General features: G+C 47.2%; 58 protein-coding genes and 2 tRNA genes (1 of these 60 only partly in view). 19 read left to right on the plus strand and 41 right to left on the minus strand.

Annotated features, from left to right (window positions below; all coding sequences use genetic code 11):
• Window positions 1-230: 230 nt before the first annotated feature.
• The 7 genes from AACZ19_RS04150 (at window position 231) to AACZ19_RS04180 (ending at window position 7,080) form a co-directional block, all read left to right on the plus strand.
• On the plus strand, window positions 231-869 hold the full coding sequence (locus AACZ19_RS04150) for a hypothetical protein (RefSeq protein WP_339631417.1): 639 nt from the start codon (window positions 231-233) through the stop codon (window positions 867-869).
• Window positions 862-2,400 (plus strand): hypothetical protein, encoded by a 1,539-nt coding sequence (locus AACZ19_RS04155; protein WP_339631419.1) that lies wholly within the window; start codon window positions 862-864, stop codon window positions 2,398-2,400. The genes AACZ19_RS04150 and AACZ19_RS04155 overlap by 8 nt, the downstream gene beginning before the upstream one ends.
• 625 nt (window positions 2,401-3,025) lie before the next feature.
• Window positions 3,026-3,448, plus strand: a complete 423-nt coding sequence (gene vsr, locus AACZ19_RS04160; RefSeq protein WP_339631422.1) for a DNA mismatch endonuclease Vsr — start codon at window positions 3,026-3,028, stop codon at window positions 3,446-3,448.
• Window positions 3,438-4,937, plus strand: coding sequence for a DNA cytosine methyltransferase (locus AACZ19_RS04165; protein WP_339631424.1), 1,500 nt, complete (start codon window positions 3,438-3,440; stop codon window positions 4,935-4,937). Before vsr ends, AACZ19_RS04165 begins: the two co-directional genes overlap by 11 nt.
• A 12-nt stretch (window positions 4,938-4,949) precedes the next feature.
• Window positions 4,950-6,017, plus strand: a complete 1,068-nt coding sequence (locus AACZ19_RS04170; protein WP_339631426.1) for an HNH endonuclease — start codon at window positions 4,950-4,952, stop codon at window positions 6,015-6,017.
• Between the two features lie 157 nt (window positions 6,018-6,174).
• Window positions 6,175-6,744, plus strand: a complete 570-nt coding sequence (locus AACZ19_RS04175) for a site-specific integrase (protein ID WP_339631429.1) — start codon at window positions 6,175-6,177, stop codon at window positions 6,742-6,744.
• On the plus strand, window positions 6,745-7,080 hold the full coding sequence (locus AACZ19_RS04180; RefSeq protein ID WP_339631431.1) for a hypothetical protein: 336 nt from the start codon (window positions 6,745-6,747) through the stop codon (window positions 7,078-7,080).
• Window positions 7,081-7,176: 96 nt separating this feature from the next.
• On the opposite strand, the gene AACZ19_RS04185 is transcribed toward AACZ19_RS04180, so the two are convergent.
• The 7 genes from AACZ19_RS04185 to AACZ19_RS04215 all read right to left on the minus strand — a co-directional run bounded on the left by AACZ19_RS04185 (window position 7,177) and on the right by AACZ19_RS04215 (window position 15,051).
• Window positions 7,177-7,872, minus strand: coding sequence for a hypothetical protein (locus tag AACZ19_RS04185; protein ID WP_339631433.1), 696 nt, complete (start codon window positions 7,870-7,872; stop codon window positions 7,177-7,179).
• A gap of 205 nt (window positions 7,873-8,077) precedes the next feature.
• The gene (locus AACZ19_RS04190) at window positions 8,078-8,215 is read right to left on the minus strand and encodes a hypothetical protein (RefSeq protein ID WP_339631435.1); all 138 of its coding nucleotides are present in this window, start codon (window positions 8,213-8,215) and stop codon (window positions 8,078-8,080) included.
• A 125-nt stretch (window positions 8,216-8,340) separates the two neighbouring features.
• On the minus strand, window positions 8,341-11,205 hold the full coding sequence (locus AACZ19_RS04195; protein ID WP_339631436.1) for a DEAD/DEAH box helicase: 2,865 nt from the start codon (window positions 11,203-11,205) through the stop codon (window positions 8,341-8,343).
• Window positions 11,192-12,466, minus strand: a complete 1,275-nt coding sequence (locus AACZ19_RS04200; protein ID WP_339631437.1) for a hypothetical protein — start codon at window positions 12,464-12,466, stop codon at window positions 11,192-11,194. Before AACZ19_RS04200 ends, AACZ19_RS04195 begins: the two co-directional genes overlap by 14 nt.
• Before the next feature lie 387 nt (window positions 12,467-12,853).
• The gene (locus AACZ19_RS04205; RefSeq protein ID WP_339631438.1) at window positions 12,854-13,531 is read right to left on the minus strand and encodes a hypothetical protein; all 678 of its coding nucleotides are present in this window, start codon (window positions 13,529-13,531) and stop codon (window positions 12,854-12,856) included.
• Between the two features lie 63 nt (window positions 13,532-13,594).
• Window positions 13,595-14,143, minus strand: coding sequence for a hypothetical protein (locus AACZ19_RS04210; RefSeq protein ID WP_339631441.1), 549 nt, complete (start codon window positions 14,141-14,143; stop codon window positions 13,595-13,597).
• A 296-nt stretch (window positions 14,144-14,439) separates the two neighbouring features.
• Window positions 14,440-15,051 carry a hypothetical protein gene (locus AACZ19_RS04215; RefSeq protein WP_339631443.1) on the minus strand — a complete coding sequence of 204 codons (612 nt, stop codon included), beginning with the start codon at window positions 15,049-15,051 and terminating at the stop codon, window positions 14,440-14,442.
• 478 nt (window positions 15,052-15,529) lie between these two features.
• Between AACZ19_RS04215 and AACZ19_RS04220 the strand changes: the two genes are divergently transcribed.
• On the plus strand, window positions 15,530-16,807 hold the full coding sequence (locus AACZ19_RS04220; protein WP_339631445.1) for a trypsin-like peptidase domain-containing protein: 1,278 nt from the start codon (window positions 15,530-15,532) through the stop codon (window positions 16,805-16,807).
• 85 nt (window positions 16,808-16,892) lie between these two features.
• Here AACZ19_RS04220 and AACZ19_RS04225 read toward each other — a convergent pair whose 3' ends face one another.
• The 18 genes from AACZ19_RS04225 to AACZ19_RS04310 form a co-directional block, all read right to left on the minus strand.
• Window positions 16,893-17,681: a GIY-YIG nuclease family protein gene (locus tag AACZ19_RS04225; protein WP_339631447.1), complete on the minus strand. Its 789-nt coding sequence runs from the start codon at window positions 17,679-17,681 to the stop codon at window positions 16,893-16,895.
• A 68-nt stretch (window positions 17,682-17,749) separates the two neighbouring features.
• Entirely contained in the window at window positions 17,750-17,914 is a 165-nt protein-coding gene (locus AACZ19_RS04230; protein ID WP_339631449.1) for a hypothetical protein, read from the minus strand.
• Between the two features lie 251 nt (window positions 17,915-18,165).
• On the minus strand, window positions 18,166-18,669 hold the full coding sequence (locus AACZ19_RS04235) for a hypothetical protein (protein WP_339631451.1): 504 nt from the start codon (window positions 18,667-18,669) through the stop codon (window positions 18,166-18,168).
• 123 nt (window positions 18,670-18,792) lie between these two features.
• Window positions 18,793-20,085 (minus strand): site-specific integrase, encoded by a 1,293-nt coding sequence (locus tag AACZ19_RS04240; RefSeq protein ID WP_339631453.1) that lies wholly within the window; start codon window positions 20,083-20,085, stop codon window positions 18,793-18,795.
• Between the two features lie 291 nt (window positions 20,086-20,376).
• Window positions 20,377-20,452: transfer RNA gene (locus AACZ19_RS04245), tRNA-Phe, on the minus strand.
• Between the two features lie 154 nt (window positions 20,453-20,606).
• Entirely contained in the window at window positions 20,607-20,783 is a 177-nt protein-coding gene (gene yacG, locus AACZ19_RS04250; RefSeq protein WP_339631455.1) for a DNA gyrase inhibitor YacG, read from the minus strand.
• Complete coding sequence (locus AACZ19_RS04255; protein WP_339631457.1) at window positions 20,780-22,198, minus strand: ribonuclease E/G; 1,419 nt, start codon at window positions 22,196-22,198, stop codon at window positions 20,780-20,782. The genes yacG and AACZ19_RS04255 overlap by 4 nt, the downstream gene beginning before the upstream one ends.
• Complete coding sequence (locus AACZ19_RS04260) at window positions 22,195-22,866, minus strand: nucleoside triphosphate pyrophosphatase (protein WP_339631459.1); 672 nt, start codon at window positions 22,864-22,866, stop codon at window positions 22,195-22,197. Before AACZ19_RS04260 ends, AACZ19_RS04255 begins: the two co-directional genes overlap by 4 nt.
• A gap of 10 nt (window positions 22,867-22,876) precedes the next feature.
• Window positions 22,877-23,095 carry a translation initiation factor IF-1 gene (infA, locus tag AACZ19_RS04265; RefSeq protein WP_161315948.1) on the minus strand — a complete coding sequence of 73 codons (219 nt, stop codon included), beginning with the start codon at window positions 23,093-23,095 and terminating at the stop codon, window positions 22,877-22,879.
• Between the two features lie 141 nt (window positions 23,096-23,236).
• The gene (locus AACZ19_RS04270) at window positions 23,237-23,698 is read right to left on the minus strand and encodes a hypothetical protein (protein WP_339631461.1); all 462 of its coding nucleotides are present in this window, start codon (window positions 23,696-23,698) and stop codon (window positions 23,237-23,239) included.
• Window positions 23,699-23,756: 58 nt separating this feature from the next.
• Window positions 23,757-24,236 (minus strand): UPF0262 family protein, encoded by a 480-nt coding sequence (locus AACZ19_RS04275; protein ID WP_339631463.1) that lies wholly within the window; start codon window positions 24,234-24,236, stop codon window positions 23,757-23,759.
• A gap of 28 nt (window positions 24,237-24,264) precedes the next feature.
• Entirely contained in the window at window positions 24,265-25,557 is a 1,293-nt protein-coding gene (gene hisD, locus AACZ19_RS04280; RefSeq protein ID WP_339631465.1) for a histidinol dehydrogenase, read from the minus strand.
• On the minus strand, window positions 25,547-26,209 hold the full coding sequence (gene hisG / locus AACZ19_RS04285; protein ID WP_339631467.1) for an ATP phosphoribosyltransferase: 663 nt from the start codon (window positions 26,207-26,209) through the stop codon (window positions 25,547-25,549). The genes hisD and hisG overlap by 11 nt, the downstream gene beginning before the upstream one ends.
• A gap of 15 nt (window positions 26,210-26,224) precedes the next feature.
• Window positions 26,225-26,698: a DUF2948 family protein gene (locus AACZ19_RS04290; protein WP_339631469.1), complete on the minus strand. Its 474-nt coding sequence runs from the start codon at window positions 26,696-26,698 to the stop codon at window positions 26,225-26,227.
• A 27-nt stretch (window positions 26,699-26,725) separates the two neighbouring features.
• On the minus strand, window positions 26,726-28,018 hold the full coding sequence (murA, locus tag AACZ19_RS04295; protein ID WP_339631471.1) for a UDP-N-acetylglucosamine 1-carboxyvinyltransferase: 1,293 nt from the start codon (window positions 28,016-28,018) through the stop codon (window positions 26,726-26,728).
• A gap of 178 nt (window positions 28,019-28,196) precedes the next feature.
• Window positions 28,197-28,751: a dCTP deaminase gene (gene dcd / locus AACZ19_RS04300; protein WP_339631473.1), complete on the minus strand. Its 555-nt coding sequence runs from the start codon at window positions 28,749-28,751 to the stop codon at window positions 28,197-28,199.
• A gap of 84 nt (window positions 28,752-28,835) precedes the next feature.
• A complete protein-coding gene (locus tag AACZ19_RS04305; RefSeq protein ID WP_339631475.1) occupies window positions 28,836-29,009 on the minus strand; it encodes a hypothetical protein in 174 nt (57 codons plus the stop codon).
• A 107-nt stretch (window positions 29,010-29,116) separates the two neighbouring features.
• A complete protein-coding gene (locus tag AACZ19_RS04310; RefSeq protein WP_339631476.1) occupies window positions 29,117-31,012 on the minus strand; it encodes a PhoX family phosphatase in 1,896 nt (631 codons plus the stop codon).
• Window positions 31,013-31,238: 226 nt separating this feature from the next.
• Here AACZ19_RS04310 and AACZ19_RS04315 point away from each other — a divergent pair.
• The 5 genes from AACZ19_RS04315 to AACZ19_RS04335 all read left to right on the plus strand — a co-directional run bounded on the left by AACZ19_RS04315 (window position 31,239) and on the right by AACZ19_RS04335 (window position 34,287).
• A tRNA-Thr gene (locus tag AACZ19_RS04315) sits at window positions 31,239-31,313 on the plus strand.
• A 187-nt stretch (window positions 31,314-31,500) separates the two neighbouring features.
• Window positions 31,501-32,676, plus strand: a complete 1,176-nt coding sequence (locus AACZ19_RS04320; RefSeq protein WP_339631477.1) for an acyltransferase — start codon at window positions 31,501-31,503, stop codon at window positions 32,674-32,676.
• A 160-nt stretch (window positions 32,677-32,836) separates the two neighbouring features.
• Window positions 32,837-33,388, plus strand: coding sequence for a hypothetical protein (locus tag AACZ19_RS04325; RefSeq protein ID WP_339631479.1), 552 nt, complete (start codon window positions 32,837-32,839; stop codon window positions 33,386-33,388).
• A 16-nt stretch (window positions 33,389-33,404) separates the two neighbouring features.
• On the plus strand, window positions 33,405-33,596 hold the full coding sequence (locus AACZ19_RS04330) for a DUF1737 domain-containing protein (RefSeq protein WP_339631481.1): 192 nt from the start codon (window positions 33,405-33,407) through the stop codon (window positions 33,594-33,596).
• Between the two features lie 28 nt (window positions 33,597-33,624).
• Window positions 33,625-34,287, plus strand: coding sequence for a glutathione S-transferase family protein (locus AACZ19_RS04335; RefSeq protein WP_339631483.1), 663 nt, complete (start codon window positions 33,625-33,627; stop codon window positions 34,285-34,287).
• A 6-nt stretch (window positions 34,288-34,293) separates the two neighbouring features.
• On the opposite strand, the gene AACZ19_RS04340 is transcribed toward AACZ19_RS04335, so the two are convergent.
• The 8 genes from AACZ19_RS04340 to AACZ19_RS04375 form a co-directional block, all read right to left on the minus strand.
• Window positions 34,294-35,517, minus strand: a complete 1,224-nt coding sequence (locus AACZ19_RS04340) for an adenylate/guanylate cyclase domain-containing protein (RefSeq protein WP_339631485.1) — start codon at window positions 35,515-35,517, stop codon at window positions 34,294-34,296.
• Between the two features lie 102 nt (window positions 35,518-35,619).
• Complete coding sequence (locus AACZ19_RS04345; protein ID WP_339631487.1) at window positions 35,620-36,258, minus strand: YbhB/YbcL family Raf kinase inhibitor-like protein; 639 nt, start codon at window positions 36,256-36,258, stop codon at window positions 35,620-35,622.
• A 70-nt stretch (window positions 36,259-36,328) separates the two neighbouring features.
• Window positions 36,329-37,879 (minus strand): carboxyl transferase domain-containing protein, encoded by a 1,551-nt coding sequence (locus AACZ19_RS04350; RefSeq protein WP_339631489.1) that lies wholly within the window; start codon window positions 37,877-37,879, stop codon window positions 36,329-36,331.
• Between the two features lie 118 nt (window positions 37,880-37,997).
• Window positions 37,998-38,375, minus strand: coding sequence for a flagellar biosynthesis regulator FlaF (gene flaF, locus AACZ19_RS04355; protein ID WP_339631491.1), 378 nt, complete (start codon window positions 38,373-38,375; stop codon window positions 37,998-38,000).
• 69 nt (window positions 38,376-38,444) lie between these two features.
• Complete coding sequence (locus AACZ19_RS04360) at window positions 38,445-39,242, minus strand: flagellin (RefSeq protein ID WP_339631493.1); 798 nt, start codon at window positions 39,240-39,242, stop codon at window positions 38,445-38,447.
• A 268-nt stretch (window positions 39,243-39,510) separates the two neighbouring features.
• Window positions 39,511-40,293, minus strand: coding sequence for a DUF1217 domain-containing protein (locus AACZ19_RS04365; protein ID WP_339631495.1), 783 nt, complete (start codon window positions 40,291-40,293; stop codon window positions 39,511-39,513).
• Window positions 40,294-40,410: 117 nt separating this feature from the next.
• Window positions 40,411-41,220 (minus strand): flagellin, encoded by an 810-nt coding sequence (locus tag AACZ19_RS04370; RefSeq protein WP_339631497.1) that lies wholly within the window; start codon window positions 41,218-41,220, stop codon window positions 40,411-40,413.
• 332 nt (window positions 41,221-41,552) lie between these two features.
• Window positions 41,553-41,987, minus strand: coding sequence for a flagellar biosynthesis repressor FlbT (locus AACZ19_RS04375; RefSeq protein ID WP_339631499.1), 435 nt, complete (start codon window positions 41,985-41,987; stop codon window positions 41,553-41,555).
• A gap of 185 nt (window positions 41,988-42,172) precedes the next feature.
• Between AACZ19_RS04375 and AACZ19_RS04380 the strand changes: the two genes are divergently transcribed.
• Window positions 42,173-42,460: a DUF6460 domain-containing protein gene (locus tag AACZ19_RS04380; RefSeq protein ID WP_339631501.1), complete on the plus strand. Its 288-nt coding sequence runs from the start codon at window positions 42,173-42,175 to the stop codon at window positions 42,458-42,460.
• A gap of 5 nt (window positions 42,461-42,465) precedes the next feature.
• Here AACZ19_RS04380 and AACZ19_RS04385 read toward each other — a convergent pair whose 3' ends face one another.
• The 7 genes from AACZ19_RS04385 to AACZ19_RS04415 form a co-directional block, all read right to left on the minus strand.
• Window positions 42,466-42,798 carry a TraR/DksA family transcriptional regulator gene (locus AACZ19_RS04385; RefSeq protein WP_339631503.1) on the minus strand — a complete coding sequence of 111 codons (333 nt, stop codon included), beginning with the start codon at window positions 42,796-42,798 and terminating at the stop codon, window positions 42,466-42,468.
• A gap of 91 nt (window positions 42,799-42,889) precedes the next feature.
• Window positions 42,890-43,906 (minus strand): 2-oxoacid:ferredoxin oxidoreductase subunit beta, encoded by a 1,017-nt coding sequence (locus tag AACZ19_RS04390; protein WP_339631505.1) that lies wholly within the window; start codon window positions 43,904-43,906, stop codon window positions 42,890-42,892.
• 1 nt (window position 43,907) lies between these two features.
• Window positions 43,908-45,779: a 2-oxoacid:acceptor oxidoreductase subunit alpha gene (locus tag AACZ19_RS04395; RefSeq protein ID WP_339631507.1), complete on the minus strand. Its 1,872-nt coding sequence runs from the start codon at window positions 45,777-45,779 to the stop codon at window positions 43,908-43,910.
• 294 nt (window positions 45,780-46,073) lie between these two features.
• Window positions 46,074-46,601 (minus strand): TetR/AcrR family transcriptional regulator, encoded by a 528-nt coding sequence (locus AACZ19_RS04400; protein ID WP_339631509.1) that lies wholly within the window; start codon window positions 46,599-46,601, stop codon window positions 46,074-46,076.
• A gap of 131 nt (window positions 46,602-46,732) precedes the next feature.
• The gene (locus AACZ19_RS04405) at window positions 46,733-47,488 is read right to left on the minus strand and encodes a hypothetical protein (RefSeq protein ID WP_339631511.1); all 756 of its coding nucleotides are present in this window, start codon (window positions 47,486-47,488) and stop codon (window positions 46,733-46,735) included.
• A 179-nt stretch (window positions 47,489-47,667) separates the two neighbouring features.
• Complete coding sequence (locus AACZ19_RS04410) at window positions 47,668-49,662, minus strand: TRAP transporter fused permease subunit (RefSeq protein ID WP_339631513.1); 1,995 nt, start codon at window positions 49,660-49,662, stop codon at window positions 47,668-47,670.
• A 21-nt stretch (window positions 49,663-49,683) separates the two neighbouring features.
• Complete coding sequence (locus AACZ19_RS04415) at window positions 49,684-50,838, minus strand: TAXI family TRAP transporter solute-binding subunit (RefSeq protein WP_339631515.1); 1,155 nt, start codon at window positions 50,836-50,838, stop codon at window positions 49,684-49,686.
• A gap of 126 nt (window positions 50,839-50,964) precedes the next feature.
• Here AACZ19_RS04415 and AACZ19_RS04420 point away from each other — a divergent pair, with 126 nt between their 5' ends.
• Genes AACZ19_RS04420 through AACZ19_RS04430 form a run of 3 tightly spaced genes read left to right on the plus strand, consistent with a single transcriptional unit; the run spans window position 50,965 to window position 53,771 of the window.
• Window positions 50,965-51,771 carry an IclR family transcriptional regulator gene (locus tag AACZ19_RS04420; RefSeq protein WP_339631517.1) on the plus strand — a complete coding sequence of 269 codons (807 nt, stop codon included), beginning with the start codon at window positions 50,965-50,967 and terminating at the stop codon, window positions 51,769-51,771.
• Window positions 51,772-51,815: 44 nt separating this feature from the next.
• Window positions 51,816-52,970, plus strand: a complete 1,155-nt coding sequence (locus AACZ19_RS04425) for an acyl-CoA dehydrogenase family protein (protein ID WP_339631518.1) — start codon at window positions 51,816-51,818, stop codon at window positions 52,968-52,970.
• Between the two features lie 27 nt (window positions 52,971-52,997).
• Entirely contained in the window at window positions 52,998-53,771 is a 774-nt protein-coding gene (locus AACZ19_RS04430) for a class II aldolase/adducin family protein (protein ID WP_339631520.1), read from the plus strand.
• 51 nt (window positions 53,772-53,822) lie between these two features.
• Here the strand turns inward: AACZ19_RS04430 and AACZ19_RS04435 are convergent, their stop codons facing one another.
• The gene (locus AACZ19_RS04435) at window positions 53,823-55,079 is read right to left on the minus strand and encodes an MFS transporter (protein WP_339631522.1); all 1,257 of its coding nucleotides are present in this window, start codon (window positions 55,077-55,079) and stop codon (window positions 53,823-53,825) included.
• A gap of 135 nt (window positions 55,080-55,214) precedes the next feature.
• Here AACZ19_RS04435 and AACZ19_RS04440 point away from each other — a divergent pair, with 135 nt between their 5' ends.
• Entirely contained in the window at window positions 55,215-56,228 is a 1,014-nt protein-coding gene (locus AACZ19_RS04440) for a cyclase family protein (protein WP_339631524.1), read from the plus strand.
• Window positions 56,229-56,366: 138 nt separating this feature from the next.
• A protein-coding gene (locus tag AACZ19_RS04445; protein WP_339631526.1) for a NifU family protein crosses the window boundary here: on the plus strand, window positions 56,367-56,736 show its start. 515 nt of this gene lie beyond the right edge of the window; only the first 370 of its 885 coding nucleotides appear in the window; its start codon is at window positions 56,367-56,369; its stop codon lies off the right edge, out of view.

The raw sequence follows: 56,736 nt of genomic DNA on the forward strand, positions 1-56,736 counted from the left end.
CTTCTTAAGGGCGATTCATCTTAGCAACTGGTCCGATTTTCCGCGACCACCTCTCTTACCTAACCGACGATCAATTTAAATCAGGAATAAAAAATCAAATTATTCATCCTGAAGCTGAACGTAAAGACATCTCTCTTCTCAAAACGAAGAAGCCACGCAAGCAAAATAGGCTTTCCAATCCTGTAGGAAAAACCGCTAGTCTTTCTGACTATGCAGCTATGTTAAGATGGTTGGACGATAAACGATATCCAGAGGAGAACATTCCAAACTCCTTGATGATTGCAGAAGTATCAACAATCAAAGATTTATCTCAAACGGACTTTGACAACATTAAAAAGGATTTGGACGAGGTATGCCAAGCGCATGGTCTAAAACTGACCGTCACCAATTACTTCAGTCATCGAGCTCTTTTGACGGAAGTAACGAAGTCTATCCAGCAGTTCCAGAGTGATTTTAAGTGGGATAGCAGGGACAACGACAAAAAGCAAATCTCCGATGCTTTCTTCCAGCTTGAAACAGGTAATAAATTGAAAGTGAATGAAGATGGGAGTTATCACGGCAACGATTTGCGCCATCCGCAAAATCAGTTCGGTGATTTTGATTTAGAGCAGCTATATGGCTATTGTCTGGATTTGAGCATAGTGACGCAATACACTCCTATTGAATTTTTGAGCACTCAGTATTTTGTAGATATCCTCACTTGGCGGTATTTGACGGGTAATCCAAAACAACGAGATTTAGCACTCAATATATTGAACAGGCTTTCCGCAGAAGAAACCAAAGGAAAACGTTTTGAGGAAATAGACATAGTGGAAAATCAACTGCATCTTTTTATTGCATCTAGAAGGTTACAGTCTCTCAATGAGTAAGATAAAAACTCCCTATGAACAAAATACATATATGGCCAACTCCTCAACAAACAAATTGATTGATGATTTGTTTAAGTTGTCGCCTGAAGAATTTTCAACATGGGCGGATAGTTTCAGAAAAGAGGTTGTTTATGCTTGGGATAAATTGGGAACTCCCATCGTTGGCGGCAGAAATGAAGATGAAATTGTATCGCAGTTTCGAGCCCTTACTAACTATGATGTGTCCGACTTATTACAATTCGATGAACTCTCAAATGAGGAGAACTGTCTTTTCAGTAATTCACCAATTGGATCCGCCTGCAATCAATTCTTCCCAACCATGTTAAAGACCAGGAACATCAATCCAAACGGCCTCAATCCGCTTTCGATTTATGATCACTTTGCCGATGATACGCTCAAAGCCAAGTTTGAAAAAGCCATTGTCAAAATGCTGGATCGCGACGCTTTGAATGACTTTTCAAAACAACTCTCTGTAACAGAATATAGCGGGGATGACTGGTTTGCGAAGGTGGCAGCAGGACAGGAGAAGGGCTTTTATTTTGCAGCGACGGAAACAGAGAAACCAGGCTTTGTCTATTTGACCAAAGAACAGCTTAAAGCGCTTCAAAGAAAGGTGGCGTTTGATGAATCTCTGATCAGGGGAGAATCGGAAAAATATACGGTGAGAGTATTTAGCAAGAACGTAAGAATAATGGACATTGCGAAGATATTTCGCATTTGCTTTAGCGCGACGGCGGTTACAAATTTTCCTCCGTTAATTGCAAAATATCTCTATTTGAGATTCACTGAGGAATGCAAAAACCAGAAGCCTATTGTCATCTACGATCCATCTAGCGGATGGGGAGGGCGTATCCTGGGAGCGATGGCTTGTTGTCACGAACGTGATCTACATTATGTGGGAACAGACCCAAATACGGATCATTGGATGCCGGAACTGGGCATGACGAAATATGCATATCTGGCAGACTATTTTAATGGAAATGTAAGGGCTACGCACAAGAATACATATGAGCTGTTTAATGTCGGCTCAGAAGTAATTCATTTGGAGCCAGAGTTTCAAAAATATAGAGGGGAGATTGATTTCATCTTCACAAGCCCACCTTATTTTGGGGCGGAACTTTATAGCGAAGACGACACGCAATCGTCTTCAAAGTTTCCCGGTTTCGAAGAATGGCGGGAGGGATTTTTACGCCAAACTTTGGAAACATGCGTTGACTGGCTGAAAGAAGGCCGCTGGCTTTGCTATAATGTTGCTGACATTAGAATAAAGGGATCCGTTGTAACCTTGCAACAGGATGTTATCGATATTCTTCTTGCTCTTGGAATGGGCTATTGCGGGGAGCTAAAAATGGCATTGAAGACGTCACCCGGGGCATCCAAAGAAACAGATGGTGGGATACCGACGGGGCGCAATTTTTGTCAAATCTCAGGCAAGACGTATAAATATGAACCTGTGCTGATGTTCAAAAAATTCATCACTGATGCCCCTATTCTTGATGAAGCATACAGAAAAACTATAGATAAAAATTAGTATACATTTTTGTTTTCGTTGGTTTCCGTGGATTTCAAGAAAACTCAAGGGTTTACTTTTAATACACTAAACTCTCCAAAAGCCGTCTTCAGCGAATAGTCACAGTTGACAATTTTTGTCAGGGGTGTTTGAGGTATTGTGCATAGTTCAGCAAATTCTAGTGTTGATGCAGCAGATAAAACTATTCGATAGTTTTTTAATTTGACATTCTTTAATCCTTTATTGGTTACTAAATATTTTTCAGAGCGTCGGCTTTGTGTGGCGTCCTCCAGGTTTTCCCCAATATTATTTCATAAATTTATTATGTACTCATATGCTTATATTGCATTTAACTACTTATCTTTGTTGAAGTACAAAAAATTAAACCATGCCAGCTTTTGTCGTCAAAATGCTGCATTCTGATGTACTTGCCGTGCATAAGCTGCTAGCATAAATAGGATGGAAAATGGCAAAAAAAATAGAATTTCGGTTTCGTTGAGTGATAGCGACTATAGAGACTTGCAGGCTTACGCTGTCGCTAGAGACTTGTCGATTTCGTGGGTTGCAAGAAGGGCCATTCAAAATTTTATAGATCGCAATCCGCCAGAACAGACAGAATTGCCAATGCATATTGAGAAATTTTGTGATGACTAGCGACCATCTAAGTAAAGCTCAACGAAGTGCCAATATGGCGCGTATCAAAGGCAAAGATACTTTACCGGAACTCGCTGTAAGATCCGCTCTGCATCAACGCGGCTTCAGATTTCGTTTGCATTTAAAGGAACTCCCCGGCAAGCCGGATATAGTGCTTCGTAAATTTAGTTCTGTGATTTTTGTTAATGGTTGTTTTTGGCATCAACACATTTGTTGCATTGGTAGATACCCAAAAACGAACGAGGCTTTCTGGAAAGAAAAACTTAGTAAGAATGTAGAGCGGGATAAACGGAATCGGGATATCCTAAGAAAACTGGGTTGGCGTGTTTTTGACGTCTGGGAGTGTGAGCTCAAGACTGCTAAATTTGAAAAATCAATTGACGAGTTGTGTTGGAGGATAAGAATTGGACCGTAATAACCAAACTTTTGAAAAACTTATTCGTGCTGAAAAGAGAGGATATTTCAAAACGGCCGATTTGTTTGCAGGTTGTGGTGGATTAAGCTTGGGCTTTCATCGTGCAGGCTTCAAATCCTCTTGTGCGATAGAAATTAATCATGAAGCTAAAAGTTCGCATCATAATAATTTCTCACAAGACCCAGGCGGACGTTATGCGTCTTTCTCCGATATTAGAAAAACCTCTCCCGAAGAGGCAGTTGCTCACCTAATGGACGACTGCAGTGCAGAAGAAGCAATTGATATCATTATTGGCGGACCGCCGTGCCAGGCATTTTCCCGTTTAGGTAGGGCTGCGCTTTGGCGGCTTGCTGACAAGGATTTTGCGCACGCCGAAGATGATCGTGCCACGTACTACGAGGACTATTTGCGCTATGTACATCATCTAAAACCAATTGCGTTTGTCATGGAGAACGTAAGGGAAATTGGAAAGTTTGCAGGCCGGAATATCGCAGAAGAAATCTCAGTTACCGCCGAGAATATGGGCTATGTGGTGAAATACTCACTTTTGAATTCAGTCTGGTATGGTGTGCCTCAGCTGCGTGAACGAATGTTTATTATTGGAATTCGAAAAGAATTGGGTGTGATACCTTCATTTCCCAAAATTCAATACAGTTATGACTTACCTGTCGGATATTCTACCTCTAGAGCAGGTAAGGCCATAAAGGAAGTGTTGGAACCGCGGGACCATTTCTTTGACCATGCCGATATCGTTGCGTGTCCGCTTCCTGCCATTACAGTTGCGGAAGCATTTGCTGACTTGCCCAAAATATTCCACCATTTAGATGGAAGAGCCGGCAAAGGTTATAAGCGTAATGTCCTTGGTGAAACTAAATATGCCGATACTGGCAGTCGATATTCCAACGAAATGCGAAATTGGCCTGATTTCAAGGCGGGTGAAAGTTTTACTGGGCATATCATCCGATATACTCCCCGGGATTATGAGACATTTAGGAGAATGCCACACGGCGGAATGTATCCAGAAGCTTTGGAAACCGCTATAAAAATATTTTATGAAAGGTTAGAAGAATTTAGGTTGAGGACGGGTAGAGATCTTCTGGAGAGTGATCCCGAATTTGAACAGCTGTGGACAGCAACGGTTCCGCCTTACAAGGTGAACCGTTACCCAAATAAGTTTCGGAAAATGTGGCCTGACCATCCAGCTAGAACTGTTCCAGCTCACATAGGAAAGGATGGATACTCGCACATCCATTTCGATAGTGAGCAAGCTCGTTGCATTAGCGTTCGTGAAGCAGCTCGACTTCAGTCGTTTCCAGACGCATTCAGGTTTGCGGGTACAATGAATAAACAATTGACGCAGATTGGAAATGCTGTGCCGCCTTTACTTGCTTTTGCAGTCGCTTCGAACTTGAGCGTCAGTTTGAAAAGTGCCTTGAAACCCAACAACGTATATGAGATATTTGAAGAAGGAGATTTTACCGCAGCTTAACCATGGATAAAAATGGCCGACGTTTTGTTCAACGCGAGGCGCCTAGTAAAGTCCAATCTAGGATGGTTTTTACGAACACGCGAAACGATCGGCGAAGCTGCTGGCAGAGAACGTGCGATAAATATCAATCGAGATATTTTTGATCAATGGTTTCCTGGATTACCCCATGATTTTGGGAATCCTATTGAGATTACCACGCGATATTTTCATACGGCTGGAAGCTCGCTTCTCGATTCAATTAAAGTTGACACCCGGACAATAAGACGGCAAGGCGGAGGAAAAAACTGGCGTCTTGCCGGGGCGGCCATAGAGGGCATGTATTATGACATGCGAGAAGGAGACCTTCTTCTCATGGCGTTCGACAAAAATTCAGCTACTCTAGCATGGACGGTATGTAGGGGGGACAATGATCTTTCTAGGGGAGTACCGCTTGAGGAAGTTTCAGCGCACTTTGGTATATTAGGAATCCTCGGGCCAGATCAGAGAAATATGTGGTCATTTGACGCCAATAGTATGGACGAAATTATCGAGGTGTTAAAGCCTATCCAGCCTAGAGTGGATTTTTTGCTTACTAATTTCAGTACTACTGATCCTTTTGCTGAGGACAAAATATTATTAACTAAGGAAGAAGCTGAATCCATTATTTCTATGGATTTCAACTTTGATCCTAATGGCGTCTTTGACGGGAAAGTAGTTGCTAATCGTGCTATTGCAACACGGCAAGGACAAGCAGGCTTTAGGAAAAACTTACTCGTGTTATATAAAGGAAAATGTGCAGTAACAGCGACAAGAGTCGAACAGATTTTGGATGCGGCTCACATTATTCCCTACAATGGAAAACAAAGTAATCACCCAAAAAATGGATTATTATTAAGGACAGATATCCATACTCTTTTTGATAAAGGGCTGATAACAATAAACAAAGAAGACTACAAAATAGTCATTTCCGCTAGTTTGAGCGGAACGGATTTTGAAACGCTGAAGGGAACCAAAATTTTATTACCAAAAAATTTGGATTTTTGGCCTAGTTTAGAGGCACTAGCGTATCACAATAAGTTCGTATTCAAGGGAACAATATGATATTGTTGTCGACTAAATTTGCTTCCTAACAAAATTTGCATTTTCTTAGGTTCTTGCTTAAGTCATTGATACCACTAAACCTATTTCATCAGTTGCGATGATCCCCACCTGAAAATATAATAATATCCGTATTATTCAACTATTAAGTGGGGTTTTGATGAAGCAAGCGCGTGTTCTAAACGTAGCAGAAATGAAAAGATTACTGGCAGTTTTGGAAGCTGGCAAGCACGCAGAACGTAATCGTCTAGCTGTAATGTTGTCTTATCTGGCTGGTCTGCGTGTGGGAGAAATTGCACAATTAAAAGTCAGTGATGTTTATCTGGCTGACAATCATGTGCGTGATCAGATATTGCTTCCTGCCAGTTATACCAAAACCAAGGATGCCCGTTCTGTATATGTCAGTAAGAAACTGAAGAAGGAATTGGCTGACTACAAAAATTGCAACGCGTTCCCAGGGAATTTTACTAGCCCATTACTGGTAACACAAAAGAGAACTGCTTTTTCTCCAAATACCCTCTGCCAGTTATTTGGAGAGCTTTATAAAAAGGCTGGAATTGAAGGAGCATCCAGTCATAGTGGGCGCAGGTCTTTTATTACAAAAATGGCGCACAATGGCATATCACCAAAGGTCATTATGATGCTTGCTGGGCATAAGCACTTGGGAACGACGCAGCGTTATATAGATGTAAATGATGAGATGCTCAAAATGGCAGTTGAGGTGATTTAAATGAATAAAGTTCAAGACGAGGTAGTCTGTACAGTTTGTAATAGAAAATCTGGTGATTTGTATCACAGTGGGGTTGGACCAGTGTCCTACATCCGATGTTCTGTTTGCGAAGAGCAAGGTGCAGAAGAGATCGGTGTCTTATGCTATACTCTATACACTCAAGGTGGGCTAGACGCGGTTTCGCAGAATACCTATTTGTCTAAATGGTGGCCTACAAAACGTTCATTTTACGATAATCAATACATTGGTTGGGACGAAATTAAACAAATATATCCATATATGGAAACGAAGTTTGCTGAAGAATATGATGTTGATGAAATCATATGGAAAGACTAAAAATTTGATGGCTAGAGTCCATTTTTCGGTCTGAGGGACGGCTGCAACATCAACCAGATACTTTTGTTTATTCATACAAACGTGCCGTAGGATTAACTAGTTCTCTGATCGCAAATGTGAAAACAGCCTGTCGAATTCACCATAATTTATTGAAATTTTTTTAATATCTTGAGATGTATTGATTGCATAGTCATTTGGGTGGATGCCTTCAGAAAGGAAATACAAGTAGACATGTCTAAGCTGGCTATTTACGTATTTTAGTGTTCGGTCAATGTCTGATTTCGTACCTGAGTTTTCCTTTGAAATAATAATTACATGATACTTCATATTTTTTGCAAAATACCCGCTTTTCTGAATTTTTTTTGCCCCAGTTTTAAACTCGCATTTTCGACCATCTTGCTTCAGTGCGTTGTTTAAAAACTCTTCCCATTTTTTGCAAAAATCGATTAATCCTTTGCGGTTCCATCCCATATCTGTCTTCACGTCGATAACATGTTTAATCTCACCATCAATCTGGGAGCCTATATTCTGAATGACGATATCTGGGTATTTGGGGTGCTTGTCTCCAGGGAATTTGATCGGTTGATCAATAAAGTATCTACAAAAATTCGGGTTGTTTTTAGCAATAAACAAAGCAGTTAAATCTTCCAGAGAACTCGATATTGAGGATGATCTTCCTCTGCTAATGGTTTCTGTGTCACCACCAATTTTCTGAAATTTAGGAAGGCGAGCGTTTTGATATAGTTTGACAATTTTTCTGAAATACGCATCAGGGGATATTCTGTATTCCATCATAGAAAACCTATCAATTATGACTTTATGATAATAAAATGAGGATATTCAGACCACAATTATATCCGATATAAATTTACTCACGGGAATGTTGATATTCAACTTTCAGATATGGGTGACTATACGCAGGTGTCCGTCGGCAGAACATTTGTCAGTAAGAGCTGTTTAAACGAAGTGAGTGTTTGTCTCCGTCTTTTGGTTGATATTAATCGACCTTCAAACTCGGTATAGAGCTATTGACCGCCATTTTCCCCTCTCTCATCGGCATGGCCCGCTTTTTGATGGCATCCTTTATAGCCAGATAAGTCACCTTCCTCGCCGCTGCTAGTTCATTTTTGTCCATAACGTCCTATTCTTGCCTCAACGAGATCAATTATAGAAAAATTACAAATAAGCTAATTTCAAAATGGATCAAGTTATTACGAGAGGGTCAGTAGCTATAAATATTTTTTCTTTAGTTGCTTCGAGCTAAAAACTATCTCCATATGCAAGTTCTTCTGCATCGTTAGGCAACCGGAACGCTGTTGTTCGCTGCAATAGTTGAAGCTCGGCAAATTCTTGAACAGATTTTATGGTAGATACTCGATCCGCCTGAGACTCCTTCTTATTGGGCTGCTGACTATTTTGAGGAACCGTTAGCCAGCTTGAAAACCAAGCGTCGACAGATGCCCATTCTCCATTAGACACTCTAGAAAAGACCTGAAATTCTTCTGTAGCCAGATCGCCCTGAGCTGTTTGCCACTTTAGAAGAAAAGCAGCAATCACACCGGATGTACCTGTAGTAACAGGAGCGTATTGTCCGTCAAATTCATGTGATTTTGCCTCCTCAATTAATTTTTGGAAAAAACCAGAGGCAAAATCCATCATAAAGAGATCATTTCGATCACGAATTAATTTCCGATCAAAGCATAATGAAATATTCTCGCGGCGGCCAAACTCAGGGAATATTCCTATCAATTCCTCAGGTAGTTTGATCGTAATGACACGGCCGTCATGGGTTTCTTGTAATATTTGAAGCTGCAATTCGTTGATCATGCCGCGTACAAATGCGGCCACATGTTCTACGGTCACTCCCAGTAGAGATTTCATTGCTTGAGGATCATAACTGTGTGCATGGCTTAAAATTTCCTCCTGTTGCTGTCGCGCATCCTGAGCTCGTTTCAAAGCAGCATCAATTTCTTTTGCTGTCTTTTTGATATCATTGTTTTTTGCATGTTCAAGGATTTCCTCAAGATCGAGTTGTTCTAAAATTCCCCCCAAGATTTCGGTATGAAGACCTACATGAAAATCGTCCCCTATGGGAGCCATATCGCGTGCAATGTCATTAACCTTACTAAGTAAAAGGCTCAGCATTTCTGCATCAAAGCTGTCCTGAGTTTGCAGATTGAACACGACAACTTTCTCTTCTTGTCCATAGCGATACAGGCGCCCAATTCTTTGGATAAGTCGTGAAGGATTCCAAGGAAGATCGTAGTTGACCATAACATGACAATTGTGATGAAGATTTAGTCCTTCACCGCCAGCTTCTGTCGAAATCATAAACTGACACTCTTCTCTAAAACGTCGGATATTTTCTAGTTTATCTTCTAATTTCATGCTGCCATTAATCAAACACGGAGCACTGACCTCAGGAAACGCCTGCTGGATAGCCTCAACAATATAATCTTGCGTTCCCCGATATTCAGAAAAAATGAGAACTTTCTCATCTGCCTCTACCAAGGGCTTTAAAACCTGATTTATAAACAATGAAAGCTTTTCGTCCTGCTCTTTTACAACAGTCACCAGACGTATGAGATCCGTAAGTATTTCGGTTTCATGGGGGAAAAATTCCTGCTCTGATGATAAAGACAGAGAAGCATCAAGATCATCTTGATCGTCTCCCCCTTCATATAAATCCCAATCTAAAACGTCAATATATTGCGCTAAGTTTTCGCCTTGTAAACGCATCTGCCTTTTCTTCAAAGACCGTTCAATGGCAGCAATACTTGATGATGCCAGCTTGCGAAAAATTGTCATAACAAAGCCGATGGCCCTGCCCTGATGCCCTCCGAGTTTTTCTCCAGCCCCATATCCGTGCTTTAAGTACTCGTCAAGCGCTTTGGAAAACTTCTTCGTAGCCTCGCTCGGTTTTACTGGGACAAGATGTGTCTCATGCCCACTAAAAATAAATTCACCGGCCGCATCTATGACTTCCGATTTCTTATTTCTCAAAATTACCTCTGAGATAATCTCAGGATTGTAATCCAATGAATAGAGCTGGCGGCCAAGATCTGGTCGAACAAGTTCTAATAACGCTGCAAATTTTCCTGTTTTCCCTTGGTGTGGAGTAGCTGTCAAAAATAGGAAGCCGTCTGTCAATTTTCTTAAATGTTCCGCTAGAATATATCGCTCTGTCTTTTCCCCCTGGGGAACCCGGCTAACTTTATGAGCCTCGTCAAAAACTACAACATCCCACGATCCTGAATTACGAAACTGTTCCAAGTGGTTTTCATTTTTTGCCTTATCCAGAGAAACGATAACCTTTTCATGTAATTTCCAATGTTCTGGATCATTGATTAGAAAATCTCTGCCATAGATTTCATATGTTTCATCAAACTTGAACTTTAATTCATTCTGCCACTGTAGTACCAGACCAGCAGGTGCAACGATTAGAACTCGGCGTGCCTGACCACGTCTTTTAAGGGCCCCGAGAAGCAATCCGACTTCAATAGTCTTTCCTAAACCTACATCATCCGCAATCAACCAGTTTAAATTTCCCGAAGACAGAATTCTGTGAACCAATTGAATCTGATGAGGCAAAGGATCAACATCTAGGCGATCCAAAGCACCGGTTATCATGTTCCAACTTTCCAGCGCTTGGGCCAACAATCGTAACCTAAAATGTTCAGCAGGGTTATTTACGCCAGTCTCTTGGCGAATATATCTGTCCCGAACCGCCTTTATTTTTTTAAGTCTTTCAAACGGAAGCCACAGAAGCTTTCCTGTTTGCGTTATATGAACAAGAGCCTGATGTGATCCAGCAAGCGTTCGTTGTGCCTGTATGGTTCCCGCGCCCAATGATATTTGTGTATTCGAGCTTGGAACTTCCTGCACAACATCACCAGCATCGAAACCAGACACTAGTTCTGATATTAATATCCATGCTTTCTTATTGTTTTTAAACAAACAAAGGGCACTTGGCTTCTCCCCCTCCATTTTAGTTTTTAGAACACGACCTTTATCAAATTTGCGGATAGCGCCTGGATATAATCCGGAAAAGTTGAATGTGCTCTGGTCCGCAACATGGCGAACCCAACATCCTTGAACTGGTAACAGTTGTTTATTTATCATCATATTTGCTATCTCTTCGGAGATTGGTCGAGAGAAAGTCGACAAGAGGTTCCATCTTAATCATGGTTTTTTCGCCAGCTGGTTGAAAACAGAAATTTCCGCCCTGCCAGTGCCCTGTCAATCGTGCTTGCTCTTCATCAATGAGATCAAAAAGGGGGTCGTCATGTTCGCCGTAATCATCAACAAGTAAATGTTCCAAATATTCTACAAATGAGAAGGAAAGCTTTTTATGTCGAGCGTTCTGCTTCCATTGAAATACCCAGTTTTCTGGTAGAATCTCTTCTAAAGGATAATGTCCCCTATATTTAAATAGGAGGAATGCTAATTTCCATGAGAGAGCATACTCACCATTTCTACTCTCAAAAAACGCATCGCAGCTCTCCAGCTTATTCCAACGTCTTCGCTGCCAATAAATCGGGTGTTCTCTCCAGTAATTTTTTATCTCTACTATTAGCTTTAACTGGTGAAAGTTTATTTTTTCTATCAAAATAAGCCGCAATAGCGCCATATAGGACTGCGGATGCGGAAACTCGACAAACATGTCACTAAGCCAACTCAACGCAATGTTGCTCTCTACCACTGTCGTAAACTCAAAATACTGATGAAGCTGATTTGCGCGTTGATCTGCCTTACATATTTCTACGCCTAGGCTATCTATTTCATCAAACAATTCCGTGCGTGCATTCGCATCAAACTCATCTAATCCCAGTTCCGAATTCAGCGCTGCATCTTCCACAAGGTCTACTTGCAGATCTGTAAGTTCTCCATCTGAACCTGAAACCGGAGTATTCCATAAGCTATCAAATTCATACTCTTCGACAGTGTCTGAATCATCAGACATTCCGATCGGATCATAATTTTCATTATCCTGCGATTCGTGCCTGTCTTCTTCTAGAAATGCAAACCTATCGGATTCAGCATCTGACTTTTCTCTTTGCATAGTGCTAAACACTGGCGCTGCAAAAAGATTGTCTATTTTAATATTGCCATCAAATTCAAAAGGTACTTTTTCTGCAAGTTCGCTTGATTTTTCTTCTTCCTTGTGTAGCGCTACTGCATGATTGAATGCGGGCTCCAATCTTTCCGATACCTTAACCTGACTATTGTCTTCTTCATGAAGTTTCCTTGACGATTTGTGATCAGTATGTTCGGTGGAAGCAACAACCTCACCACTTGTATCGCGTGAGACAAAATCGTCATCTCGCCACATCTCATCTGGTGAGGAAATTATTGATTTGACCAATTTTCGAAAGAGGCTACGCATATAAAATTACTTCCTGTAGCCGCTGGTCCAGAAACATTTTTATCCACGTCATACAACCAAATTGGGAACTGTTGACGCAAGCAGGTAGACTCCCTGAGATTTCCAATGCACGAGAATTCAGGTTAATCCCGCAAAACTCCCCTTTAGTGTCTTTAATCAACCCTATTGAAAACCTGACATGCATCATGAAATAGATTTACCCTCCCTTTTAAAATACTAAACCAATGATACTGATTGTCTATGTCATAAATTTTTATAGCCAGAATGGCTTCTTGTTCACTGCTGAGGTGATCTTGAGTTTTTTATTACGACGGACAATTGGAAGATTAATAAATAGGCGGATGGTCAAGTTCATTTGATTTCAATTAAAAATCTTTGCTAATTTTTTTAGCAGTGAAATAAATTGCTTAGTTTTTCTCGTGATAACGGCATATTGGACCCGTTAATGCATGGAATAGAATTACCTGAAGTAAGCATTCCTTCCTTGCTAATTTGATTGAGAATTTGTTCTTCAGTATTGGTTTTCAAAACTTTGTAACGGTAGGCGAACTTTAAATTCGACGATGCAGCCTTTGATATTTTCACGAGTTTACGTTGTAAATAGAACGGGATCGTTGCAGTCAGCAGTTCGCTGTATTCTTTTTTAGAAAGTGATCTATAGCTGATTTTTGTACAATCTTTTTTTAGGGCATATGGGAAAATATCCAGAATTAACAGACCATTCTTTGCCATGGTTTCAATCATGTATTTTTTCTTTTCAACAGTGCTTTTGAATTTTTCAAAAACCAGTTTTGGCTTTTCGCAGGTGGCTACCATGTCGTTGAAATAGAAAAAAGAGGTTGGCTTAGTCTGGTGATTATAAATATAAGACTGCTTCTCCCCATATAGCGGCGCTTCAGACAACAGGACGACCTTCAAATCTGAAATGGACTGAAAGTTTCTCTCCCATAGAGCTTCGGTAAACTCATAAGCTTCCTGGAGGTATTCTATGCTGCCGTTTATATCTTTAATGGCAGGTTGCTTAATTTGAATTATTTCTTTCAGGTTTGCCCATTCAGATTGCATGCAATTAACTTTCTATAATTTTTTTCACTGGCAATTCTTATTTGGATAACGTTTTGCTAGGCTCTATGGGTAAATATATTTCTCTTTAATCGTGAATCTACTGATGCCAGCTAACTGATACCGTATGAATGGATTGTGCCCAATTTGCCAATCTTCTGGCATCGTTTTATTAAGCTTGGCATTGTTAATTTTTGTATCCTCTGATTTTAAAACTATGCACCTAATTCCATATTCCAAAAGCAACTTAAAAGTTTCGCCGGTGTTAAAGTGCGATGAAACAATAGTTTTGGAAAGGTAGGCACAAGGAACTAAATGTTCATGAATAAGCTCTTTCTTCCTGTCCCTTGGTGTTCTTAAAGTATCGTCCCTTCGCCATTGACCGATTTGATTTACAAATGAACGAGCGTCCTCAGATATTGTATCTGCTGACCTTCTGAAATCACCTAATTCTGATGAAATTTGAACCAATCTATTCGTTAGCTCTCGTTTTTCTTTCTTACTTGATTTGCTATGTAGGCAAGCATCTATCATGCTTGCGCATGTTCTGATTCTTTCCATTGGTTCTTGATTTTCAGACCTAATTTGAATTATTTCGTACCAAATATCATTCACATTAAGACCTTCTGAAATAGAGTAGACAGTTATCCCCAAACACCCTCAGCTAGTTATCTGGAGAACTTAATAATAGGGTAGGGGCGGACTGTGCGTCCAGCCATAGTGGGCGGAGGTCATTAATAACAAAGATGGCCCATAGCGGCATTTCTCCAAAAGTTATTATGATGCTTGCTGGTCATAAGCCTCTTGGAACTACACAGAGTTATATTGACGTAAATGATGAGATGTTAAAACTGGCGGTGGAAGTGATTTAAACGCCCAATTTTTGTAGGGCATCGTACCAAGCCGTCATGTTATTTTCCTAGGATTTTGAGTATATTTTTAGTTCCTTTAGAAGGAGCTTTTTCATTTTTCTGTTCTGGCGTCTTGATTAGTTCTACCAAAGCCGTTTTCAATGTCGTCAGCTTTAGTTCCTTAATAGTCATCTTTTTAGAATTACCGCCCTGCTTCAAAAGTGACCGCCCAGATCGCAACCTTGGCGCATCTTCTGCTGTTAAGTCTGGCAAATCTTCAGTTGTAAAACTAAAATCTCTATCTAGCCACATTGTCAGACTAGGATTAGTACTTAGTGCTTCATTCAAATTCTCATAGGCACGTTCATATTGAGCCTGCGCTTTATGAGCCAATGCCACATATCTTGCTGATTTACCCTTGGCGTACATTTTTTCTGCACGTTGGTTTAGAGCATCAGCACTCCTCAGCAATGATAAGTAGCGTTGCAAATCACTTGGTGTTTCACGCTGCATTTGTTCATATTCTTGGACTGATTGCCAAGTTGCTTCATAGCCCTCAAACTCGTCATCTGTCAGTACTGTACGTAGATCACGTTTCGTCACTGTGCGACCTGCCTTCATGCGATCAACCAACTCAATCAATCGTTTCTCTCGTCGTTCTGCATTCAACACAATATCTGCACCTTTTTAGTGAGCTCACTCGATGTTTAAAAAGTAAACATTCAAATACAGTTATATGTCCTTCTGAAATTTGAACTTTTCAGCAGGGCCTTTAAGCCAGCAATAAATGTGCGCCGTATATTACCCTAACATGTTTAAAAATAAAACGTCCAACTGGCTGTATCGTTGCTATGTTTTTAAAATTAAACAAGTCTATTCAGCTATTAAGCTAATTGCTGAAATCACTCAGATTAATTGATTGCGATTGGTACTTTTTATTGGGTAGTATCGATTTGCAGTCATAATCTTAGAAATGGGACATGATTGGCCGCCATAAAATATGCCTGGGGGGGCTTTGGAATATGTCCGCGGTTTTAAAAATCAATAAAATAGAACGATTTGAGCATATAAAATGAAATTCTCTTCCCTATCAAAAATTTACATTGTTCTACTATTTCCAGTGCTTGTGTCATGTAATACGACTGGCGCAATGTCTGTCCCTAAGGCGCCAACGCCGCAGCTTATTTCAGTAAATAAACCAATTTCACAGCAATCATCGTTTGTACTTCAAAAAGTTGTCGCAAACATCAAGCGTGGTACTGCGATTGGCCATTTCCCTTCATCAGGTAATATGGGGTCTGTTGGTGTGGATGGGTATCTTTGCAACGATAGCCATTCAGGAAAATCCACTATGGATTGGGGGGCAGGCTCTTCTGTTTTGGGAAACTGGAGTACGGAGCTGGGTGAGATCTTTTATGAGACTTTAAACACTAATGGCTTTAACGTTGCTGGTGATCCAAAAGACTTGTTTGGGCAAAATAAATCAGTAGCTTCCGCGGAGTATTTGGTGGGTGCTAGTATTACGCAAATAAAAAGCAATTTCTGTGAAGATCATCATTGGTGGGATGGTCGTCCATTGAACGAATATAGTGGAGAAATGTATTTGAACGTGACGTGGACTGTCTTTTCAAACCTAACCCAAAGAGAGGTAATGGAGATTCAATCTGGCGGGTATCACAGGCAAATTGCAACCAAGAAAGAAGGGATCATCCTGACCTTTCATAATGCCTTTGCGGCAGCAGTAGAATCTTTCATATCCACGAAAGAGTTCCAAGACATAGCATTGAAGGCGGAAAACGCTGGATCAACGTTGCAAGCCTTTAAAGGGCAGCCTTTGCAACTAGTCCTTCCTGAGGTTTCGCAAGAAATTATTGAAAATAAACTGGATACCGTGTTGTCAGCAGTTGTAACCATTCGTTCTGGTGCTGGGCATGGCTCTGGTTTTATCATTAATGAGGATGGGTATATTCTCACTAATGCACATGTTGTGAACGAGGCAACAAATGTCGCCGTAATTTTAAATAACGGATTGGAAATATTAGGCGAAGTTATTAGGACAAATGAGCAGCGCGATGTCGCTTTGGTAAAGGTTCCTTTGCGAATACCCTCACCATTACCTATTCGTCACAAACAAGCTGAAAATCTTGAAAAAGTATATGTCATCGGTAGCCCTCTTAAAGAAGAACTGCAATCTTCAGTTACTTCAGGCATTGTGAGCGCATATAGAAATTCTTCTGATCCTAATTCTTCCTATATCCAGTCAGACGCTGCTATTTCACCAGGGAATAGTGGTGGGCCTTTATTGGATCAATATGGAAATGTTATGGGAATTAGTGTTTCAAAGCTTACAGGTAATTCAGCTGAGGGCATAAACCTATTTATTCCTGCATTGAATGCATTGGATGCCCTTAAAATTATCCCTCAATAATTTTATTGCGCCTAGAAGTTTGATTTCTCAAGGTTAGTGGCCTGTGTTGCTTTTTGGACTTTTAGTACTGCTTCTGTGGAATTTTTCATTCAATAAAAATGGAATTAGGGGAGACAACTGTAACCTTTATTTGATCATCTAGGTTTTTGCTATTTTTGAACCAATGCGTCAGTTGGCGGCCTCCCATTATCCTTGGAGTATTATTCGTATTTGCCGTTCTATTAATATGCCCCTCAAATAGGGTTGCATGTTTTCCACAGGATATTTCTATTCGTTCATTATTATTACCAAAGGCATCCATATAGGCAACGGGAACGTTGAAGAACCCTTGATTGTAATAGGTCTTACGCAAGTGGAACTGGAACTTCAGATTTTCATCAGTTGATATGGTTTCTAATGGTTTTTTCTGCGTAACAGGAAACTCCTCGTTCCCTATTGAACTGGAAGTTTCTACTTTGGAATGACCAGCTAGATCGATGACTTTGCTCTGCGCACCGTTCCAAGAGGGACTTAGACTGGAAATCAGGCTATCTTCCAAGCCTGCCGCCATATTAATATGAAATCCACCATAGTTTTGTAGTCCATTATCAGGTAGCGCAAAAATCTCTACGCCCTTACCTGCCACCAATGATGCCAATATATTGTCTCTATTTTTTATGTTTGTTGATTGTGATTTCCCTGGCCTGAGGTAGCCATACATTCGCTTTCTCAATGGCTGGATGGTCTTGCCTATGTACATTACCTCGCCTTCGCACACGAATGCGTACAACACATTAATAGTATTCTCTTGGCTATTAAGTTCAAAATCGACATGTCCATCCTTGAGCTTCCAAAAGCCTACTTTTTGAAAACCAACTTCAGTCAGTCGTTCCATTTACAGCTCCCCTCCCAACAAAGTAAGGATATCTCTGAAATGGGATTTTGAAAATAGCTGTGTAATTTTTAGCTAATTGAGTTTTTACCGCTATCGCTTTTAATAAGTCTTTTGCCTGTTGATCTCTGGGTATGAATTTTAACTTGTTTTTTAATGTCCTTAATGAGCTGTTCTGTTATTTTTTTTGAGTCAATCAGGCTGTCCTTGTTTTTAATAATTTCCATATAACGCATTTTATATCTCCAACTTATTTGCTGTAGATATTTATCAACTGTATCAAGTTATCACCGTTTGCTTTTGACAATATTATAACTTGCACGTTCTTCGCATGAGCAACGTCATTAAAAAATATGTGTAAATTTTTTAAATCGTCCCTTTGTAAAACGCGTTATAAATTTCCAAAATGCACCCTTTCAACTTGTGCAGCGTTGCAAGCACGTGAAAGGAAATGCAATGTATTTATTAAAACTGCATGGCGTAGTTTTTACATCGTAAAATTTGAACTGAAAACGATGTGATTTGCAGGATCATATGATCTGCTGGCCTTGCTGCAATATCCACTGAAATCTAGATTGTCTTTTGCTGTCCTGATTGGCTTGATATCAATTGTGCCGCTAGGAACAAGTTTTTCCCATATGGCATCTGCCTCTTCCAAAAACATATTAGCTTTTGGTGAGTTCAATTTTAAAATCAGGTGCCAATGTATGTTGCTGTCTGGGTGTTCCACAAAGGCGATAAATTGAGTGCGTAATTCTTTCTTTAATTCCTTACCCCAATCAGGACCTAAAAGTTTGCGATCAAGTCGCGCGTGCCAGTGTTTTAAAGCGTCCACAGCCTTGTCAACGGACCAATTGTTATAGTTACCCTTTGAGGTGTTGTTGGGCAGCTTTTTGGAGGGGTTAAAAGCGAGGGTGACGAAATAGTTTCCCTCAAATTGGTATAGCCATGTTTTCATTTCCTTGGCGTATTCATTTTTATTTATGTACATGTGTAAAAGTCTCTTTGCGTTTTCCTTTCTATGTTTATTTATCAAACTAAAAATCAGCCTCGGCAGAGGAGCAGTATCGTGTAAATGACGCTAAACCTTCAACAGGCTGGATTTACTCAAGGCCTAAATTCTGGTCAGGCTGTCTTGCATAAGCAACGGCGTTGTATGGCTGTAGTGGGCTTCCAGCATCTTGTAACTGGTTCCCATGTTCTTGCTTAATTCTTCATAAGTGACACCCTTCAGCAAGCGCATCGTTGCGTAAGTATGGCGGCAGCTATAAGGCGTTCTTTCCTTGCCGTCGCTATCTTTCAGAATCCCAAATTCAATAAGTGCCCGTCTAAAGATTTTCCTGAAATAGTCATTCTTGATATGAGAACCATCAGGCAGGCAGAAGACATATTCATTGAGTGAGGGGGCCTTGCCAAGAACCTCAGTACGTCTGGCTTTAATTCGTTCCAGATAGTTCTTGGTGCGAGGCATCGCAATGATCTGGCGTTTGCCTGTTTTACCCTTGATGCGTATTTCTACATAAGGCTTGCCTTTATGGATGCCATATTTAATGTCCCTCCACTTTAGGCCGTCGCTTTCAGTACCTGATCTGATTCCTGTGTTTGTCAGAACAAGTATATAGTCCTGCATCAACAGCCTTCGCTGTATCTGATCATCATTGGTTGCTGCATTAGGCCATGCTCTCATTTTGCTGACGAGGAAATCATATTCGCAATTGGAAAATGCGGGTCGTCTGGAAGAATGACCGTTCTTTTTGGAGCGATTGTTGCCAATCTTTTTCGTGATCAATGGAATTTTGTTTTCGTCGATTGCATCGTTTGCAACGGCAGTTTTGAATATGTCTCTTAGAACAACGCATATTTTATTAAGAGAGCCTTCTGATAGCTGTTTTGTAGACCTCGCCGCAGGATTCTTGATCAACTTGCCATTTCTGCAATAGGTCCAACCACGTATTTCTGACCCTGGTCCAGATACCCAATAGACCAGACACCATGCTTTGAAATTTTCAATATCCTGTTGCTTAAGGCTGTCTATATGACGCCGTCCAAAGAAGGGCTTTATATAGGTTTCTACTAGAGGTCTGTAGTCGTCCAGCTTTTGTTTAGAAACGATACCAGCGTCACTCTCTGATTTAAGCTTGTCCATATAAAGGGAGCATATCTGTGCAACGCTGCGCTTTCTGACAACGAGATTATTGTCATGCTTGTATTTTAAATCACGATACCACTCCTCAGCTATATCAATGGCCTCTTGTTTATCTTCAGTTTTCAAGCTCTTCACATAGTAGCCAGTCCCTTCAAAATACTTGACCCTTGCTTGCCACGATTTTTTCTGTGTATCAGCGCGTGTGTAGATTTCCACTTTACCTTTGCAAATTGTCGTTAAGTTTAGTCTGTGTTGTGTCATTTCCTTTCTCCAATAAATAATATAAATTATAACATATACAATCAATACGAGTATTATAATTCACGATAGTATATGTTTTTATAGCCAATCAGGGTATCAAAAGGCAAATTACAGGCGAAAATAAATCCCTGCCAAGCCATTGTTTTAAAACATATATTAGGCGTAGTGCAAAATAATTTTTGTCAGAAAACCTATGTAATTGACAGAAATATGTGCAGCAAATGTGCAGCAAGTATTTTGGGGTTTAAAATCCCGCCATCATTGTTAATGCATTGATTTATAAGGGAAAAATGGTGCCCAGGGGCGGATTCGAACCACCGACACGCGGATTTTCAGTCCGCTGCTCTACCAACTGAGCTACCTGGGCTTGTCGCGATACACGCTATGCCGCGTGGGCGAGGAAGCAGGTTTATAAAAGAAATAATCCGGGCTGTCCAGAGGTGTTGACTTAAAAAAGCGCAAATGTCGGCCTGCGGGATTTCAGTATAATTTTTGCGCGCTAAGGGACTGGCACTTGGGCCTTAATTCGAATCTTCGTCATTGGCCGGGATGGTTTCCTCTCCGGGGATAACATAGGATTCATTGAACCATTTTCCGAGGTCAACCTGTTTACAACGGGCAGAGCAAAAGGGCCGGAATTTGGCCGCAGGAGGCTTGCCGCATTGCGGACAGGGTTTTTCCGGAATTTTTTTACTCATTGCACGTCCTGGTTTATCCCGTATTCATTTTCAGAAAGCGCAGCGTCAATCGAAATGGAGATCGGCCTTGCCAGTTCTTTCTCCAGCATAGCTTTTTGGCGTTCAAGTCTCAACGCCAGTTCATTTCCGGATTTGATATGAAGGGATACGTTGGGGGAGAAGCGGACAATATCCTGAAGCTCCCGAAAAAGATGGGCCAATATTGTCGTATCATCTGGAACAACGCCATCAGCCTCACATTGGGGGCAGCTTTTCCGCATGATATCGCTCAATTGCGGCCGGGTGCGCTTTCTGGTTATCTGCATTAATCCAATTTCTGTCATGCCAATCATGCGCGAAGGGCAGGGGTCTTGCTCAAGCAGAGTTTGCAAAAAGCTGGTGAGTTCCTTTGCATCGCCTTTCCCGTTCATCTGAATAAAATCGATGATGATTATACCGGCATAATTGCGCAGCCGGATTTGGCGGCAAATTTCAAGGGCGGCCTCGAGATTGGTGGCAAGTGCCGCAGATTGCCGTCCTGCTGCCCTGGTTTGTCCGGCCGAATTGACATCGATTACGATGGCGGCCTCGGTTGGCTCAAGCGTGATATTTCCGCCGGACTTGAGCGGGACCCGCTTTTGCAGCGCTAACTCAATCGCCGCATTGGCGCCCATAGCTTCGAATAATGGCTCTTGTTTGTTCCACAGCTCCGCGTCCGCCTCAATCCCTGGCAGTCGATGTGCCAGATAGGATTTTGTCGCATTGAGCGCCGATGAGTTGTTGACGATCAATCTGGTATCGCTGGTAAACAAGGTTTGCAGGATACGGGTGAGGGGTGTTTCCGCCCTTCCGACGGGCTGAGGCTTCTTCGACGCCTTTTGCGCCGCCTTTACTTCCTCCCATTCGGATATCAGAGATGTCATTTCCGAAAAGAGTAGTGGCTCGGGCGCTTTATCCGCACTTGTCCTCACCGTGATTCCCGCGTTATCGGCAAATCCGCCCAGCAGCTTTTCGATCTGGCTTCTATCCGTTGCGTTCTTAATATTTTTCGAGAGGGTCAGTCCTTGGCTCGTCGGTCTGTAGATAAGGTTCGGGCCATGCAGGGCAAAGCGGGCGCCAAGTTGCGGCCCTTTGTCTCCTTTGGCGTCCTTGCTCACCTGTAGAAGGAGCTTCTCACCTTCTGTAATAACGCTGTTAAGGTTTGTTGCAGTTGTGTGCAGATCGCTTAGCTGCAGGAAGCCGTCGGTCTTCTCCCCAATATCGACAAAAGCGATATTCATATCCGGGAGAATTTTGGACACACGGCCATGATAAAACTGGCCGACACGGGAAACATCACCCGGGCGCTCTATCTGCAATTCTATGACAGTATCGTCATTCAGAAGGGCGCCACGCGTTTCGAAAGGTCCTTCTTCAATCAAGAGGACCTTTTTCATCTGGCCGTTTCCGTCCAGAACGGAAAGCCGTTGCCGCGTAATAGATTGCTGACTTCGAAGAGGGGCAGGCCGACAACATTGCTGTAAGATCCCTGTATTTGGCGAACGAAAGCGGCAGCGTAGCCTTGAATAGCATATCCGCCAGCCTTGCCCTGCCATTCATCCTGCTTGAGATAGCCGCGAATTTCAGATTGGTCGAGAGGTTTGAAGATAACGGCAGTGGTTACAACCCGCGAAATGATGTTCGTGGTCGGTGTCACTAAGGTGATGCCGGTATGAACCTGATGCCGACGACCGGACAGCAGCTTGAGAAAGGTATATGCTTCGTCCTCGGTCTCTGCTTTTCCAAGGGCGCGCCGACCCACGGCAACAACCGTATCCGCCGAAAGAAGAAAAGTTCCGGGATGTCGCGCCATTACGGCGCTAGCTTTTTCAAATGCCAGGCGTTTTGCGATGTCACGGGGGAGCTCATTTGATTTGGTGGACTCGTCTATGTCTGCGGGGTCCACCTCATCGGGTGTAAGGCCGATTTGCTTCATAAGGGCCAGGCGCCGCGGCGAGGCAGACGCCAGGATCAGAGTCGGGGGACGAATTGACGGCAGATGCTTATCGGCGCCATGTTCCGCCGTATTGACAGCAGGCCTCCGGGGGGTTCTTCTATCACCCATGAGCAATTACCTACTTGTAACGGAAGGTAATGCGGCCTTTTGTCAGGTCATAGGGCGTCATTTCGACGGTCACTTTGTCGCCCGCCAATACACGAATGCGATGCTTGCGCATTTTACCAGCAGTATGCGCCAACACTTCGTGGTCATTCTCAAGAACAACACGGAACATTGCATTGGGCAGCAATTCCGTCACCGTTCCTTCAAACTCCAATAGTTCTTCTTTCGCCATAAAATCCTATTCCAGTCGTTTTCGATGCTGCAAAATAAGGGGCAAGAATACTAAAAAGCAAGCATTTCCTTTAATCTATTCAAAAGAAAGCACAAAAAGGAGCAGTAATAGTGAGTTCGCAGTAGGTCTGCGGCGTGGCTTTTACACTTGTGGGGCAGGGCCTGTCCTAAATCTGGCCTTTATTTTTTCGTACAGATCATCACGAACATGGCGGAAGGCGTTTAGGCGCATTTCCCTGTTGCCTTCAGTAAGCGACGGATCAATTGTGTTCCAGAGTTCTGTATCGCACGCTGTGGTCCGGGTCAGCTCTTCCGCCTTGTTGTGGGCTTCGCGGGAGAGTGAGATGATCATGTCGAAAGAGCTGTCTTCCAGATCCTCGAAGTTTTTTGCAACATGATTTGAGGCATCAAGGCCAATTTCGTCCAGCACCTCGATGGCGAAACCATCAACCGTTTTGGCACGGACCCCGACACTATCCACATAGACAGCATGGCCATACAGGCTTTTCATAATATTCTCCGCCATCACAGAACGGATACTGTTATGGGTGCAGGCAAAAAGAACACTACCCGGCAGTTCATTGCTATAGGGCAAATCGCTCATGCGGGGAACCGGTCCGTATAATCGATACGGCTAAGAATGATTGGTTCGTGCCTCATTCCTAACCCCGAATATGGAGAATGCACATCAGGGTAAACAAGCGACGTGCTGTATCGAAGTCGGTTTCCGCCCTGTCTTTAAGACGCTCTTTCAGGAGTTCGGACCCTTCATTGTGAAGGCCGCGTCGCCCCATATCGATGGCTTCTATTTTCGAAGGGGAAGCTGATTTGATAGCGTCAAAATAGCTCTCGCAAACATGGAAATAGTCCTTGATAATTCGGCGGAATGAAATGACAGGTAACGGAATACGCACCAGACCTGTCGTATCATCCTCCGTCCGGACATCAAAGATAAGCCGGTTATCCTCAATGCTGAGGTGCAAGGAATAGGGGCCACTATTTTCGAAGCCGCTCACAATAAAACGGTTCTGATCCAGAATATCAAAAATAGCGACCTTGCGTTCGTGCTCAATATCCGCATTGCGTCGAACAACCGTCTTTTCGTCGAGCGCTATTTTCGCGATATATTGGTTGTCGGGCATGTGGCTATTGATCCTTTCCCGGTTCGCGTCAGTTCAGCCTGATGGAAACGGACAGGGCGTGCGCATCAAGCCCTTCCGACTCCGCAAGCGCTATCGCTGCAGGCCCGATCCGACGGAGGCTATCAGCGTTCAGCTTCATCAAGGAAGTCCGCTTGACGAAATCGAGGGTCGAGAGACCGGACGAAAAGCGCGCCGTTCGACCCGTCGGGAGTACGTGATTTGGGCCGGCAACATAATCGCCAATTGCTTCGGGGCTATAACGCCCCATGAAAATTGCCCCGGCATGATGGATTTTATCCGCTAGGCTGTCCGGATCTTCAACGCAGAGCTCGAGATGTTCAGGTGCAACCCGGTCGACTAACGCGGGCGCTTCTGAGAGATCCCGAACCAGAATGATGGCACCATAGTTTTGCCAGCTTGCACGGGCAATTTCTGCGCGGCCAAGCGTTTTGAGGTGGTTTTCGACGGCGACCTCGACATTTTTTGCGAAATTTGCGTCATCCGTGATCAGAATGCTCTGGGCTACGGGATCATGCTCGGCCTGGCTCAGCAAATCAGCGGCAATCCAGTCAGGGTTATTTCGGTTGTCTGCGACGACCAGTATTTCCGAAGGGCCCGCAATCATGTCAATTCCTACCGTCCCGAATACCTGTTTCTTGGCGCTCGCGACATAGGCGTTGCCGGGGCCGACGATCTTGTCGACCGGAGTAATTGTTTCAGTTCCAAAGGCGAGAGCGCCCACCGCTTGTGCGCCGCCAATACGATAAATTTCATCCACTCCGCAAAGGTCGGCCGCCGCCAGGACCATTGGATTGATCACGCCATCAGGTGTTGGGACAACCATAACAACGCGAGAGGCGCCAGCGACCTTGGCCGGGATTGCATTCATTAATACAGACGATGGATAAGTCGCCCGCCCGCCTGGCACATAAAGCCCGACGTTCTCAATTGCAGTCCAGCGATAACCGAGTTTTACACCGTCCGCGTCCTCGTAAAAATGATCATCAGGCAGTTGTTGCTTGTGGTAGCGCTCAATCCGCCCAGCAGCAATGTTCAGCGCGGATAGTGTTTCTCTGTCACACTCACCAACGGCTTTTTCAATTTCTGCCTTTGTAATCCGAAGTGCGGTGGCATCGGCGATATCCAGCCGGTCAAATTTACGGGTATAGTCCAGCAAGGCTGCATCTCCGCGCTTTCGGACATCGTTCAGGATGTCTGCAGCGACGGTATCGACATTCTTGTCTTCATCACGTTTTTGATTGAGGAGGGCGGTGAAATCTGCCTCGAAGTCTGGATCTTCAATATTCAGCTTAAGTGGCATTTACCACCTCCCTGAATTTCTCGATCCAGCCATTTAGCTCCACGGACCGGGTTTTGAGGGCCGCCCGGTTGATAATAAGCCTTGAGGTGATATCAAGAATTTTCTCCACTTCCACCAGGCCATTGGCTTCCAGTGTTGCTCCCGTTGAGACAAGGTCAACGATCCGGCGGCACAGGCCGAGGCCGGGTGCAAGTTCCATGGCGCCAGAGAGCTTGATGCATTCCGCCTGAATGCCCGCCGAGGCAAAGAACTTGTGAGTGAGGTTAGGGTATTTTGTCGCGATGCGAATATGGCTCCAACGGCTGGGATCGCGGTCATCTTCCAGGTCACGTGGCTGGGCAACGGCGATATGGCAATGGCCGATGTCCAGATCTACGGGCGCATATATTTCGGGGTAGTCGAATTCCAGTAACACATCGTTTCCGGCGACGCCGAGTTGTGCCGCGCCGAAGGCGACAAAGGTTGCTACATCGAAGGAACGGACCCGGATAATGGAAATATGGGGGTGATTGGTGCGAAACTGCAGCAGACGGCTTGACGGATCATCAAATGCCGGCTCGGGCTCAATCCCGACAGCCCGGACTAACGGCATCACTTCTTTTAGTATCCGGCCCTTTGGCAGGGCAATAACCAGCTCTTCACTCGATGGCACGCGACCACTCCATTCTCATTCATTTTCCTGATCGGAAGAGGATCCAATGCCTTCATGTTGGGGTTTGTACTTGGTTTGCCAAGCATCTCCCGTGTCGGTCAGGGTTAGATTAATACATTCCGCCTTTAAAAGCAGCGTTCCGCCCCCTGCAAAATTTAGATGGATTTCGGCATCAGACCCGGCGATGACATTTGTCGATAAATTGAGTAACTCAAGAGCTTCGGTCGGCACATCCTGGGAGATGCCGCTTGCTTTTACAGCTATTACATCCCCGAAATGAAGCCCGGACCGAATACGATACCAACTGTCGGGAGTGTTTGCATCGTCATTCAGGACTTCCCACATAAAACGGGACCCCATTATCGTGAAGGCGCGCGACGACTTGTGAAAACTCATTTCACCGGGGCTGGTGATCATGCCTTCAAGCGCCGCCGACAGGATTTCAACATCCTCGGTTTCCGTGGCAAAAAGTTTTAGACCCTTGGGCATTCTTCCGGTCCTGCTCTCAATCTATGCTCAGCTCGTATGGATGCGTTCAATATCTGCACCGCACGCGGCCAGCTTCTCCTCCAGGCGCTCATATCCTCGATCCAGATGATATACACGATTGATAACGGTTTCTCCCTCTGCTGCCAAGCCTGCAAGCACCAATGAGACAGAAGCGCGTAAATCCGTGGCCATAACCGGCGCGCCGACCAAGTGATCTACGCCGCGAACCAGTGCCGAGTGGCCATGTACGGTAATATTTGCCCCAAGGCGCGCCAACTCCGGCACATGCATGAAGCGGTTTTCGAAAATTGTTTCGGTTATCATGCCCGCGCCTTTGGCAATTGTCATAAGGGCCATGAATTGCGCCTGCATGTCCGTCGGATAGCCAGGATAGGGGAGAGTCATGATATCCACGCCGCGAATGACTGTGCCTTCACGGGAAATAATAAAGCCGTCTTGCGTTTCATGAATCTCGGCGCCTGCCTCTACAAGTGCATCTAGTACAGAGCGAACCAGCTCGGCATTTGTATTGGATAGCTCAATTTTACCGCCAGTAATAACTGCTGCGATCGCATATGTACCGGTTTCGATCCGGTCCGGCATAACTCGATAGCTTGTGCCGTGAAGCTTGTCTACGCCGTGGACAACCAGCTTATCGGTACCGTCCCCTTCAATCTGTGCGCCCATCTGGCGCAGCAATTGAACAAGATCGGTAATTTCCGGCTCCTTGGCAGCATTCTCCAGAATTGTCGTTCCTTTGGCGAGGCAGGCTGCCATCAACAGATTTTCTGTTGCCCCGACGGAGACTGTCTCAAACCGAATTTCCGCGCCTTTAAGGCCGTGGGGTGCAACTGCTTCCATATAGCCGCCAGCAATTGTAATTTTTGCCCCCATCTGTTCAAGGCCGCTGATATGAAGGTTCATCGGCCGCGTGCCAATCGCGCATCCTCCGGGCAACGATACGCGGGCCTCGCCAATTCGCGCGAGGAGAGGACCCATGACAAGGGCGCCCGCCCGCATTTTACGGACAATGTCATAGGGTGCTTCGGTATTGGTGATGTTGGCGGCCCTGATTGAGAGCGATCGCCCATCGCTTCCGCCGCCATTGGCCGCTTCGCCATTCATTGCCGCTGTCGCGCCATGCTGGCATAGCAAAGTAATCAAGGTCGAGATATCGGCCACATGGGGCAGATTGGAAAGGGTCAATGTATCATCAGTCAACAGGCTGGCGACCATCAGTGGAAGCGCAGCATTCTTCGCGCCGCTGATCTCAATTTTTCCCTGAAGCGGTTTTCCGCCTCTTATCCTAATGCTATCCATTTAAATCTACTCTGTTGTATCCAATTGGTAATTGTGGGCGGGAATACCAGGCTGTATCGGCTGGTCACGCTTCCATAAATGATTGAATGGCTTTTATCCCATTTTTTGCAGGAAAGGAAAGTCTTTGGCGTTATTTAATGCTTCGACTTTAAATTAATCAATATAATGGCATTCGGTCTCAAAGCCTGGGGAGGGTCACGCCTTCTTGTCCCATATACTTACCCGCGCGGTCTTTGTACGATACCTCGCAGGGCTCGTTGCCCTTGAGAAAAAGGAACTGGCAGGCGCCTTCATTTGCATAAATTTTTGCTGGCAGCGGGGTTGTATTGGAAAACTCGAGAGTGACATGTCCCTCCCACTCTGGTTCTAACGGGGTGACGTTCACAATGATGCCACAACGAGCATAGGTTGATTTTCCAAGACAGATCACGAGGACATCCCGCGGAATACGGAAATATTCGACGGTACGGGCCAGGACAAATGAATTGGGTGGAATAACGCAGACATCAGTTTTACGGTCGACAAAACTTGAACTGGAGAACGCCTTCGGATCAACAGTTGCCGAATCGATATTGGTGAATATCTTGAACTCGTCGGAAACCCGCGCGTCATAGCCATAAGAAGAAAGGCCATAAGATATGGTGCCTTCTCGCTTTTGGCTTTCCACAAAGGGCTCAATCATGCCTGTTTCCAGGGCCGATTGCCTGATCCATTTATCGGACAGAATGGACATGCTCTATTTCTCCGCTCAAACAACTGAATTGGACCGGCATACTACAGTCTGTGCTTGATCGGGCCAAGGTTAAAAGCAGATTGATTAATCGGTCAATTTGTCGCGGTTTTTGATGGCGTCGGGAGCGGTGGCGCCGCGACTGCGCTGCAGCTCCTTGCGTTTACGCAAGTTTGCGCGCAGCTCCGACGCAAGGCGCTCTGCTTTCTCCGCTTTCAGCTTTTCTTTGTCTGCGCCCTTTTTATTGCCGTGATCCGCCATTGCCATAGGCTCCAACTGAATATCAACGCATCCTTAGACTGCTTTGCCGGCAATTGCAATGACACCTGAACTCGAAGTGCCGACAGGGCGCAACAAATGAAAGCAAGTCAGCTGAGCGCGGTGCCGTCTTTGCGAGAGATGGCGACAATAGCGGAGCGCGGAATGGACGTTCCACCTTGCGGGAAATGGCTGTTGCCCTTCTCGCCCGGATGCTGGATACCGACAAAAACGGTACTTCGATCCGGACTCCAGGTGATGCCCGTAATCTCACATTCTTTGGGACCCACCATAAAGCGCTTGATCTCGCCTGTCACGGGATCGCCAATCAGCATTTGATTGTTTCCCATTCCCGCAAAATCGTCCTTATCGGAATAATTACCATCGGTCTGGATCCAGAGGAAACCGCTTTCATCAAAAGCAAGCCCGTCCGGGGAGTTGAACATATTGCCTGTGTTGATATTACTTGATCCGGCATAGGCATCGCTGTGGGCTGCGGGATTTCCTGCGACCACGAACAAGTCCCAGTAAAATTCATCTGATGTGTGATCCTGATTGAGTGGCCGCCAGCGGACTATTTGTCCGTAATGATTTTCTGCGCGGGGATTTGGGCCGCCGACAGGGGTGGGGTCTCCGCCTGCATTCGGCTTTTTCCCGCGGTTCTTGTTGTTGGTGAGCGCTAGATAGGCTTCTGCTCGGTTTGGATTCACGGCGACCCATTCCGGCCGGTCCATTGTCGTGGCCCCGACAATAGAGGCCGCCTGCCGGGTCAGAATGGAAATCTCGGCCTGAGATGCCATGCCTGTCGTTTCGGGTGTCAGGGCGATCCACTTGCCGCTGCCATCATCGTTGAATTTCGCCACATATAGCGTGCCGTTCTCAAGAAGATCGCGGTTATCTTCGCCCTCATAGTATTTATCGGCACTGACAAAACGATAAAGGAATTCACCGCGCTCATCATCACCGAGATACACCACCACATGGCCGTTTTCCGCAACGACGAGCTCTGCATTCTCATGCTTGAATCGGCCCAGTGCTGTGCGCTTTTTCGGCGTGGAATTAGGGTCAAGCGGGTCGATTTCCACAACATAGCCGAAGCGGTTTGGCTCATTGGGGTTTTTGCTGATATCAAATCGGTCATCGACGCTTGCCCAGGCGTATCCCCAATCCTTATTGCCCACACCATAGCGGTTCAACTCTGGTGACGGTTGGTAGGTGTCATCACTGCTGGAGAAGTATCCGTTGAAATTTTCTTCACAGGTGAGATAGGTGCCCCACGGTGTCAGGCCATTGCCACAGTTATTCCAGGTGCCAAGGGCGAGAATTCCGTCCGGGTCCGCGGCTGTCGCCATCTTTGCATGACCGCGTGCCGGGCCCGTAATCTCCATTGGAGTGTTTGCTGTAATACGCCGGTTGTAGGGGCTATCCTTAACGATACTCCATTTGCCATCCTGCTCTACAATTTCAGCAACAGTTATGCCGTGCCCCGCCATACCTTTGCGGATGTCATCTTCGGTTTCAGGTTTTTTGCTCTTCCGGTTGCCATAGATGATGCTTTGATTCACATATTCATTGTTGGAAACAAGGATCAATGTGCCGTTTTCTTCGAAGAGAGACATGCCATCGTTGTTGTCGCCTACGGCAAGCGCCTGGCTCTCTGCAGTTCCGCGTGTCGACGGATCGAACGGGAGGCTATTGGACCACAGGGGATCTCCCCACATGCTGACAACGTGCCACTGATAGCCGGCCGGCACCGTAATGGTATCGCGGCTGTTTGCCTCAACCTCTTCGAAGTCCTGCGTCAGGAAGCTGCATCCGGCAAGCCCGGAAAGGGACGTCGTTCCCATGATAAACGCGGCGGCACCGAATTTCGCACTGTTGCCAAGAAAGTTCCTGCGGGACATTAGCGTAGTTGAAATCGCCTGGAAATCGGTGGTCTTCGAACGAGGGTAATGTTCTTCGTCAAATTCGTCGAAGGAGAGTTCTTCATCTTGTCTTGCGGACATTTTCAACTCCTGGAAAGTCTCTGGTTATTTTATCAGTGCCGGTCAGGCAAATCTATGTCTTAGACTTGTAAGTATGTCAGATTGCAATTTTGTGTCAGGCAAGGCAGAAATTCCGATTTTAATCCAATCCTGGAAACAAGAGAAAACAGCAATTTTAAAAGTCCGGCTGAAACTCTTTGACATGACATGAAATCCCTATATATTCCGCCGCGTCCGGACCTAGTTCGCCGCCGTAGCTCAGGGGTAGAGCACTCCCTTGGTAAGGGAGAGGCCGGTGGTTCAAATCCACCCGGCGGCACCAGTTACATACCGTTGTTCGGCAATTCCCCACGCTTGTAATGCTTTGTTAATTTAGTATGTGTATTTATCACTTAGATATGGTTAAAAATAGTTTCGATTTGTAAATATTTATGACTTCGAACAGTGTGAAGTAAAATTTTATATTAGAGCGAAACTAGAGTGCGTTAATATAGTTTCAAAGGTTTGTTATGGCGTCCAAGGAAAAGTTCTTATTTCTGGAACCTCTACGAGGTGTGTTCGCGCTCGTCGTCGTCGTTGTCCATGGCGATCATGTGGCAAACTCGTCCTTTATATTGAATGACAATATAATGTTCAGTAACGGCACTATGCTGGTTGATCTTTTCTTTCAATTAAGTGGTTTCGTCATTGCCTACAGCTATGCTGATCGTGTTCACAGCCTTGCTTCCGCCGCGGCCTTCCAGTTCAACAGATTCTTGCGAATGTACCCGTTGCATATAGTAACATTTCTGGCGTTCGCTGTTGGATTTCCGTTGATGGAGTATTTCTTTGAATTATTAAGCGGTCGCTCAAGCGGCTTCACTCCATTCCACGGCTTTGAAGTCTCTGCATTCTTTAATAATATATTTTTGACGCAAGGAATACTTGAAGAGCACTTAAACTATAATTACCCAAGCTGGTCTGTATCTGTAGAATTTTTCACCTATCTGACGTTTGCCATTGCGTTTACTTTGCTGCCCACAAAAACATTGAGGATATATGCCAGTGTTTTGATTGTCATCATATCGGGCTTGGCTTTGCATTTGACGGATAGTCGATACCCCGAAACAGGAATGGCGCTGTTTCGCTGCACGTATTCGTTTTTCATCGGCGTTCTCTTGTTTTATGTATTCAGTAGCTTTACTGTTAGAGTGGCGCCTATATTTGTTTATATTAGTTTTATAGTAATGTTTACTGTCTGGTATTTTGGGCATTATTTTTCAAGTTTGGTAACACCATTTACCTATTCTTTTATTTTCCTGTCTCTATTATGGTCTGAAATGACCGGATTGAAGAAATTCCTGTGTCATCCGAAATTGGTGTTTTTAGGAACGGTGAGTTACGGCATATATATGATACATGCGGCTGTTTGGTATATAATGGGCCGAATATTGATGAAGTTTTTTGATTACCAAATGATTTGGGACACGAAAAACGGAAACCCGCATATCAATACTGATCCAACTTTGGCCACGATATTATTGGTGGTCGGGACATGCATAACGATATTTCTGGCACATTTGAGCTATAAATATCTGGAAATGCCGTTTAACAGGCACGCGATCAAAATGTCATCTGTTCCCAAGAAAACCCGAGGGTTGGGGGAGTACCCGCTGGTCTATAAGAAGTCAGACAGCAATACCTAAATGATGATGCCGGGGTGGTTCTGTCATCGATGGACTATCTTGCTGTAGCATCTTTTATATGATCCTGTTAAAGAATATGCCTGTACTCGAAAGTATCGCCAACTATTATTAAGGCGGCTTCTCTACAAAGGGCTATTCTCTATACGGGACAAAAAACGGGTTGCGTAAAACTCTCATCATTCTCTTTATTGTTTGCGGCTTAGGCCTGATTGGCTGGGTTGGATATGGCTATTCGACGAGCGGGGAAGAGGTTGCCCGGTTTGAGCTCGCGGGCGAAGCAGGAAACACAGGTCTTGTTACGCTCGATCCGTCAATGAACCCGATGCGGGCCATTCTATCGGTTAGTTATGACATAGAGCTATTGGCGGGAAGTGCGTCGGCGTTCGACTATTCCATTATATTGACGGGGCCGGGCGGGGCAGCACTGTTCAAAGCAGAAGGCCAACAACGCGACAAACGGGAAGACAATACACCGGAGTATGCATCGAAAACATCCGAGCAGGTCATAAAGACGTTTGATATCTCAGCACCCGGACAGTATTTGCTTGACTGGCAAATCTCTCCGGAGGACGCGCAAATAAAGACCCAGACAATATTCCTTCGTCGCAATGTACAGCCTTTGAGGGTTCCGGTTCTGATCGCGGGTGCCGTTAGCGTCGGGCTGGGATTTCTTTTGCTGGTCTGGCGGCGGAAAAGGCCGACTTTTAGTTAATGTAAGGGGAATAACAATGGCGGATAAAAAGCCTGGCTATCGCCTTTTGACGGGGGAGGATACTCATGCCTTCTGTGTGCGCGTGAGTGATGCCCTGGCGGAAGGTTACGTCCTTTATGGCTCTCCTGCGGCAACCTTTGATCCAAACACCAACCGTGTTCTGGTCGCTCAGGCAGTTGTCCTTCCTGAGTTTGTTAAATCCAGTTAAGGTAAGTATTGAACGGGTGAGTCACAACATGACAGATGTGAAATTAGTTATCGGGAATAAAAGATACTCATCATGGAGTTTGCGGGGATGGCTCGCTATGAAACTATCCGGGATGCCATTTGAGGAAGTTGTGGTTCCATTGTACCGGGCGGATTCCCATATTAACCTCAAGGCGGTAAATCCTGCGGCTCCACCGAAAGTTCCATCCTTGATCATCGGGGAGAATGCCATTTGGGATACGCTGGCCATATGCGAGTATCTGGCAGAACAATGCCCCGACGCCAGGTTATGGCCGGAGGAAATCTTCGCCCGGGCCAGAGCTCGATCGGTTGTTGCTGAAATGCACTCCAGTTTTATTGCGCTCCGCGAGCATGTGCCCATGGATTTATCAAAAAGGCTGCCTTTTGAGCGTCTGCCGGAAGAGGTGGAAGCCGATATCGCGCGGATATGCGAAATATGGCGCGAATGTCGGGCGCTTTACTCAGGAAAAGGCCCCTATCTTTTTGGCGAGATCTCCCTCGCGGATGTTTTCTTTGCGCCTGTTTTGGTGCGTTTCTTTAGCCGATCAGTTCCCTTGGATGAGAATTGTCAGGCCTATTTCGATGCACTTTGGGCGCTGCCTGAGTTTGTTGAATGGCGTCAGGCTGCAGAAAAGGAAGAATGGACAATAACGAGCTACGATCCGAAATAGAGCTGCTCAGGCTGGCGTGAAAACATCTATCCGATACTTCAAGCCGGGGACAAGCTGCGGAGGGAAACTTTGCCATGGGCGGTCCAGATGTTCGGCAATGGCTGATGTCACCAAGAGATTGGCATCAAGGGTTTTTGTCAGATCCTGAAGTCGGCTCGCCATATTCACGGCAGGACCAATGACCGAGAAATCGAGCCGTTCCCGGGCGCCGATATTTCCAAACATGACGTCGCCATGATGTATACCGATGCCGAACTTGAGACGGGCGGCTTCTGACGGAAGGGCTGCAAGAGCATTCGCACCGTTTTGGGCCGCCGTGAGGGCCCTGTTCGCCGCGTCAGCGATGGCCTCGTCGTTTGGCGTCGGAAAGATGGCCAGAAAGCCATCGCCCATGAATTTCAACACCTCGCCGCCTTCGGCCATGACGGCTTCCGACATTGATTCAAAAAACTGGTTGAGGAGTGCCAAATAGGCGGCCATTTCCATCTGGTCGGCGAGCGCGCTTGAACCGCGAAGGTCGCATATCCAGATGACGGCCTGGATAATGTCGCCATCCCCACGCTGCGTTTTTCCTTCCATCACCTGTTGGGCGGCAAGCGGACCCAGATAAGCGCTTAGAACATCCTGAAGGGTCTGTTCACGCTTGAAGACCCGTGCGGCAATATCGAAGAGAGTCAGGAGATGTTTTAGGGCCGCAATATCTCTTTCTGCAAACCCGCCTTTCTTGTCGGTCAACCATGAGGACATGACGCCATCATGAGTCTTGATTGCTGTTTCCTGCGAACCGAAGGGCGTCAGAAAAGCGATATAATCGGTCCCGCCAATTTGCTCGAAATCGGAAAATATTGGAAATTTCTTTATATTTTCCGGCTGCCTCATGTCGCATCTGTATTCCAGAATGATATTTTCAAGCATGTAATAGAGCGGACTTCGCACCCAGTTTGGGTCGTCAGTGAGAGACCTAGGGCGCGAGTTGCTGGTCAGTTCCCCTTCATTCCTGCTCCAGGTATGATCTGTATGGTCTATGAAGGGATGCATCTGACGCATCGTGACATGCGACCGTATGAGCGGAAAGAGGGTCTGGTCTATACACCTGCTGAATTCGGTAAATATCTGGGTCAGGGAGACATTTCCAAGGGCTTGTGTCGTCAGCCACCACTCAATGGCATCAACTGCTTTGTCAAAATCTGCATTCTCACCAGGTATTTTGGCGATCGTTGGGTTTATCACGGCAGAAATCATCCTTTCCCTTTTTTCTTTAAGTGGGCGATGCCCGAAGAAATACAAGAGAATGCATCCCAAAACGCGGCTGACGGATATCGCCAGAGGTTGTTAAGCAGGGACGTCCGGGTTCATGCTGTAGGTGCCGACATAAGATCCGCTCGCCAGGATATGACCTTCCATCGCGGACAGCGCTTCCGGGCCGCCAAAGGATCCCGTGAGGTCCAGGGTCTCAACATCAAGCGCGTAGACTGTAAAATGATAGTGGTGGACAATACTGTCATTCCAAGGCGGGCAGGGGCCGTCATATCCGCCATATTCTCCCGCCATGTCCGGGTCGTCCGCGAACCAGTCCGTATAGTTGTTGAGGCCGGTCCGGCCATATGATCGCTTCGCTGGTGCCTTGCCTTTCGCCGTGATACCGTCGGTCACTTCACCTTCGGCAAGACTGGAGTATTCGAGCGGAATATCCACCTGAACCCAGTGGTAAAAGTCAACGCGGGGCAGGCTTTCAGGAACCGTCTTGCCTTCCTGGTTCACATCCTCACCGGAAGAGGGAACATCCGGGTCATGACAGATGATGGCAAAGGATTTTGTGCCCTCCGGCGCATCCGACCAGCTTATCGCGGGGCTCCGATTATCGCTAAGGGCGACATGTCCTTCTGCTGCAGGCACGCCAAATGCAAACCTTCCAGGAATCGGATCACCGTTTTCCCATCCATCGATTTTTACCTTCAACGCAGCTGTCATTTTATGTCATCCTTTTTCATTATCTCAAGCTTACGAGATTTTAACAAAGCAGTACCATCACGTAAATGGTTTAGGGGCGGAAAGAAAAGGAGACGGGTCCCTTAAGCTGGTCGAGTTGCGGCTGTATCCAGCTCACCCATTGGCAGAGCGCCGGGCGGGTTTCCCGTGGATCAATAATGTCATGGACGCTGAAACTTTCGGCGCGGGGGAATGGTGATTGCTGAGCCGCCAGCCTTTCTTCCAGTTCCGCCCGGAGCTTTTCAGGATCATCCGCTTCCTCGATCTGGCGGCGATAGGCGACAGCAACGCCTCCTTCGACTGGAAGAGGCCCCATCTCCGCGCTGGGCCACGCCAGAACATACCCATTTTCACTGAAATGCGCTGCGGCCGCAACACCGAAGGCCTTCTTGATTATGACCGTTGCCCAAGGAACAACTGACATTACAGCGGCGGCAACGGCGGAGGTTCCGTATTTGATGGTTCCATCTTTTTCCGAGTCAGGGCCTATCATAAAGCCGGGTTCATCCGTAAAGTTGACAATGGGGAGATGAAAGGTGTCGCATAATTCAATGAACCGGCGGACTTTTTGTGCTGCATCTGCGCCCATCGCGCCTGCATAATAGTAGGAGTCGTTGGCGATCACGCCGACGGATTGGCCATTGAGGCGGGCAAAGCCCGTAGCAAGTCCGGGACCGTAGTGCTTTCCCATCTCAAAAAAGCTCTCCCGATCAACCACCAATGCGATCAGATTGCGTATTTTAAAGGGAAGTCGGCGATTTTTTGGAACAATGCTGAGCAAGCTCTCTTCCATTCGATCAACAGGATCATCAGTGGCCTGGACGGATGCCAGCTCCCAGACATTACCGGGAAGATAACTCAGAAAACGGCGGATCTGAATAAAGGCGTCTTCTTCATCCTTGGCGATATTGGCAGCAACGGCGTTTCGGCTGTGGATCTTCGCACCGCCCAGCTCTTCCTTTGTTAACTTGATGTTAAGGGCTCTCTCCACCAGCGCCGGACCTGCGATCAGCAGCTGCGCTGTCTCTCGCGTCATGACCGAGAAATGGGATGCAGCGAAACGCGCCGCAGGGAATCCAGCGACAGGGCCAAGAGCGGCAGAGGCGACCGGTACCTCGCCCAATAATTTTGAGATTGAGAGAAACCGGGGTTTTTCATAAGCGGGGCTTCCGACTGTGCCCGTGCTTTTTCCTTTAGCAACACTCCCGCCGCCGCCTTCCAGCATGCGGATGAGCGGAACGCGATATTGTGAAGCAAGTTCTTCTGCGAAGACACTCTTGCGCAGTCCCGCAGCATTGGGCGAGCCGCCTTTCAGAGTGAAATCCTCTCCGCCAACCGCAACGCGTCTTCCGTCAACCAGACCAAGGCCGGTAATATAGTTTGCAGGAGAGAAAGCCGTGATGTTACCGGCATCATCACGCTCGGCCGAACCGGCAATGCGGCCCTGCTCCTGAAAGCTCTGTTGATCAAGGAGGGTGTCGATGCGTTCGCGAACGGTTAGTCGGCCTTTCGCATGATGTGCTTTGATGGCCTCATCGCCGCCTTGGGCTTTTGCGGCCATGCGCATTTTTCTTATTTCTTCGGCTTCTTTTTCCCAACTCATTCAATCTATTCCTTGCCAACTGCTGCTTTTGGCAAAGTATAACCGGTGTCGGATTTAGGTGATAGAGCGGGGGAGGCGAAAGTTTTACGGCTGTTGTATCGTCGCTGCCAGCGGTCACTTAGGGAATTGAAGGGGCAGGGGCGCCGCTTGGATCTTGTGGCTTCATGCCATCCATGATCTGCTTGTTGACGGTAATCAACGGTGCAACGGATGCTTCGCCTTTCATGGCATTCAAGCTATAGCGGCTGACCCAGAATGCGATGGAAAGAAGCCGACCTCTCAGGTCGTCGGGGAGCCCATTCTCCTCTGACAGAAGATCCATTTGCAAGGTAAGCCAGAGCCGCCTGTTGTTGGCGACAGCCTTGATTCTTGCCATTGCGTTGTCTTCTTTGTCAGCTTCTTCCATAGCACGAGTGAATATTGCGAAAGCCCGGTATTCTGTTTGGCGCGGGTTTTCGGTATTCTGATTGGCCTTTTGATAAGCAGCTACAGACATATTTTATTCTCTTCAGTTCTCGATAGTATTTCTTACTATTGACGAATATCCTTACGATACCGTTACTAATTACTGAAAAAGCTGAAGGATGGACTGCGGACGTGAGTTGGCAATCGATAGGGACTGGATGCCAAGCTGTTCCTTTGTCTGCAATGCCTGCAATTCTGCGCTGGCTTCGGCGAGGTTGGCATCGACAAGGATACCGAGCCCTTCTTTGAGCTTATCCGTCAGGAGCTGGGTAAACTCAGCCTGGCTGTCGAGCCGGTTTGCTGACGTACCCAGTGTCGTGATAACATTACCGACAACAGCTTCAGCGCCATCAACAGCGGCAAGAGCTACAGCGGGGTTCGTCAGATCAAGTCCTACCAATCCCAAAGTAGCCAGGCGCAAGTCTTGCGCGGCAATTGTCTGCGTCACACCGCCCAGGCCTGTCAGAACGTCAAGGTCAGCGCTAACACCGTCAATGAGATTAACGCCATTGAAGACACTTGAGCCGACAACGGATGTAATTTGGGCAAGAAGCGCGTCGACTTCTTCCTGAAGCACGGTAACGTCCAGACCATCGTTGAATGCCTGGGTCACTTTCTGGTTGATGTCGATAAGGAGATTTGAAATCTGCAATGCGCCGGCATTTGCCATGCTGACAGTTGCTTGTCCAAATGTAAGGCCTTCCTCGATTGCGTCGAGTGCCCCGATGTCACCACGCATTGTCTGTGCAATTGTAAATGATGCCGGATTGTCTTTGGGTTCTGCCACCTTGAGGCCGGTTTCGATCTGACGCTGTGTCTGGGAAAGGCTGGTCTGGGTAAGAGACAATGTCCGCAGAGCCGCCATTGCGGTTGTGTTGGTATTAATTGAAAAAGTCATCTTCATCTCCTGTAGAAACTTTAAGGCAATCAAAAGATCGCGAATTCACTCGCAACTACAGAAGCAAAGGGCGTGCCAGTTTTAAAAACCGCAGATTTTCGGGGTTCTTGCTAGGTTTTCGTCGACTCTTTATTTGGATGTAAGGGGCAAAAAGGTAGCAGGATAGGAATTTTTTTCACGCTGGAGAAAGTTCTGCCCGCCAAGTTGTGCGGGCATTTTAAATCTGTGCCGAGGAAAAATTGACGTCAGATAAAGAAGGAACGGTGGTTTAGACGAACAGATCTATCTGGATCGGCTGAGGGCCGACAAATTCACCGTTTGAAATAGGCTGAAAAAGTGACAGCATAGGATTGCTGGCGGGATCAGTATTATTGATCTCTGTGTAAACCAGGAAGCGCTGGATCATCTTGTCGATCTTTTCCGGATCCTTGAAATCTGCGATGTCAATCTGCTTTTCAAGGCGATCTCTTTGCTGCTCATAGCTAAGGCTTTGAAAGCTTTCCGGTAGGCCAAGGCCTACCCGGACAACATGCATCAAAGTTTTGTCTGCCATTATCTGTGAAAGCTTGTCGACGTTTCCGGCAAGACGCTTGAAGTACATTGCTTCCCGGACACCGTCCGCATTCTGGCCTTCAAATTTTTCAAACTCGTTCGTTTTATAGCCTGCCAGTATGGCGTCGACATTCGATTGCTTCTGAAAGAAATCCGGATCGCTGTTAAGACCATACATTGCGCTGGCGAGTTTTGCCCAGCGGGGTTCCGCCAGCCGATTGACGAGGCTTTCCTTATCCGCAGGATTCTCAGTAAGTATCTTTCGAACCATCGCTGGCTTATCAATTTCACTCTCAAGCTGGAAGGCCGAGAGCACCATTGTCAGGACAGTCCGGTTCTTCATCAAATCATCAACGGATTTGATCTCGCCAATTTTTTCCTTGAAGGTATCGATATCGCGCGCAACAGTCGGCTGTGCCTCAAACGCTTTCATATGCGGTTCTTTGAGGGCACTGGAAAGCTTGTACCAAAGTAACGAGCTGTTTGTGGACACTTGCATATCGTATTCCAAAGAAAAACGAGGTTAATTGATTCAGTATAGCCGATAAGTCGTTAAGGAGATGTTAACGGAAAAAGGCGGCCCGTATGAGCCGCCTTTCCCTTGTTCAAGCCACTATTAACGGAACAGTGCCAGAATTGTCTGCGGTGCAGAGTTAGCAATGCTCAGTGACTGGATGTTGAGCTGCTCTTTCGTCTGCAATGCAGTCAGTTCAGCAGCAACTTCAGCCATGTCCGCGTCAACCAGAACGCCGAGACCTTCTTTCATTGTGTCGGTCAGCAGCTGGGTAAATTCACCCTGGTCGTCAAGACGACTGGAGAACGTACCAATGCTGGTCAAAGCAGAACCAACACTTGCAATAGCGGCATCAATTGTCGCCATGTCAGCAGCATTATTTGCAATTACACTTACGTCGATAGTGTTCAAGGCAAGCCCGGTCGTTGACGACAGGTCAATATTGGTGAAGGCTACGTTGTCCGTTGCACCAAGGCCAGTAGGAACCGTCAGAGTTGTAGCAGTGGCGGTAATCAGGTTCACACCGTTAAACGCAGAAGTGCTTGTAATCGCGTCAATCTGTGCAAGTACTTCGGTGACCTGATCCTGAATAACGGAACCGTCGAGACCTTCGTTCTTCGCCTGCGTGGCAAGTTCTTTTAGGGTTGTCAACTGATCGGAAATTGCGGTGGCGCCAGCCATAGCCATGCCGATTGTCGCCTGACCGAATGCAATACCTTCAGAAACAGCGTTCAGAGCGCCAATGTCAGCGCGCATGCCCTGTGCAATAACGAAAGTTGCCGGAGCATCTTTTGCGCTGTTGACACGAAGACCTGTTTCAAGCTGGGACTGTACTTTGCCAAGAGAATTCTGCGTCATGTTAAGTGTACGCAGGGCAGCCATGGAAGCGGAGTTTGTATTGATAGAAGCCATAATATTAATCCTCATTCTAGAGTTGTCGCATCTGCGACCAATCAGCTCTTTTGAGCCCCGGTCTACTTCGAAACCGTGCCCTGACTATCTCTGGGATTTCCTAACAAAAGATTAATGAGGATTGCATTTGCTTGCTGAGGTCATCGAAAAAATCAGAGCCGTGCTGAGGAAAATCCCAAAAGTCACGGAAATCTGCGGGATTTTTATCATTTGAGCGTAATTTTTATTTCGCCGCCTAACCGAAAAAAAACGGAAAAATCACCGATCACGCTGTCTATAAGATAGATCGGACGATTAGAATCGTAATGAAATTTCCAGAGGAGGTTGGCTTTTTATTCCGCTGATTCTTCTGGTTGAGGGAGAGTGGCCTTGAAATGTCTTTGCAATAGCTTCAGCGCAGCATAATAGTTTTTCTCACCGATCAACCCCACAACTTCGAATACAAGATTCCGTTCGTCATTGTCTGTAGTGGAGAGGAAGGCAATCTGAGCGGCATCCTGAAAACTCTTATGATGCTCTTCGTGGCTTCCCGGCTCAATATACATCAACTGGATAAAAAGATAGACGTTCTGAAGAGGCGTTTCAGCATTTTCCGGCAGAAGAATATCTCTTTCGCGCATGATGGAGGCATCATTTTCCAGCGAAAAATGCATAGCCTTGCTACTTGAATTTGTGAGAACGGCGCCATTCACGACAATTTTCTCGCCAGCGGGAATACGAAACTTTAACGACATGAACTTGTCTCCAATACGGACCACACCATTCACTATAGCAATTGCCAATGAATGTGCAAAACAGGATTATAGTCTATATACTGTTAATTGGGAATCGGTCACGTCGTCGACCAGGAATTAAATAAACTCTGGTCATGCCATGATGGCAAACTATATGTTTGATCATGTTCGAACAGGAAATGTTTAAGCGTTCGACAGCTTTTTTTTGGGGAAGATCAATGCCGCGAAATATAGGCTCGCTGATTGTCAAGCTGCTGATTGTGTCCTTTCTGGTCGGATGGGCCCTGACGCTGTTTGATATCACGCCGCTTGAGCTATTGGAGGATTTAACGGGTACTATCGGCGAGATTTACTCACTGGCACTGAACTCGGTGCGCTGGGCCGCGGATTATATCCTGCTGGGGGCCGTTGTCGTTCTGCCGATCTGGGGAATTGTTGCCGGGCTTAATTATTTGCAACGGAAAAGCCGCCGTAAAATGTCATCCTCCTCCAAGCAGCAGGATTGATCCCGTCACCCGTTGCTTGCGCAGTCGATACAGAGCGGGACACTTGGGTCAAGTTCAAGGCGCTTTTTCGAGATTTCGTCACCGCAAGATACACAATATCCATATTCGCCGTCGCGAACCCTAGTCAGGGCACTTTCAATGCGCTGGAGTTCATTCTTGCGCCGCCGTTCTGTTTCCTGGGCCATTGCCTGCCCCTGCAGCGCATCCATGCGAGAAAGCCGCCCGACCCGGCTTTGATCAAGCTCTACGGGCTGACTGTCACTTGTGCTTGACCTCATAACATTAAGAAGAGCTTCTCGCCGAGCAAGCAGGATATTTTCCACACTGTCCTTTGTCATAGTAAGAGGCTATTGCAAACTTCTAAGGATTGCAAAGAAAAGGCCGGCCCTGCGAAGGGACCGGCCTCTGTTGTTCTATACTATAAGGCTGTCAGGCCTGCCAGGTATGTCCTTGCCTCAACAAAGCGTCCATGGATGGAGCGGTTTCTTCTTTTGCCTGCTCCAGCTTTTCCGTTATGCCATCTTCATAGGTTGGTGCCGGATCACAGTAAATGATACCAAAGGCAACGGGCAGCTCGTTGCCGTCCATCGCGGCGATCAAAGTGGCGAGTGAACGATTTTTCTCATCATGAACAAGTATGTCAGCTTCTGTCACGCCATTCTCACCAATGGTGACGGCCTCCAGGGACAATGTGCTTGTATTCAGCCGGACACCTTTGTTCTTCTCTGCACCAAAAATCATTGGCTTGCCGTGCTCGACATGGAGTTGCTTTTCCGAGGCGACATCGCGGGCGAGAACATTATCAAAAACCGCGTCATTATAAACGATACAGTTCTGAAGAATTTCAATCATCGACGTGCCTTTGTGGGCATGAGCCCGTTTCAGGATTTCCGGCAACGTCTTTTGCGTATCATAGGCGCGAGCAGCAAAACGGGCTCCGGCACCCAGTGTAAAGACCAACGGCTTCAATGGTGTATCGACCGATCCGTCCGGGGATGACGGCGTGCGTAGCCCAACTCCGGAGGTTGGTGAATACTGACCTTTCGTGAGGCCGTAAATCTCGTTGTTACAGAGCAGGATTTGCAAATCGACATTCCGGCGCAGGACATGGAGCATGTGATTGCCGCCAATACTGAAACCATCGCCATCGCCCGTTACCATCCAGATATCCAGTTCCGGATTTGCGATTTTCATGCCGGTCGCAACGGCGGGCGCCCGGCCATGGATCGTATGGAAGCCATAGGTTGACATATAATAGGGAAAGCGAGATGAGCAGCCGATTCCGGAGACAAAGACGTAATTTTCCTTCGGCGTGTCGATATCCGGCAAAGTCCGTTGCACAGCTTTCAGGATTGCGTAATCGCCGCAACCCGGGCACCATCGCACCTCCTGATCGGAGGCGAAGTCTGCGGGTTTGAGCTTGTCGGGTGTTACAGCAATGTTCATGTCAATTCTCCAGTGCCGCATCAATGGCACGTTCGATCTCGGATATCTTGAAAGGCTGACCGGTTACCTTTGTCAGGGGACGGGCGTCGATCAGATATTGATCACGCAAGACAGTTTTCAGTTGTCCATCGTTCATTTCCGGAACAATAACCTTGTCAAATTCCCGGAGCAGCTCACCTAGATTGCGTGGCAATGGCCATATATGCCGCAAATGGATATGCGAGACCTTCGCGCCTTCAGCAAGCTTGTTATCCACGGCGCGGCTGATGGGCCCATATGTCGAACCCCAGCCGACAACTGCCAGCTTCCCGCTGGTTTCGCCATTTTCGACAGTTTGTTCCGGGATGTCCTGCGCAATATTGAGGATCTTGTCCCGCCGCAAATCGGTCATTTTCTGATGGTTTGCGGGTTCATAGGATATATTGCCGGAGCCCTCTTCCTTCTCAATTCCGCCAACACGATGCTCAAGGCCCGGCGTTCCGGGGATAGCCCAAGGCCGTGCCAGAGTTTCCGGATTACGGTTAAAGGGTGCGAAGCCCTCGGGATTTGTTTCAAACGCGACCGGGAACGGGGCCCGATCCGCCACATTAGGGATCAGCCAGGGTTCCGCTGCATTTCCGATATAGCCGTCCGTCAGCAGCATGACCGGGGTCATATATTTTGTCGCAAGGCGGCAGGCCTCAATGGCGACATCAAAACAGTCCGCCGGGCCATGGGAGGCCAGAACGACCAACGGCGCATCTCCGTTTCTCCCGTAGACTGCCTGGTACAGATCAGATTGCTCGGTTTTTGTCGGCAGGCCGGTGGAGGGGCCGGCACGCTGCGAATTGACAATAATCAGAGGTAATTCCGTGGAGATGGCCAGCCCGATTGCCTCACCTTTGAGCGCGATACCCGGTCCCGAGGAAGATGTAATGCCGAGCGATCCTGCATAGGAGGCGCCGATTGCAGAGCAAATGGCGGCGATTTCATCTTCGGCCTGAAATGTCTTGACGCCAAACTGTTTCATCTTCGCAAGCGAATGAAGTACGGGGGACGCAGGCGTAATCGGGTAGGACCCGAAAAAAACTTTCAGATTTGCCAGTTCCGCACCGGCAACAAGACCCCAGGCAAGGGCTTCCCCGCCCGTAATGGTACGATACAATCCTTTTGACATTTCAGCGGCGGGAATAGAATACAGCTCACTTATTCCTGCTGTCTCCGACGCTTCACCGTAGATATGACCGGCATTCAATGCGGCTATATTCGCGTCCGCAATATCCGGCCGCTTTGCGAATTTACGCTTGAGCCATTCGACCGTATCTTGCCGGTTGCGTCCATAAATCCAGTAAACAAGGCCAAGAACCCAGAAGTTCTTGCAGCGAAGGCCTTCTTTCTGGGAAAGGCCGAATTTTTTAACAGATTCCAGAACCAGCTTGGTAATATCAATTTCCAGAACGGAATAAGCGTCCAGAGACTGATCTTCAAGCGGATTGGCAAGATAACCGGCTTTCTTGAGATTACGATCTGTGAAAGTACCACTATCAACGATGATCATGCCGCCAGGCTTGAGCCGGGCAAGATTGACCATCAAAGCTGCCGGGTTTAAGGCAACCAATACATCCGGGTCATCCCCGGCGGTCTCAATCTTGCGGGAACCGAAGTTAATCTGGAAGGCAGAGACGCCGAACGTCGTTCCAATCGGCGCACGTATTTCTGCCGGAAAGTCAGGAAAGGTCGCGAGGTCGTTTCCGGCCAGCGCCGTTGTGTCAGTAAAGCGGCTGCCTGTAATCTGAATACCATCGCCCGAGTCGCCCGCAAAGCGGATGACAACGGAAGATACCTCTTTCCGGGGGGCGGAGACGGGATCTGATTTTATTTTTAATTCGTTCAACTTTCCTACTCGCATTTTGTAATTAAGGGGTGGACAGCTTCGCGAGCCCGCCAATGCCGTAGTTTAGCCACATTTTGAGTCAGCAATCAACGGCCTATATCACCCTTTACTGTAATAAGAACAGCCTGTTCAGCAATGATTTTCTTCGCCATTCACAAGATTATGAATTTTGTTCAACAGTCACTACCTTCACCGTAGATATAGTTGTTTTTATGCAGAACACAACACTATTTTCTTAAAAAATATGTAAAATATTTTATTTACAATATAATTTGTAAAATATAGTTTTGAATTTTAGCTCAAACCGTCTTTCATTACGCGCACGAAAAAAGCACCAATTTGAGCTGGTGTTTGTCCGCCAGGGCGGTACCAACTGCTGGACCAGTTCAGGGAACCCAAAAGGCTGAGACGTAACAGTCCTTTGTCAACGTCCTCTTTCAATGGCAAATCTTCGATCAGATCCATAAACAACTTGTCGTAGCTATCTCTGATTTCAATAAGACGACTTCGCAGTGTTGGCGCAGTTCGGGAGATGTCCGCGCACAGCAGGATAGAAAAGTTATTGCCGCCGAACAGCGTGTTCATATGGGCGACAGCGGCTGCGGTGAGCCGCTCCCACGGGTCTTCTACTCCCTCAATCGCTTCCAACAAAGACGTGATGAGAAGCCGCCGACCTTCTTCATATGTGGCAATAATCAGTTCGTCCTTGGATGAAAAATGATAGTACATGGAGCCGGCCAGCATGCCAGCCTCGCGTGCGATATCTCGCATCGATGTCGCATCGTAGCCGCGTTGATTAAACAGATGCGCCGCCGCCGCCATTAGCTCCTGACGTCGGTTGTCACTTCGGTGTAACCCGTCCTCGCGAGGAGGTTTGCTTTCCGCCACAGATCGACCCTAACAAACAGTTGTTGCATTGTCCGTTATGCCTGCTCGTAGCACAGCGGGCAACTTTATTTTTCGAGAAGATTCCGAAGATGATTAACCAGCTCTTCCGTCTCGTCGCTGGCCCCGCGCAGTATATTTCGCATCTGGTCTGAAAGGTTTAAATCGGTCGAAAGAGCGGCAAGGGTCGTTGCCTGAAGCACTGAAGCATATATTTCCTCAATCAATGCTGCGGCTTCAAGACCATTTTCAGCCTGTCCGACGTTTTCTAGATGTATATCTTCCAGAAGGGCGGTTTCCCTATTTCCGGTCAAATTCTCGGCTTGAACGATGACGACCCCATTCTGGATATAAAGGTCATCAATAATAATTTTTTTGGGGGAGCCTTTGCGATCCAAGGGGAATTGTCCCCGTTGCTCAGCAGAAACCGCGTCTTTAATGTGGTCACGGATTTTCCGCAGATTGTCACCTGATTTTATGATCTCATACGTAATTTCCGGGGCTTCGACCATAAGTCGTTTAATGACGATCGTTTCCTGACCAATAGTATGCGGATCAATTTGTATCTCGATGCGTGGCGCGAGCAGTGCCGGCTGTGCGGTGAACGGAACCGGACTTTCGACTTTCAAGTTCAGTAATGTTGCCTCTCCGGTAGTTGGAGAAAATTCTGCTTCCGTCAATGTGACCGAAGTTTGGGTCATCGCCGAGCCATACTTTTCAACTGACGAAGTAATGACAGAGCCTATTGATACATAGACGACAATGATCGCTGCGCAGAAAAGCAGAACAATCCCGATCATCGCAATTGTTAGTCCGCGCCTCATACCTTGCCAAGTTCCTGTTGAATGAAAGTATCGGCGCAACATACGATAGGGGGTCGGCGACCGCAAGCAGAAGAGCCCGCCGTCATATTCTTATCTTTCAAAAAAACGCCCGCTTCTAGCTTAAGCGGGCGTTTCATGATGATTGAATTTCGATTCCAATCGTTGATATAGAAGTAGAGCTAAGCCATGGCGGCTTTCGCTCGACGTTCAAGCATATAGGCAACCGCGGCTGCAGGACCTGCTGTGGCCAATGCGAAGAGCGCCAGTTCAAGATCGCTGAACGGTATTAAGTCACTACCGCCCGGCGTTGCTAAAGCTAAACCGCCGATCAGGACTAGCGCTCGGATCGGCCAGCCAAGAATGGGATGACGATGCAGGTTGCCGATCCATACAAGATAACCTTGCAGGGAGCTCGCAACGAGGATAACCCCCCCCACAGCACAGACAAACAATAGCGCCGTCCGGCTGAGTTCTCCGTTCAGGATAAAGGCCGGATCCAGAACGAAAAAGAACGGCACGAAATAGATGATCGAGCCAAGCCGCATCGCTTCAAAACCAGTCCGCATGGGGCTGGCCCCTGCAATTGATGCCGCTGCGAAGGCACCAAGTGCCACTGGCGGGGTAATGAACGAAACCATGCCCCAATAGAGAATAAAGAGATGAACGGATAAAGGATCAAGACCGCCCTGTATCAATGCGGGTGCCAGAACAATTGCCAGGAAGATATAGGCCGCCGTAACGGTCATGCCGATCCCCATAATGAAACTTGCAATCGCGCCCATCAGGAGCAGGACCAGAATATCGCCACCTGCAATAAAGACGAGATCATTCACCAATGTTCCCGCCATTCCAGTAATCGAAAGAGCGCCAACAATGAGGCCGACACCGACCAGAATTGCGGCAATTTCCGCCAGCAGTTTACCGGCTGCAAGTATGAACGCCCAGAACTCCTTCATCCCCCAGCGTTCTTTTGAGAATATCTGGTTAATGATGAGCAGCAAGGCCGTTGCATAGAAAGGCGCAAGGACTTCCTGCTTAAGGTAAACCAGCATGACGATCAGCAAGATAAAGACCGCAATAAAATGCCAGCCAGCACGGAATGTTTCGCCCAGTTTCGGCAGCTGTTCCTTCGGCAGGCCAGGCATATTGTTTTTTGCAGCATATGCGTCAATCTGGATAAACAGGGCCAGATAGTAGAGAATCGACGGAATAATCGCGGCGACCGCAATGGTGATATATGGGATGTTGAGGAATACTGCCATGATGAAGGCAGTTGAGCCCATAATCGGCGGCATCAACACACCACCAGTTGAGGCACATGCCTCAACACCGGCAGCATAGGAGGCTCTGAACCCCGTTTTTCGCATCGCCGGAATGGTCATCACGCCGGTCGTGATAACGTTGGAAATCACACTTCCGCTCATGGAACCCATGAGGCCGGAGGAGAAAATCGCGACTTTTGCAGGACCGCCGCGAACATGGCCAAGTGCCGCAAATGCCAGATCAATGAAGAACTTGCCGCCGCCCGTTTGGGTCAAAGCGACACCGAAAATCAGAAAACCGATAACGAGGTTGGCGAGTGCCTGCATCGGGATGCCGAGCATGCTCTCTGCACTGAGGACGTGATAGGCTGTTGTATCCGCAAGTGAGCTACCAAGGCCGGATATCGGGCCGGGCATAATATCTGCATAAAGCGGATATAATGAAATGATCAGAACAATTGTGAAAAGGGCGGTGCCGCCTGCGCGGCGTGTTGCCTCAAGAACCAGCAACCAGAGAATGAAACCCAGGGTGACAATATGGTCCGGCGCCCCCATTTCCCAACCATTGTCGAGGATTCGCTCGGCATTCATGAAGAAGAATACGAGCAGACCAAAGGTCGTTAAGGCAAACAGGGCATCATACCAAGGAACCTTGTCCATGGCTGACTTTCCACTTGCCGGAAAAATCAGGAATACAATCGGAACAAGCAGTCCGAAAAGCGCGTACTGATACTCGTTATCAAGCCAGGTGTAGCCGACGAAAAATCCGGCATTGAAGAGCTGGTTGACAGCAAGCGTGATGACTACAATGGTGATCGCAATTACGATCGCCATCCAGCCGAAAGAAAGGCTACGGTGGCGAGCCAATTCAGGCTTCACCACCGCGCCAGTTTCTTGTTTTTGTGTTTCCATAAGGAAATCTGTGCTTTTGGTTTACTTGAAGATCGGGTTCATGCCGGCTGCTTCAAGCGCGGCAGCCCGGGTTTTCATCCAATCCTCAGAAAAAGCATCGCCTTCAAGATTTTTGTCGGCCATGGTCGCCCATGCGTCGGCCAAAACTTGCTGACGCTTAAGCATCATGTTGTTATGCTCATCCATGTCATCTGTCCAGGCACCGATTTCCTTCCAGTATTTAACAGCCGCCGGATGATAGGGAACGGCCCACTTAAATGTCTGGTTTTCAAGAGCCCAGCCCGTCATTTCCGGAAGTGATTTCTCATAATTTGGATATTCGGAATGAACTGCCTTGATCATTGAATAAACAAGATCCGGGTCCTGGTCCGCACGTGTAATCAGGATCGGGTAAGGATAAGCTGCGCCATCATGCGGCGAGTCCTTTGAGATATTGCCCGTTCCCAGCACGGCGACATGGGGCACGAAATACGGGGCAACACTTTGGATGCGAGCCCAGCCCTCTTTATCGGCGGCTGGTGTCGGAGGCCAGTAAATACCCCGGGGAGATGCTTCAAGCTGTTTGGTCGGACCAGACACTGTTGATGCGAACGCAGCATCGATCTGGCCAGACACCATCCCTTTCCACATTGCGCCATATCCGCCGAATTCTACGACTTCAACATCGTCATAGGTAAGGCCTGCGAATGCCAGTATTGCTTCTGTCCCGATCGTCAGCGCGGGGGAGCTGCGGACAACACCAACGCGCTTGCCTTTCAGGTCGGCAACGGTCTTAACACCTACATCGGCAGCAACGCCGACCGAAAGATTGGCATCTGATGTTGCGGATGCAAGCATTTGCACCTGTTGCGGCCCCCAATCGGGGTTGGCAAATTCAAAGACGCCTTCCGCCGCATAAAAGGTACCGGCGCCATTTGCGACGAACTGGACTTTATCGGTGCGCAGGGGCCCCATCCGAGAGATATCATTTTTGCCTGGAATAACGCGAAGGTCGACACCGTACTTGTCTTTCAGCGCTTTGCCGATGGCTACCGACTGGTTATAGCCGGTCGTTCCAGTATTGTAGGCACTCCACGCGAGTGTATCCGGCAACTTGACGTCTTCCGCAGATGCGACAGACGAGAACGCGATCACTGCTGCGGCTGCAGCCGTGCATATTTTTAAACTGATTCCCATTATTTCCTCCCATGGAAAACTTGGTATGTTATTTTTTTGTTTTCTAATAGGAGCGTATTCTGCATAGTGGAACAGAATTCTGCAAGTTTTTTTCCTAAGAAATCTTTTTTTTACTATAGTTAGAATATGTTGGAAGAAGAAACATTCGTCGAGGGCATTTCAGTGCCGGATAATAATCGGCATTTTGTCACCTCTCTGGCACGCGGCTTAGAAATACTTCAGGCGTTCCGGCCCGGCGAAGGGCCGGTCGGGAACAATGAGCTTGCCAAGCGAACGATGCTGCCACGCTCTACTGTCTCCCGTTTAACCAGCACATTGATGCAGCTTGGCTACCTGACTTATCGCAAAAGCCTTGGAAAGTACGAGCCATCACCGGCTGTGCTGTCCCTCGGCTATACCTTCCTCGCGAACAATAAGTTAAGATTACTCTCGCGGCCCCTAATGAGGGATTTTGCGAGGCAGGTTGGCCTTGGCGTTGCTATGGCAACGCGTGTTCGTCTGAATATGGTGTATGTTGAGACAGCGCGCGGCGGTGATGAGAGTACGCTGCGGCTGGAAACAGGATCATATCTGCCCATTGCCACAACTGCAGTCGGACGGGCTTTTCTGTGCAAGCTGGCAGAAAGCGAGCGGGCATTGCTGCTTGACCATGTGCGGAAAAAACATCTGGAGGATTGGCCTGAGATCAAAAAGGGTTTTGAATCAGCGCAAAAGGACTTCGCAGATTTCGGATATTGCCTCTCCATGGGAGAATGGCAATCAGTTTTTCATGCCGTTGGCACAGCAACGCGGGATAATTCAAGCGGCGATGTCGCTGCCTATAATTGCGGTGGGTCGTCTTATCTGGTAACAGAAGCCAGATTACGCGAAGATGTCGGCCCGCGACTCGTCGGATTGGCGCGTAGTATTGAGGTAATCTGCGGAGTAGATTGACGGCGAAAACTTCCAAATAAAGAAAACCAAGAAAAGGAAAGATAATGGCGCTGGATAGCGAGACTTTTGACTTAATGAAGGACGCGGTGTCCCGCTTCGTCCGGGAAAAACTTGTTCCGGCGGAGGATAAGGTTGAGGAAACCAACGATGTTCCGGAAGAAATAATTCAGGAAATGCGGGAGCTTGGCCTGTTCGGTCTGTCCATACCGGAAGAATATGGCGGGCTGGGGCTCAGCATGGAACAGGAATGTGAAGTTATTCACGAGCTTTGCAAAGCCTCGCTGGCTTTTCGCTCCGTCATTGGGACTACTGTCGGCATTGGCAGTCAGGGGCTCGTCATGACCGGCACAGAAGAGCAGAAAAGGCAGTATCTGCCCCGCCTCGCATCAGGAGAGATCATGTCCTCCTTCTGCCTGACAGAGCCGGAAGCGGGGTCTGATGCTGCTTCCTTACGTACTGTCGCAGTCCGTGACGGCGATGACTATGTGCTGAATGGTACAAAGCGATATATTACGAATGCTTTACGCGCGGGCATGTTGACAGTTATGGCGCGCACGGATTCGTCAAAGAAAGGTGCGTCAGGCATTTCTGCTTTTCTGGTCGATCCTGCAACTTCCGGCATTACGATCGCCAAAGCAGACGAAAAAATGGGGCAACGCGGCACAAAGACGAGTGACGTTATTTTTGAGGATGCCCGTATCCCGGCGGCCGCGTTGCTTGGCGGTGCCGAGGGACAGGGCTTCTACACGGCAATGAAGGTTCTGGACAGAGGGCGGCTGCATTTAAGTTCCGTCTCCACTGGCATTTCGGAGCGAATCATAGGGGAAGCGCTTTCCTACGCGGCGGAGCGAAAGCAGTTCGGTACGGTCATCGGTGAATTCCAGCTTGTTCAGGCTTTGCTTGCGGACAGTCAAACTGAATTGTTTGCCGGAACAGCAATGACATTGGATGCAGCGCGAAAATATGATAAGAACGAGGATATCTCTATGCTGGCCGCCTGCTGCAAGATGTTCACGACCGAGGCGGCAGGACGGATTGCTGATCGCGCGGTTCAGATTCATGGCGGTGCCGGATATATGGCGGAATACAAGGTTGAACGGTTCTACCGGGACGTCCGATTGCTGCGCCTCTATGAAGGAACAACGCAAATTCAGCAACTGGTTATCGCACGCAACATGCTGAAATCGCACAGTAACTAATACGAATAGAAAAAAGGAAAATTTGAAATGGGTGTAGATAAGATCAACAAAATGGTACCCAGCCTCAAAGGTAAAGTCAGCGACGAGGAATGGGAAGAGCGGGTCAATCTTGCGGCCTGTTATCAGCTGGTCGCTCATTACGGCATGTCCGATCTGATTTTCACGCATATTTCGGCCCGGGTGCCGGGCACGGAGAATCATTTCCTGATCAATCCGTATGGCCTCTTTTTTGATGAAATCACGGCGTCAAGTCTGGTGAAGGTTGATATTGACGGCAATATTCTGAGCGAGACTCCCTTTATTATCAATCCGGCGGGATATACCATTCATAGCGCTATTCATAGTGCACGCCATGACGTTGCCTGTGTGTTGCATACGCATACCAGCGCCGGAATGGCGGTGTCCGCCCAGAAGCAGGGGCTTCTCCCGATAAGCCAGCATTCGATGATGTTTTATGGTCGCTTGGCCTATCACGGCTATGAGGGCATCGCCCTGGACCTGGACGAGCGTGAACGGCTTGTCCGGGATATGGGTGACAGCATTGCCATGATCCTGCGTAACCATGGCTTGCTGACGGTTGGTAGTTCAATCTCTGAAGCATTCCGACGCATATTCTATCTTGAGAAATCCTGCGAATCACAGATCAAGGCGCTGGCAGGCGACTCCGAGCTTATCTTGCCGTCGCGGGAAGTATGTGAACATGCCGCTGGCCAGTTCAAGATCAGCGCATCGCAATCCGGTCTGGAATGGCCGGGCCTGCTGCGTCTTCTTGACAACAAGGGCAGTAATTTCCGCAACTAATGACAGGCTGGCATCAAGTCTGAAATTAATCAGGCGCCGGAAGCATCGCCGTCAGGCTGTTTCCGGCGCCTTTTTGTTGATGTCTTTTGATTCTTTTGAACGGCTGTAGGCAAACAATCCGGCTGAAACCAGTATCGCAAGGCTGATAAAGAAAACGCGATAGGCTATATGCGGCGCTATCCCGTCGTCGCGAACAAAACTGCCGATGATAAATCCTCCCATCGACTGCAGCAGAAACACCCCAAGGAATACAGCGGTATTCAAAGTAGCAATGCCGCGCCCGAGAAGCTTTTCTGGAAAAATAGAGCGGCCATGAGACATGATGACAACACCATAGCTGGCGAAAAAGCTGAACAGAATGAGAAGAGTGGAAACTTGCCAGACGGCTATCACAGGGATCGCTGCCAGAATTACCAGTAATAGGATCGTTGTGCCCGCCGCGGCAATAACAAGATGCTTGCGCGCCCGGAATTTGCCATCAAGATAGCCATAAAAGAAGTTACCCCCAATGACAGCCGCAGTCATCCAGAACAGAATATTGCCGCGGTCTGTGAGGTCGAGGCCGTAGATATCCCGCAAGTAATTCCCGCCCCAGAGCGCGACAATCGTCATGACCGTGCCATAGATCACGAGGTTGATGGCAAAAACATATTGGAATTCCCTGTATTTGATGATCTCTAAAACGCCAAGCAGGGTTTCCTTCATACTCTCGACTTCCCGATCATGAAAGGCATGGCCTTTGGGTGCGTCTTTAATAATGAAATAGCCAAATATGACCGAGAACGCGCTGACGCCGGCGGCTACCAGAAATACATCACGCCACCCGATGATATCGGTTAGGATTGCCGTGGGGGTTGTCGCGAGAATGTTCCCGACACCGCCCATCCCGACAATCAAGGACGCATAAAAGGCAAAACGCTCCACGGAAAGCCACCTTGAAATAATAACGAGAGAGCCCATTAGTATCGGTGAGCATCCAATACCGATTACAAAGCGGGCGGCCGACAGTTCCAGAAAATTCGTTGCAACGGCAAAGCCGCAGGAGCCTATCGTCGCGAACAACATAAGGACGCAGATGGTTTTGCGCGGACCATACCGGTCCAGGAAAATGCCGACCGGAACCTGGAACAAGGCAAAGGCAATGAAAAATATACCGCCAATAATACCGAGCTCTTCATGAGTTAGCCCGATCTCATCCATCATGTTAGGTGCAATGACGGCAATGGACGAGCGATAAAAATTACTGGCGATGTAAACGATCGACAATGTAGTGATGATCTTAAAGGCCGTTGCCGCTTCGTTTTTCATTTTTATTGCGTCCGTTTTGTTTTTTAAGAGCTAACAGTTTGTGTGTCTGCGGTCAATTCTGCCGGACATGGGGCTTTGCACCGGAATGTCTTGTAGCTATTGTGTACTGAAAAATAAAAATAAAGGGAGAGAAATATGTCACGATGGACAAACCGGCCTGAAGGATCGAATTGGGGTGAATTCGGCGCAGACGATCAGATAGGTCGGCTGAACCTGATCACGCCTGAAAGAGTGCGCGCTGCCGCGGCTGAAGTGAAAGCAGGGGAACGCTTCTGCCTCAGCCTGCCACTTGATATGCCGGGAGGGAACCTTCTAAATCCCCGGCGTTACCCGCCAGAAATAAGGCCCACTGTACGTTCCGGTGACCGACCGAACATGAATTACAACCTGTCTCAGGACGATCCCAGCATGATAGACGTGATCTGTGACGATCTGGTTGTCCTGCATACGCAATATTCTTCGCAGTGGGACAGCCTTGCCCATGTCGGTCAGGAGTTTGATGCGGACGGGGATGGAAAGGCGGAGATTGTCTATTACAACGGCTACCGTGGTGGTGAGCATATTTGTGGTCCGCAGGATGAAGGCGGCAGCCGGGCCCACGCCCTCGGTATCGAGAATATGGCCGCTGTCGGTGTTCAGGGCCGCGGCGTCATGATTGATCTTGAGGGTGAATTTGGCTGGGACCAGACAATGGTCGGCTATGACGATCTCATGCGGGTAATGGATAAGGACAACGTCACGGTCGAAGAGGGGGACATGGTCTGCCTGCATACAGGCTTTGCCCAGATGATCATGGAAATGGGGGGCACGCCGGACAAGGAAAAACTGCATAACTCCTGCGCGGCGCTGGATGGCCGGGATGGAAAGCTGCTGAACTGGATTACGGATTCCGGCCTTTCGCTATTAATTGCGGATAATTATGCCGTTGAAGCGCATCCATCGCGCCCCGGGGAAGGAAGTTGTGCTTTTTTGCCAATCCACGAGCATTGCCTTTTCAAGCTCGGCATACACCTAGGGGAGCTTTGGTATTTGACCCCTCTGAACACATGGCTCAAGGTACATGGTCGATCCCGGTTTTTGTTGACGGCGCCCCCGATACGCCTGCCGGGCGCGGTCGGCTCGCCAGCAAACCCCGTCGCCACTGTATAGTGGCTCACGCAGTTTCAGACTATTGCAAGCAACTGTAAGCGTATTATGTTATGGTTGAACCTTGCCGTGCTCCAGTTAATCTGTTAGCTGACGGTCGATTTTATTAATGTCCCGCTGCGTGCGGGTTGGAGTTTCTTGATGTTTATTCAGACCCTGCCACATGAAGACGATGCGCGGATGAAGTTCCTGCCTGGTCGTCAGGTTTTGGCCTCTGGGTCAATCGTCTTTGAGGATGAGAAGGACGGCCGCGCGCGGTCACCACTTGCGGCACGGTTGTTTGACATCCCGGGTGTGAGTTCAGTGGAACTCGGTGAAGACTATGTCACCATTGTCAAAATGCCGGATGAAGAGCAGAAAACCCTGTGGATACAGCTCAAACCCATGGTGCTGGCGGCGATAATGGACCATTACATGAGCGGCATGCCTGTTTTGATCGGTGAAGAAAAAGCGGCAAGCGCGAGCTATTCCGAAAAAGATCAGAAAATTGTCGATGCAATTGTCGATCTGG

Source organism: uncultured Sneathiella sp. (genome assembly GCF_963973085.1).
GTDB lineage: Bacteria > Pseudomonadota > Alphaproteobacteria > Sneathiellales > Sneathiellaceae > Sneathiella.

Excerpts from the sequence above, each read along its gene's own strand:
- AACZ19_RS04155 (WP_339631419.1), top strand. The coding sequence starts at position 862 with ATGAGTAAGATAAAAACTCCCTATGAACAAAATACATATATGGCCAAC.
- vsr (WP_339631422.1), top strand. The coding sequence starts at position 3,026 with ATGACTAGCGACCATCTAAGTAAAGCTCAACGAAGTGCCAATATGGCG.
- AACZ19_RS04170 (WP_339631426.1), top strand. The coding sequence starts at position 4,950 with ATGGCCGACGTTTTGTTCAACGCGAGGCGCCTAGTAAAGTCCAATCTA.
- AACZ19_RS04175 (WP_339631429.1), top strand. The coding sequence starts at position 6,175 with ATGAAGCAAGCGCGTGTTCTAAACGTAGCAGAAATGAAAAGATTACTG.
- AACZ19_RS04180 (WP_339631431.1), top strand. The coding sequence starts at position 6,745 with ATGAATAAAGTTCAAGACGAGGTAGTCTGTACAGTTTGTAATAGAAAA.
- AACZ19_RS04185 (WP_339631433.1), bottom strand. The coding sequence starts at position 7,872 with ATGGAATACAGAATATCCCCTGATGCGTATTTCAGAAAAATTGTCAAA.
- AACZ19_RS04190 (WP_339631435.1), bottom strand. The coding sequence starts at position 8,215 with ATGGACAAAAATGAACTAGCAGCGGCGAGGAAGGTGACTTATCTGGCT.
- AACZ19_RS04195 (WP_339631436.1), bottom strand. The coding sequence starts at position 11,205 with ATGATGATAAATAAACAACTGTTACCAGTTCAAGGATGTTGGGTTCGC.
- AACZ19_RS04200 (WP_339631437.1), bottom strand. The coding sequence starts at position 12,466 with ATGCGTAGCCTCTTTCGAAAATTGGTCAAATCAATAATTTCCTCACCA.
- AACZ19_RS04205 (WP_339631438.1), bottom strand. The coding sequence starts at position 13,531 with ATGCAATCTGAATGGGCAAACCTGAAAGAAATAATTCAAATTAAGCAA.
- AACZ19_RS04220 (WP_339631445.1), top strand. The coding sequence starts at position 15,530 with ATGTCTGTCCCTAAGGCGCCAACGCCGCAGCTTATTTCAGTAAATAAA.
- AACZ19_RS04225 (WP_339631447.1), bottom strand. The coding sequence starts at position 17,681 with ATGGAACGACTGACTGAAGTTGGTTTTCAAAAAGTAGGCTTTTGGAAG.
- AACZ19_RS04230 (WP_339631449.1), bottom strand. The coding sequence starts at position 17,914 with ATGCGTTATATGGAAATTATTAAAAACAAGGACAGCCTGATTGACTCA.
- AACZ19_RS04235 (WP_339631451.1), bottom strand. The coding sequence starts at position 18,669 with ATGTACATAAATAAAAATGAATACGCCAAGGAAATGAAAACATGGCTA.
- AACZ19_RS04240 (WP_339631453.1), bottom strand. The coding sequence starts at position 20,085 with ATGACACAACACAGACTAAACTTAACGACAATTTGCAAAGGTAAAGTG.
- yacG (WP_339631455.1), bottom strand. The coding sequence starts at position 20,783 with ATGAGTAAAAAAATTCCGGAAAAACCCTGTCCGCAATGCGGCAAGCCT.
- AACZ19_RS04255 (WP_339631457.1), bottom strand. The coding sequence starts at position 22,198 with ATGAAAAAGGTCCTCTTGATTGAAGAAGGACCTTTCGAAACGCGTGGC.
- AACZ19_RS04260 (WP_339631459.1), bottom strand. The coding sequence starts at position 22,866 with ATGGGTGATAGAAGAACCCCCCGGAGGCCTGCTGTCAATACGGCGGAA.
- infA (WP_161315948.1), bottom strand. The coding sequence starts at position 23,095 with ATGGCGAAAGAAGAACTATTGGAGTTTGAAGGAACGGTGACGGAATTG.
- AACZ19_RS04270 (WP_339631461.1), bottom strand. The coding sequence starts at position 23,698 with ATGAGCGATTTGCCCTATAGCAATGAACTGCCGGGTAGTGTTCTTTTT.
- AACZ19_RS04275 (WP_339631463.1), bottom strand. The coding sequence starts at position 24,236 with ATGCCCGACAACCAATATATCGCGAAAATAGCGCTCGACGAAAAGACG.
- hisD (WP_339631465.1), bottom strand. The coding sequence starts at position 25,557 with ATGCCACTTAAGCTGAATATTGAAGATCCAGACTTCGAGGCAGATTTC.
- AACZ19_RS04290 (WP_339631469.1), bottom strand. The coding sequence starts at position 26,698 with ATGCCCAAGGGTCTAAAACTTTTTGCCACGGAAACCGAGGATGTTGAA.
- murA (WP_339631471.1), bottom strand. The coding sequence starts at position 28,018 with ATGGATAGCATTAGGATAAGAGGCGGAAAACCGCTTCAGGGAAAAATT.
- dcd (WP_339631473.1), bottom strand. The coding sequence starts at position 28,751 with ATGTCCATTCTGTCCGATAAATGGATCAGGCAATCGGCCCTGGAAACA.
- AACZ19_RS04305 (WP_339631475.1), bottom strand. The coding sequence starts at position 29,009 with ATGGCGGATCACGGCAATAAAAAGGGCGCAGACAAAGAAAAGCTGAAA.
- AACZ19_RS04310 (WP_339631476.1), bottom strand. The coding sequence starts at position 31,012 with ATGTCCGCAAGACAAGATGAAGAACTCTCCTTCGACGAATTTGACGAA.
- AACZ19_RS04320 (WP_339631477.1), top strand. The coding sequence starts at position 31,501 with ATGGCGTCCAAGGAAAAGTTCTTATTTCTGGAACCTCTACGAGGTGTG.
- AACZ19_RS04330 (WP_339631481.1), top strand. The coding sequence starts at position 33,405 with ATGGCGGATAAAAAGCCTGGCTATCGCCTTTTGACGGGGGAGGATACT.
- AACZ19_RS04335 (WP_339631483.1), top strand. The coding sequence starts at position 33,625 with ATGACAGATGTGAAATTAGTTATCGGGAATAAAAGATACTCATCATGG.
- AACZ19_RS04345 (WP_339631487.1), bottom strand. The coding sequence starts at position 36,258 with ATGACAGCTGCGTTGAAGGTAAAAATCGATGGATGGGAAAACGGTGAT.
- AACZ19_RS04350 (WP_339631489.1), bottom strand. The coding sequence starts at position 37,879 with ATGAGTTGGGAAAAAGAAGCCGAAGAAATAAGAAAAATGCGCATGGCC.
- flaF (WP_339631491.1), bottom strand. The coding sequence starts at position 38,375 with ATGTCTGTAGCTGCTTATCAAAAGGCCAATCAGAATACCGAAAACCCG.
- AACZ19_RS04360 (WP_339631493.1), bottom strand. The coding sequence starts at position 39,242 with ATGACTTTTTCAATTAATACCAACACAACCGCAATGGCGGCTCTGCGG.
- AACZ19_RS04365 (WP_339631495.1), bottom strand. The coding sequence starts at position 40,293 with ATGCAAGTGTCCACAAACAGCTCGTTACTTTGGTACAAGCTTTCCAGT.
- AACZ19_RS04370 (WP_339631497.1), bottom strand. The coding sequence starts at position 41,220 with ATGGCTTCTATCAATACAAACTCCGCTTCCATGGCTGCCCTGCGTACA.
- AACZ19_RS04380 (WP_339631501.1), top strand. The coding sequence starts at position 42,173 with ATGCCGCGAAATATAGGCTCGCTGATTGTCAAGCTGCTGATTGTGTCC.
- AACZ19_RS04385 (WP_339631503.1), bottom strand. The coding sequence starts at position 42,798 with ATGACAAAGGACAGTGTGGAAAATATCCTGCTTGCTCGGCGAGAAGCT.
- AACZ19_RS04390 (WP_339631505.1), bottom strand. The coding sequence starts at position 43,906 with ATGAACATTGCTGTAACACCCGACAAGCTCAAACCCGCAGACTTCGCC.
- AACZ19_RS04400 (WP_339631509.1), bottom strand. The coding sequence starts at position 46,601 with ATGGCGGCGGCGGCGCATCTGTTTAATCAACGCGGCTACGATGCGACA.
- AACZ19_RS04405 (WP_339631511.1), bottom strand. The coding sequence starts at position 47,488 with ATGAGGCGCGGACTAACAATTGCGATGATCGGGATTGTTCTGCTTTTC.
- AACZ19_RS04410 (WP_339631513.1), bottom strand. The coding sequence starts at position 49,662 with ATGGAAACACAAAAACAAGAAACTGGCGCGGTGGTGAAGCCTGAATTG.
- AACZ19_RS04415 (WP_339631515.1), bottom strand. The coding sequence starts at position 50,838 with ATGGGAATCAGTTTAAAAATATGCACGGCTGCAGCCGCAGCAGTGATC.
- AACZ19_RS04420 (WP_339631517.1), top strand. The coding sequence starts at position 50,965 with ATGTTGGAAGAAGAAACATTCGTCGAGGGCATTTCAGTGCCGGATAAT.
- AACZ19_RS04425 (WP_339631518.1), top strand. The coding sequence starts at position 51,816 with ATGGCGCTGGATAGCGAGACTTTTGACTTAATGAAGGACGCGGTGTCC.
- AACZ19_RS04430 (WP_339631520.1), top strand. The coding sequence starts at position 52,998 with ATGGGTGTAGATAAGATCAACAAAATGGTACCCAGCCTCAAAGGTAAA.
- AACZ19_RS04435 (WP_339631522.1), bottom strand. The coding sequence starts at position 55,079 with ATGAAAAACGAAGCGGCAACGGCCTTTAAGATCATCACTACATTGTCG.
- AACZ19_RS04440 (WP_339631524.1), top strand. The coding sequence starts at position 55,215 with ATGTCACGATGGACAAACCGGCCTGAAGGATCGAATTGGGGTGAATTC.